Consider the following 56,724-nt stretch of genomic DNA (forward strand, 5'->3'; position numbering starts at 1 on the left):
TCGCAAGCAGCGCGCTTGCCTCTTTGAATGCCTCGTCAGCACTTTCAGGGGCCAGCCTGTTCAGCCTCGCTGGGCTGGGTGAGCTGAGTAGTTACGATTTTTCAAGCTTTTCAGGGCTGTGGCGCATAGCTGGCGGGCGCAAGCAGCTATTACTTTCATAGCGATTTGGCTGCCAGCGTTTTAAAACAGCAACACCCCTGTCATGCCCGCGCAGGCGGGAATCCAGCTGATCCGGCTCATTGCAAACTGCGCACCAGATCCAGCGCCTGCTCAATGCGCTCGACCGGGTGGATGGTCAACCCTTCGATGGGCTTTTTGGGCGCGTTGGCCTTGGGCACGACGGCCACGCTGAAGCCCAGCTTGGCCGCTTCGCGCAGCCGCTCCTGGCCGCGCGGCGCGGGCCGCACTTCTCCTGCCAGGCCGACTTCGCCAAACGCCAGAAAACCCTTGGGCAGCGCCTTGCCGCGCAGGCTTGACGCAATCGCCAGCATCACGGCCAAATCCGCCGCCGGCTCGCTGATGCGCACGCCGCCCACGGCATTCACAAACACATCCTGGTCCATGCAGGCCACACCCGCATGGCGGTGCAGCACAGCCAGCAGCATCGCCAGCCGGTCTTTGTCCAGACCGACGCTCAGACGACGCGGATTGGCACCGCCGTCATCGACCAGCGCCTGAATCTCGACCAGCAGCGGTCGCGTGCCTTCCAGCGTCACCATCACGCAGCTGCCGGGCACCGGCTCGCTGTGCTGACTCAGGAACATCGCGCTCGGATTCGTGACGCCCTTCAGGCCTTTTTCGGTCATGGCAAAGACGCCGATTTCATTGACCGCGCCAAAGCGGTTCTTGATGGCCCGCACCAGCCGGAAGCTCGAATGCGTGTCGCCCTCAAAGTACAGCACGGTGTCGACCATGTGCTCCAGCACGCGCGGGCCGGCCAGCGCGCCGTCTTTGGTCACATGACCGACCAGAATGATGCACACGCCGCTGGACTTGGCCGTGCGCGTCAGGTGCGCCGCGCATTCGCGCACCTGTGCCACCGAGCCCGGTGCGGAGGTCAGCAAGTCGGAATACACCGTCTGGATCGAGTCAATCACCGCGACCGACGGCTGGTTGACCTCCAGCGTCGCCAGAATCTTGTCGAGCTGGATTTCCGCCATGACTTTCACCTGCGAGCCGTCCAGCCCGAGCCGGCGCGCGCGCAGCGCCACCTGCGCGCCGCTTTCCTCGCCGGTGACATACAGCGTGTTCAGCCCGGCGCGCTGCAGCGAATCGAGCGCCTGCAGCAGCAGCGTCGATTTGCCAATGCCGGGGTCGCCGCCAATCAGCACCACGCCGCCCTCGACGATGCCCCCGCCCAGCACCCGGTCAAGCTCTTCGTGGCCGGTCGGCGTGCGGCTCATGTCGCTGGCCTCAATGTCGGCCAGCGCGGTGACTTCAGAGGCTTTCGCAAGCCCCTGGCGCTGCGTGCTGTAGCGGTTTTTGACAGCGCCGGGGTTGTCAGCAACCGACTCGATCAGGGTGTTCCATGCATTGCAGTGCGGACATTTGCCCAGCCACTTGGGGCTGATGCCGCCGCATTCGGTACAGGTGTAAATCGTTTTTTCTTTGGCCATGCGGGCAATGTAATGCAGTTGACCCGGGTGTTGCAGCGCGTGCCGGGGCAACCCTACGCGGTCGGAATGAGGAATTTTTACGATGCCTTCACGCCTGCCGGCCACCCGCCAGACGGCTGCCTTGACGAACCCTGGCAGCGGGTCGACGTTCGTTTTTGCCGGGAAATCAAAAAGCTGCCTGGCGTGTGGCGCTTTGCTGCTGACCGTTCAGCGCTTGCCTTTGCCGCTGGCGCGTGGCACTTCGAGCGGCGTGACCCTGACCGAGATAACGCCCTGTTTGCTGGCCCCCAGCAGCCGTGCCGTTGCAGGCGACACGTCAATGATTCGGCCCCGCACGTGGGGCCCCCGGTCTTTGATCACGACGATGGCGCTTTTGCCGTTGTGCAGGTTGGTGACTCTGGCCCGGGTGCCGATCGGCAAGGTCTTGCTGGCCGCGTTGTTTGAATTCGGGTTCATCCGCTCGCCGCCGGCCATCTTTTTACCGCTCAGCCTGTGGCTGTAGAACGACGCCTTGCCGGTCTGCGACTTGCCCGCTTTGCCAGTTTTTTCGACCGGATGCTTGACCGCCGCCCTTGCCGTGCCACGGTAGTGGACCGGATGTTGACCCTGTGCCTTGGCAGCCTTGGGCTTGTGGGACGCTGAGACTTTTCTGTCCGCTGCTTGAACCGCGCCCAGGCTGCAGGCGAAAAAAACCAGCAAGGCTATGCGTAAAATTTTCTGCATCGGGCGCTTTCATGTGTATCGGACGGGAAGTTTATCTTGCGTGAAATAGGGGCGTTGTAGCATTCGACCTATCACAACACACTGCAGGATGTCTCATGAACAACCTTCTCAATCCCTTCAAGCAAGCGCTGGCCGAAAAGCGGCCGCAGATCGGCCTGTGGCTGGGCTTGGCTGACGCTTACAGCGCCGAGTTGTGCGCCTGGGCCGGCTTTGACTGGCTGCTGATCGACGGTGAACATGCGCCTAACGACCTGCGCAGCATCCTGGGCCAGTTGCAGGCGATTGCGCCGTATGCCTCGCACCCGATTGCGCGCGTTCCGGTGGGCCACGGCCACAGCGGCACCACGCTGATCAAGCAATACCTGGACTTGGGCGTGCAGACGCTGCTGGTGCCGATGGTCGACACGCCCGAGCAGGCCGCCGACCTGGTGCGTGCCATGCGCTACCCGCCGCAGGGCATTCGCGGCATGGGCGGCGCACGGGCCTCGCGCTGGGGCCGCAACCCGGCGTATGTGCATGACGCCAATGCGCAGGTCTGCCTGCTGGTGCAGGCCGAAACCGAACTGTCGTTGCGCAATCTGGACGCGATTGCCGCGACGGAAGGCGTGGACGGCGTGCTTATTGGCCCGGCCGACCTGTCGGCGTCGATGGGCCAGGTCGGCAACTCCGGACATCCAGACGTGCAGGCCGCGATTGCCGATGCCATTGCGTGCATCATCAATGCCGGCAAGGCGGCGGGCATTTTGACGCCCGACGAAGCGCTGGCGCACCACTACCTGAAACTCGGCGCCACCTTTGTGGCCGTGGGGCTGGACATCAGCCTGCTGGCCCAAACCACCAGCGCGCTGGCAGCACGTTTTAAAAGCAGCGTGTCGGTCGCGCCGGCCAGCCAGACTTGCTGAAGCACAAATGGCCCCTGCCCTGCCGGAGCGTGGTGCGCACCGGCCACCTGTTTTTTTACCTGGAGCTTGCATGCCGCACCTGAACATTGAATACACCGCCAACCTGGAAGCCGCTGCCGACATGGGCGCGCTGTGTACGGCGCTGGCCGCTACGCTGGTGGCGCTGCGCCATGACGACGGCGGACCGCTGTTTCCGGTGGCCGGCACGCGCGTGATGGCCCGGGCCACGCCGCATTTTGCCGTGGCCGACGGACAGCCGGACCGGGCCTTCATTGACCTGAACCTGCGCATCACGCCGGGCCGCAGCGCGGCGACGATTGCACGCGCCGGCGATGCCGTGCTGACCCGCGCCAAAGCGCATCTCGCGCCGCTGTTTGCCGGCCATGCCATCGGGCTGACGCTGCAGATCGACGAAGGCGCGCCGGTCTACGAAGGCAAGCACAACAACCTGGCGGCGTACCTGACGCCCACTTGATGCGCGTTTGAGGCCCGTCTGAGTCAGCGCCTGAATTGCTATTTAATCAATAGCTGTCAGCGCCCGCCAGACTTGCGCCAGCAGCCTGTTTCATTGTATTTTTAACCGGAGAACCCCATGAAAGTCTGTATTTACGGCGCGGGTGCGATTGGCGGCTGGATTGGCAGCGGACTGGCGCGCGCGGGCTGCAGCGTCAGCGTGGTGGCGCGCGGGGCCACGCTGGACGCGCTGCAACTGCACGGGTTGCGCCTGCGCGAAGGCGACCGCATCACGTCGCAAGCGGTGGCGTCTTCTGCCCTGCCCGCTGACTTTGGCGTGCAAGACCTGGTGGTGCTGGCCGTGAAAGCCCCGTCGCTGCCCGACGTGGCGCGCCAGATCGCGCCGCTGCTTGGGCCCCAAACCCTCGTGCTGACGGCCATGAACGGCGTGCCGTGGTGGTTTTTGCAGGGCTTTGGCGGCGCGCTGGCGGGCACGCGGCTGACCTCGGTCGACCCGGACGGCGCGCTGGCCGCCGCCCTGCCGGCGCAGCGGATCATCGGCTGCGTGGTGCATGCCAGTTGCTCTTTGCCCGAGCCCGGACTGGTGCATCACCATTTTGGCAACAAACTGATTCTGGGCGAGCCGTCGGGCGAGAAAACCGCGCGCGTTCAGCAATTGGCCACACTGCTGGAAAAAGCCGGTTTTGAAGCGCCGGTGTCGGCACAAATCCAGAAAGACATCTGGTTCAAGCTCTGGGGCAACATGACGGTCAACCCGATCAGCGCGCTGACCGGCGCGACCACCGACCTGATCATGGGCGACGAACTGGTGTGCGGTTTCATCTCGCAGGTGATGCTGGAGGCCAAGGAAATCGGTGCGCGCATCGGCATTCCGATTGACCAGCAGCCCGAAGACCGGCACCAGGTGACGCGCAAGCTCGGCGCGTTCAAGACCTCGATGTTGCAAGACGTGGAAGCCGGCAAGGCGCTGGAACTCGACACACTGGTGGCCGCCGTGCGCGAGCTGGGCCAGCTGACCGGTGTCGCGACACCCTTTACCGATGCGCTGCTGGGTCTGGCGCGGGTGCAGGCGCGGGGACTCGGGCTGTATTGAGCGCGTGGATTGCGCCCACGGCGCGGCTGATCTGCACCGGCAGAATTGGGCGACGTGGCATTTTTGGCCAGGCGCTGACTTAACCTTAAATAGTTTCATAATGGCACCATAAATCCATTATGAAACCACAATGCCAAATTTCTCAGTCAAAGATGTGCCTGAAGCGTGGGCAGAAGCCTTGCGCCAACGTGCCGCGCGCAACCACCGCTCACTTCAAGGCGAGTTAATGGCCATCATTGAACAAGCGGCGCACGAGTCCTTGTCAGACGCCACAGAATCGCCAGTGGTCGCGCCATCGGCCCGCCTCCAGCGCGGCTGGAAAACCATTGAGCAAATCGCCACGGAACGCCGCCAGCGGTTTCCTCAGCCGGTCACCGGCGCGCCCTTGGCGGTGGACATCCTCCGCGCAGCGCGTGACGCACGATGAGCCCCACTTTTCGCCCCCTTTTTGTGGCCGAGCCGCCTTCGTCCTATCTGGCGCGCCCGCCGCTTGTGGTGGACTGCAGCGTTCTGGCCGCCATCTTGTTTGAAGAAGCCAGCCGGGACGACGCGCTACGCCAGCTTGCCGGCAAAACACTACACGCCCCCGACTTGCTTGACCATGAAATAGCCAACACAGCGGCCCAAAAGCAGCTGCAAGGCTGCCCGCAGGAAGTGGTCGCGCTGGCGCTTTCCGACTACGGCGCGCAAGCCATTGAACTGCACCGCACCGATGCGGCGGCCCAGTACGAGCTGGCCCTGCGCTACCACCTCAGCGGCTACGACGCCGCCTACCTATGGCTGGCCGCTGAACTGAAAGCGCCGTTGGCAACTTTTGACAAAAAACTCGGCACTGCCGCCCAAACGCACCTGGCCAGCCTGTCCTGACGGAGGGTCGCCAACCGCTACCCGCCATCACAGACAATCCCCACCATGCCACAAGCCACCCCCTCCGCCCAGCAGCGTTTCTTAAGCCTGCTCAAGCAGGACATTCTCAAACTCGACATGGCCGAACTGGACTTCGGCATCTACCGCATCCTGAACTACCGGCGCGCGCAAATCCTGGAGTACCTGGACCTTGCCCTGCCCGCCCGCATCGCGGTTTGGACGCAGGCATTGGCCCAGGCCAGCGGCCGCTTGCTGGCCGACACCGAAGCGGCGAACTGCTACTACCACCTGCACGTCTTTTTCAGCCGCTACTGGGACGAGGGCGACTTCATCCCCCGCGCCCGCCGTGGCGGCAGCGCCGCCTATGCCGTGCCCTACAACGGGCAGGACACCCATTTCCACTGGGCCACCAAAGGCAGCCACTACGTCAAAAGCGGCGAACTGTTTGCCCGCTACGCCTACAAGGACAACGGGCGCGAAGTACGTTTTTGCCTGGAGCGCGCCGACATTGAAAAAGACAACGCCAAAGGCGCACAGAAGTATTTTTTTCCGGCCGGGGTAAAAGCAGCCGATGCCGCGCTGGAAGTCAGCTGGCAATGGCGCGCGGCCACCGACCTGGAGAGCAAACGCTACAAAAATAAGAGCACCTTGCGCCCGTCGGGCGAGGACGTTGACGACATTTCATCCACAGAAGACGCCAGCGCCGCCACCGAGGGTGCCAATTTGCAGGAACGCGTCGTCAACGCCTGGCTGGCGGGCCTTGACTTCAAGGCCGCCAAAGCACCGCCCGAGCTGAACCCGGTGCTGCTGGCCAGCAATGTGCGGCGTTTTGTGCGCAAAAATACCAGCGACTTTTTTGTGCATCCGCAACTGGGCGAATTTTTGCGCGGCGAACTCGACGTGTACCTGAAGCACGAATTTGTGCAGGTGTGGGACGCCCGCGATGACGAACTGCCGCGTATCCGCGCCAAGTTCAGGCTGGTGCGCGATATTGCGCTGGACCTGATCGTCTTTCTGGACCAGATCGAGCGCTTTCAGGCCACCTTGTTTGAAAAACGCAAGTTCGTGCTGCAAGCCGACTACCTGGCGCAGTGCTCCTGGCTGCTGCGCGAAGGCGGCGAAGCCGGCAGGCAACTGGTGGCGCAAGCCTGCGCCAGCGCCGCGCAGGCCAGGGAATGGGCGCAATGGCTGGGCGACAAAACCAAAAAGCCCGACGGCAAGAAACTGCTGGCCGCCTGCCCGCACCTGCCCTTGCATACCCGGCATTTTGACGCCGACTTCAAGGCGCGTCTGCTGGCCTGCTTTGACGACCTGGAAGCCGCGCTGGGCGGCGAGTTGATTCACGCCGACAACTACGCGGCGCTGCGCACCATCGAACCGGCTTATCGCGAGCGGGTGAAGTGTATTTACATTGATCCGCCGTACAACACGGGCGGCGATGGCTTCCTGTACAAGGACGAGTTCACCCGGCACAGCGCTTGGGCTTCGCTGATGGACACCCGGCTGCATGCTGCGCGCTCCGTGCTGGCAGCCCAGGGCGTGCTTTTTGGCTCTATTGACGACAATGAGCACAACCACTTTCGCCAAGTGCTTGACGGACAGTTCGGCGCTGGAAATTTTGTGGCCGACATCATCTGGCAGAAAAAATATGCCCCGCAAAACGACGCGACCTGGTTCAGCGACGACCACGACTATTTGCTCTGCTATGCAAAAGACAAGCTGAACTGGATGCCTACCAAGCTGCCGCGAGCTGACAAGCAAGACAAAGCATTCACCAACCCTGACAGTGATCCGCGCGGTGTCTGGATGTCGGGCGACTACACCTCGAACAAGTCGGCGGATGAACGGCCCGGTCTTTACTATCCCGTCCAGAATCCGATGACGGGCGAGGAAGTTCTTCCGGGTAAAGGCCGGGTGTGGGCCTACTCGAAAGAGCAGCACGCGCTGAATTTGCAGGAAAACCGCGTATGGTGGGGCGAAAAAGGCCAGCTCAAAATGCCCCGATACAAGCGCTTTCTCAGCGAAGTCGGCGACCTTGTACCGCGCACTATCTGGTCTTATGAGGAATGCGGCCACAACCAGGAAGCCATCCAGATACTGCGCAGCATGTTTGAAGAAGGCATGAATTTCACGGCACCCAAGCCGCCCCGCCTGATTGAACGCTGCATCCGCATTGGTGCGGGCACCCTTACCCTCGACTTCTTCGCCGGCAGCGCCACCACCGGCCATGCCGTCATCAACCTCAACCGCGAAGACGGCGGCGCGCGCAAATTCCTGCTGGTCGAGCAAGGCGAATACTTTGACAGCGTGACCCTGCCGCGCATCGCCAAGGTCATGGCCAGCCCGGACTGGAAAGACGGCCAGCCCAAAGACGGCGTGAAGCACGACGGCGCGGACGACACGCAGCACTGGAGCCGCCGCACCCTGCCGCTGGTGCGGGTGCTGCGGCTGGAGCGCTACGAAGACAGCCTCAACGCCCTTGATTTTGAACAAAATCAGCCTCTGGTGCATGCTGCACCTGCGCAAGCAGCTATAGATTTAGTAGCGCATGACGCGCAGGAACATCTGCTGCGCTACTGGCTGATGGACGACAGCGACGGCCAGCCGGTGCGGCTGTCCACGCAGCAACTGACCGACCCGTTTGCCTACCAGCTGACGCTGCACGAACCGACCGGCGAGCGGCTGGCGCAGGTCGATCTGCAAGAAACCGCGCGCCTGCTGCTGGGCCTGGTGCCCAAGCGCCAGCGCGAGCTGAAGGACGCGCACGGCCAGCGCCACCAGTTGATGGAAGCGGTGCTGGCCGCCGACCTGGCGCGCGGCGCGCCCCAGCCCAAACTGGTCTTGCTGTGGTTGCGCGCGGTAGCCGACGAGCGCGACGAAAAAGCGGCGCAAGCCGAATACACGTGGCTGGCCGGGGCGACTCAAACGGCGTTTCAGCGCGAACTCAAGGACTACGCCGATATCTTTTACAACCGGGCCGCGTTCTGGCCGGCGGGCCGCTCAGGCACCTGCATTGACAGCCTGCTGGCCGAGCGCATGATGGAGCGGGCGCGCTGATGGCCACGGCAGCACGACAAACCCAGCGTTTTGACCGCAGCTTGCTGCTGGTGCGCTGGCTGGCCGATGAACTGGGCGGCCGCTACAACGAACTGCTGGCACGGGTGCAGGACGCGCCCGATGCAGGTGCGCCCGGCTATTCGGCGCGCCTGGCGGCGGTGCTGTCGCGCAACGGGGTGCGCATCAGTCCCGAGGCGCTGGCCGCCAGCGAGCGCGCCTTCATGGCGGACTGGGCCGGCATTGCTGCTACGCGCGAGGCCGCGACAGGCGAGCGTTTTGCCCTGACGCATTTCCAGTGGCTGGCGGCGCTGTTTGTCGAGCTGTACCTGGCGCGGCTGGCCGCACCCGGCGGACGCGCTTTGCTGGTGGCGCAATTGAATACCCTGCGCGAGCAGTCTTTCCCCTATCTGCCTGAAGTCCAGCCGGGACAATTGAACCGCCTGGCGCTGTGGATGGCCACGGGCAGTGGCAAAACGCTGATGCTGCACCTCAACACGCTGCAGTTCCTGCGCCATGCGCCGGGAATTCTGGGTCAGCTGCCGCAGCGCGTCCTGCTGCTGACGCCCAACGAAACGCTTTCAGTTCAGCACCGCAGCGAACTTGATTTGAGCGGCCTGGATGACATCACGCTGGGCCGCACGCTGGAAATCACCGAACTTACCAAGCTCTACCTGCCGGCCGACAAGGACGGCCTGCGCAACCGGGTCAAGCAAGGCGTGTCGGTTTGCACCGACCAGTACCCCGGCCCCAACTTGCTGCTGGTCGATGAAGGACACAAGGGCGGCAAGAGTAATTCGGGCGAGGAATCGGCCTTTCGGGAACGCCGGCAAGCGCTGACAGGCATGCATGCGTTGCATTCGGTGGAAGGTGAGCCCGGCTTCGAGTTTGAATACTCGGCCACTTTTGCCCAGATTGCCGACGGCGACAAGGGGTTTTTTGACGACTATGCGCGCTGCACCGTGTTCGACTATGGCTACCGCCGATTTCATGAAGATGGTTTTGGCAAGAGCCCGCGCAGCCTGGTCACGCGCGACAGCCATGCGCAAGACCTGGTGCTGGCGGCGGCGCTGGTGGCGTTCTGGCGGCAGGTACGCTACTTTGCAGACGACGCGGCACGTGCCCAGCGCTACCGGCTGAGCCCGCCGCTGGCGGTGTTTGTCGGCCAGAGCGTCACCGGCAAGAGCCAGGACGTGGTGCAGGTGCTGGTGTTTCTGGCGCGCTTTGCGGCGGACGCAGCCTTTGCCCAGGCGCTGCTCAGGCAGGTGCTGGATGCGGCCAATCCAATCCAGCAAGCGCTTTTTGCGGCGCAGCTGGACCTGGCGGCTGAACGTGCGTTGGGCGCCAAGGTGTTGCACACCCACCTGTGCACGGAACTTTTTGGCGGTCAGGGCCAGTTGGCGGTGCGGCCTTTGTCCAAGGACGAGCTGGGTATCCGGCTGCCCGGCGCGCAGGCCGACCGCTGGTTTGGCACGGCTTATGTAGGCGATGCGCACAAACTGGCCCAGGCGCTGCGTGCGGCAGGCCTGGTGGTGGAAGACGCGGACCAGGTGACCGGCTCGCTGTTTGCGCGGCTGGCAGATGTGCCCGAAGTGAAATTCCTGATTGGTTCACGCAAATTCATCGAGGGATGGTCGAGCTTTCGCGTCAGCACGCTGGGTTTGCTGCAGATTGGCCGCAATGCCGGCACGCAGGTGATTCAGCTTTTTGGCCGGGGCGTTCGGCTGGCGGGCGTGGGCGGACGCCTCAAACGCGCCAGCCATGTGCCTGAGCTGGGGCCGCACCCGCAAGGCATTGAGCTGGGCGAAACCTTGTATGTGTTTGGCGTGAAGGCCGAATATGTGCAGACCTGGCTGGACACCCTGAGCCGCGAAGGCATGCCGGCGCAAAGCGAGGTGCTGCCGATTTCGATACGCGCGGACTTTGACGCGCTCAACCTGCAAATACCGGTTCACGACGCTGATCGCCTGGCCGATTTTGGCCATGAGCCGGTGCGCTTCAGGGCCAGCGAGCACACGCCGCCGCTGATTGACCTGTCCAGCCGGTTGTCGCTGCAAGACGGCGTAGGAGAAGTCCAGCTGTTGCACGATGCGGTGCAGACCCATCCGGCGCGCGCGCTGTTGCAACAGTCGTTGAATGCGGAGCATCTGTTTCAGCATGCGCAACGTTTGGCGCGCCAGCAAAGCCTGCAGCAGCTGTGGGTCACGCCGGGCGAGGCGGGCCGCTGGCTGGACACCGTGCGTGCCAGCCTGCCGGCCGCGCGTCTGCCCATCAGCCCCGAAGACCGGCAACGCCTGCGCCATGAGGTGCTGGCGCAGTGGGAAGCGGCATTGGCGCGCACGCTGCGGCGCGCGCGGCTGGCTTTCATGACGAAGTTTCCCAAGCAAGTTCGCATTACCACGGCGCACCCTAACTTTCCGATGCAAACCCTGCCGGACGGCGCCCAAACGATGGGCTACCGGATAGAAGCCATGCTGGCGCAGGATGTGGTCAAGAGTGCCGTGGAGGCCTTGCGCAAAAGCCTGGGCGGCGCGCAACTCAAGCCGCAGGGCTGGGACCGGATTCTGGGCACACTGCGCGAAGAAGCGGGTGAAATTGACCTGCAGCAAACCTTGTCGCAGGTTCTCAAGGCGCTCGGGGAAGGCGCGGACGCAGACACCTTTGGCCTGCCGCTGCCGCGTCTGCATATTCCCCAGCATCTCTACAGCCCGCTGCTGTTGGCGGCACCCGCTACGCTGGTGGATGCTGGCGAGCAGTTCAGCCTGCTGGACGAGCAGCCGGTGACCTTGCGCATCTCGCCGCCGCCGCTGCAAAACAGCGAGGCGCGGCTGGTCTGGGACACGCGGCGGGTGTGGGAGCGGCTGCATACGTTGCCCGAGTGGGCTGGCGTGGACATCGTTTTGCTGCGTAATCTGGCGGGTGTCGGAGTTGGTCTGTTTGCTGCCGAGGGCTTTTTTCCGGACTTTTTGCTGTGGCTCAAACGCGGTGAGCAGCAAGCGCTGGCTTTTGTGGAGCCCAAGGGGTTGCGCCACCAGTGGCCGCAGGACAAGTTTGATTTGTTGGAGAAAACCGTGCCGTCCTGGAAGTTTTCGGTGCCGATTTGCGGATTTGTATTGAGCAGCAATACCGAGTCCGAGTTGCGCAAGATTCGACCCGGATTCAGCTGGTCAGGCGCGCCCTCTGTTTTATTGCACCAGGACGCGGATGGCGGCTATGTGGAGCGCCTGTTGGGCAACTTATTGACGCTCCTGCCCGCTGCAACTTCTCCCAAAGCACCGTAAAGACGCCGCGTAATTTTGCGTCCTTCGCATCAGATCAGCTTGGCCGCATCGCGCAGCAGCACGGCTTGGCTGTAGCGCAAAAACTCGTCCAGGTGGTTTTGAATGATGGCCACCGTAATCGGCAGCTGCAGTGCTTGATAGTCATGCACGGCAATATTGCGAAAGCCGACCATGCGCTTGAGGCCATCGGCCAGCGCCGGCTCCACCCACCCGCCTTGCGCCAGCAGGGTGAACACGTCACGCGCGCTTTGCGGCACGCCCAGCTTTTCACGCCGTATCAGGTGCTGGCCCATGTCCAGCGCGGCCTCACAGGCGCGCTGGATATTCAGGATGGCGGCATCCTGACGGGTGAAATCGGTGGCAAAAGTGGCCGGGTCGCGGTCATACTCCTCGCGCGCCCGCTTGACGCAGCGCTCGATGGTGGCGGCCTTGTTGATCAGCACGTCATCAGCCATAGACCGTTCCCCTTTTTTCAATATCGCCCAGCAGGCCCGCGCGGGCGGTATCGAGGGCTGTTTTCTCGCTCAGGATGGCGGCCTCGTACAAGGCGGCCTGCGCATCCTTGGCCCACCAGCGCTGGCCCGTGGTGATGATCTGGTGCTGCATCACGGTGGAGGCTGCGCGCAAGTCCAGCAGGTCTACCGGACATCCCGCCAGATCGGCCAGATCGCCGGACAGCGCCCACAAGGCCAGCGGATCGGCATAACCGGCCACCAGCACCGCCAAGTCCAGATCGCTGTCAGGCCCCGCCGTGCCCTGGCTACGGCTGCCGAAGATGTAGATGGCCAGCAGACCGGGAACGCGGTGGTGCAGCAGTTCGAGGATGGCTGGCTGGTTCATGATTTGACCGCTTCATCCACCGCCACCGGCACGCGCAGCGCCACAGCGCACATCAGCTCATAGCCCACGGTGCCGGCGGACTGCGCCACGTCGTCAATGGGCAGCACGGTGCCGTTGGCAGCGCGGCCCCAGAGCGTGACTTCGCTGCCCAGGCCGGCTTTGGGCACCGGCGTCAAATCGACGGTGATCATGTCCATGCTGACGCGCCCGACCATGCGGCACCGGACGCCATTGACCAGCACCGGCGTTCCGGTGACGGTATGGCGCGGATAACCGTCGGCGTAACCGCAGGCGACCACGCCGATGCGCATGGGCCCTTCAGCGACAAAGCTGGAGCCGTAGCCGACCGTGTCGCCAGCCTGCAAATTTTGCAGGCCGATGAGGCGCGACGACAGCGTCATCGTGGGCTGCAAACCCCAGTCGGCGGCGCTGTGCGCAGGAAAGTCAGGCGCGCTGCCGTACAGCACGATGCCGGGCCGCACCCAGTCGGAGCGGCCGTCCAGCGCCGCGCCGTGGCGCAAGATGGCCGCGCTGTTGCTGAGCGTGCGTTCGCCGGCCAGGTCGTGCGTCACGGCCTCAAAGGCCTGGAGTTGCGCGGTGATGCCTTTGGGGCCATCGGCATCGGGGAAATGCTGCATCAGCGAAATTTCTTCGACCTGCGGCAAGGCGTTCAGGCGAATCCAGGCGGCGCGAAACCGCTCGGGCACAAAGCCCAGACGGTTCATGCCGGTATTCATTTTCAAAAATACGCGGTGCGGCACCTGGGTTTTGTGGGCGGCCAGCCGGTCGATTTGCTCATTGCAATGAATCGTGTGCCACAGCCCGAGGCGCGAACACAGCTCCAGGTCGCGCGCGTCAAAGCAGCCCTCTAACAGCAAAATCGGGCCGCGCCAGTCGAGCGCGCGCAGCCGCTTGGCTTCGTCCAAGTCCAGCAGCGCAAAGCCGTCGGCACTGCGCAGCGCATCAAAAACGCGCTCGATGCCGTGGCCGTAGGCGTTGGCCTTGACGACGGCCCAGACCTTGGCGTCGGGCGTGGCCTCGCGAACGCGCGCCAGGTTATGGCTGAGGGCGGCGGTGTGAATGGTGGCAAGAATGGGACGTGGCATGGCGCAATCAGGTAGAGAAAGAACGGCGGGCAGAGCGGCTTTGGCCGGTGGGGTGGGGGCTCAGGCGTGGACTCGGGGACGGGCTCAAAAGCAGGCTCAGGGTCTTTCTTGGATTCTGTCACCAGACCCCATGCTATAAACGGCAATACTTTGGAGACATTCACCTGTATGGGGGGGCATCAGATCAACTGATGCATTTTTTTGGTGACTAATACAGTTTAATGAAGCGCGGTTTTTACACCATCATGGCAGCCCAGTTCTTCAGCTCGCTGGCTGACAACGCGCTATTTGTAGCAGCTGTAGAACTCCTCAAAACCAATGGAGCCCCGAAATGGCAACCGGCCGCGCTGGTGCCAATGTTTGCGCTTTTCTATGTGGTGCTGGCACCTTTTGTCGGCGCCTACGCAGACGCCCGACCCAAGGGCAACGTCATGTTTGTCAGCAACGCCATCAAGGTGGTCGGCTGCCTGATGATGCTGTTTGGCTCGCACCCGCTTTTGGCCTACGCCATTGTGGGCTTGGGCGCGGCGGCGTATTCGCCGGCCAAATACGGCATCCTGACCGAACTGCTGCCGTCCTCGCAGCTGGTCAAGGCCAATGGCTGGATCGAGGGGCTGACGATTTCCTCCATCATTCTCGGCGTGCTGCTGGGCGGCCAGCTGGTCGGCCATGCCATCTCCGGCCATCTGCTGGCGTTTGACTTTCCGTTCATCGACACCGGCGTCAACACGGCACCCCAAGCGGCCATCAGCCTGCTGATCGTGCTGTATGCGATTGCCGCCTGGTTCAACCTGCGCATCCCTGACACTGGGGTTGAAATGCGCCCGATGCCGCGCAACAAGTTCGAGCTGCTGCCCGATTTCTGGAACTGCAACTCGGCGCTGTGGCGCGACAAGCTGGGACAAATTTCACTGGCCACCACGACACTGTTCTGGGGCGTGTCGGGCAACCTGCGCTACATCGTGCTGGCCTGGAGCGCCGCAGCGCTGGGTTACAGCACCACGCAGGCGTCGTCGCTGGTCGGCGTGGTGGCGATTGGCACGGCGGTCGGCGCCATCCTGGCGTCGATGCGGATGCGGCTGGAGCATGCCACCAAGGTCATGCCGCTGGGCATTGCGATGGGCGTGCTGGTCATCGGCATGAACTTCATCAGCAACGTCTGGGTGGCCGCGCCCTTCCTGATTTTGCTGGGCGGCCTGGGCGGCTTTCTGGTGGTGCCAATGAACGCGCTGCTGCAGCACCGGGGCCACAACCTGATGGGCGCGGGCCGCTCGATTGCGGTGCAAAACTTTAATGAGCAGGCCTGCATTTTGAGCCTGGGCGCAGGCTACAGCCTGTCCACCGGCCTGGGGCTGTCGGCGTTTGGCGCGATTACCGGCTTTGGCATCGTGGTGGCCGGCTTCATGTGGCTGATCCAGCGCTGGCACAAAAGCAACACCGTCAAATACAAGGTGCAGCTTGATCACCTGATCAGCATCGCCCGCAGCGACAAATCGCACTGATGACGGGGCTGGATTTGGCCGGCGCCGCCAGGGGGCGCACCGCCCTGCTGGCGGCCGGCGCGCTGGTGTTCAATGCGCTGGTCTGGGGCGTTTCCTGGTGGCCGTTTCGCCAGTTGCAGGGCCACGGCCTGCACCCGCTGTGGGCGACGGCGCTGATGTACCTGATGATTGCGGCCGGCCTGCTGGTGCTGCAATTCAAGGCCTGGCGCGGCTTCGTGGCCTGCCCGCAGCTGTGGTTTCTGGCGATTGCCTCTGGCCTGACCAACATTGGTTTCAACTGGGCGGTGACTGTCGGCGACGTGGTGCGGGTGGTACTGCTTTTTTACCTGATGCCGGCCTGGTCGGTGCTGGTGGCTTGGCTGCTGCTGGGTGAAAAACCCACGCCCATGTCGCTGGGCCGTTTGCTGCTGGCCATGATCGGTGTGCTCATCGTGCTCAAGACGCCCGATGTGTCCTGGCCTGTGCCGCAGGGCAGCGCCGACTGGCTGGCGATTGCCGGCGGCTTCAGCTTTGCCGTGACCAACTCCCTGCTGCGCAAATACGGCCACACGCCACCGGCCTCTCGGATGCTGGCCATGTTTGGCGGCAGCGGCCTGATGGCCGGCTTGGCCGCGCTGCTGGGCATGTCGCTGCAACTCATTCCCGCGCCGGCGTTGCAGACTGCCGGCATTCCGGTGTTTCTGGGGCTGAGCCTGGCCTTCATGGTCAGCAACACGGCCCTGCAATATGGCGCGTCGCGGCTGGCCGCCGCCACCACGGCGATTGTGATGCTGACCGAAATCCTGTTTGCCAGCCTGTCCGCAGCCCTGCTGGGCGCGGCCCAGTTCACTCCGCGCATCCTGCTGGGCGGCAGTCTGGTCGTGCTGGCGGCCCTGCTTGCAGCGCTAGCGCCGGCCGCCAAAGACGCGCAGACGGACGCAGAATCAAGCTGATACGCCAATTTCCCCACCCAGCCAGGAGCTTTTTCATGCGCCCAGACGCCCACACGGTTTACGACTTTGAAGCCCGCCAGATCAACGGCCAGGACATGGCCCTGTCGGCGTTCAAGGGCCAGGTCATGCTGATCGTCAATACCGCCAGCCAGTGCGGTTTTACGCCGCAGTTTGGCGGACTGGAAACACTGCATCAAACCTACGGCAGCAAAGGCCTGGCGGTGCTGGGGTTTCCGTGCAACCAGTTTGGCGCGCAAGACCCCGGTGCTGACAGCGACATCGCCAGCTTCTGCCAGGTCAACTATGGTGTGAGTTTTCCGATGATGTCCAAAATCGATGTCAACGGCCCCGCCGCCCATCCGCTGTACCAGTGGCTGTCCGCCGAAGCGCCCGGCCTGCTGGGCAGCAAGTCCATCAAGTGGAACTTCACCAAGTTTCTGGTCGGCAAGGACGGCAAGGTCATCAAGCGCTATGCGCCGCTGGACAAGCCAGCCGACCTGGCCAAAGACATTGAAGCCGCACTGGCGGCGTGAGCCATCAAAGGGTGTTCAGGAGATTCTGAAAATTCAAGCGCCGATACGAAAACCTGTCACTTGCTTCGTGCCAACCCCCACCCTGTCTTTTCATAGAAAAACAGCTGTTGGCGCAATGCTGGCAAGCACTGACAGCTATTGATTCGATAGCGCGTCATCCAGCACTTCAACCCAGTGCCGAACCGGCGTGGCGGTGCCGCTTTGCAGGTGCGTGATGCAGCCGATGTTGGCCGACACAATCACGTCTGCCGCGACTTCGCCCAGGTTGGCCAGCTTGCGGTCGCGCAGCTGATAGGCCAGTTCGGGCTGCAGCACCGAATACGTGCCCGCCGAGCCGCAGCACAGATGCGCTTCATTGCTGGACACGCGGATGTCAAAACCCAGCGCGCCCAGATACTGCTCGACGCCGCCGCGCAACTGCTGACCGTGCTGCAACGTGCAAGGCGGGTGAAACGCCAGCCGGGGCGCGCTGGCGGCGATTTCTTTCATTAGCGCGGGTTGGCTTGCCTGCAGCGATTCGGCAATGATGGGCAGCAGCTCGCTCAAGTCGCGGGTCAGCGCGCTGATGCGGGCGGCTTTTTCGGCATAGGCCGGGTCGTCCTTCAGGATGTAACCGTATTCCTTGACTGTGACGCCGCAGCCCGAGGCGTTCATCACCAGCGCTTCAATGCCGCTCTCCACATACGGCCACCAGGCGTCGATGTTGCGCCGCATCTCGGCTTTACCGCCGTCCTGGTCGTTCAGATGAAACTTCACCGCACCGCAGCAACCGGCCTTGGCCGCCACGACGGTCTGGATGCCGGCGGCGTCCAGCACGCGGGCCGTAGCTGAATTGATGTTGGGCATCATCGCGGGCTGCACGCAGCCCTCCAGCATCAGCATTTTCCGGGCATGGGTACGCGTGGGCCAAACGCCGGATGCCTGTTTGGCAGGCACCTTGTTCTTCAGCGCATCCGGCAGCAGACCGCGCACCGCCTGGCCGATTTTCATGGCCGGGGCAAACAGCGGCGACGGCAGGCCTTCCTTCAGCGCCCAGCGCACGGCGCGTTCGCCGGCCGGGCGCGGCACGCGTTCATCGACCAGCTTGCGGCCAATATCGACCAGATGGCCGTATTGCACGCCGCTGGGGCAGGTGGTTTCGCAGTTGCGGCAGGTCAGGCAGCGGTCCAGGTGCAGCTGGGTCTTGCGCGTCGGCATTTCGCCTTCGAGCACCTGCTTGATCAGGTAGATGCGGCCGCGCGGGCCGTCCAGCTCGTCGCCGAGCAGCTGGTAGGTTGGGCAGGTGGCAGTGCAAAAGCCGCAATGCACGCATTTGCGCAAAATGGCTTCGGCTTGCAGGCCGTCGGGCGTGTTCTGAAATTCAGGGGCGAGTTGGGTTTGCATGGTGTGAAATCCACTTATTTGGGAGCATTCAGCCGGCGCCGCACGGTGCGCAAAAGGTCGGCATACAAGGGCGGCAAAGACAAAGCCAGCAGCAATATCGCCAGCGGAACCACCCAGATAAAGCCGACATAACGAAACCCGGCCGCGCCCACCAGGCCGCCCAGGACAAACGCGGACAGCAGCGTCAGCAGCAGCTTGAGCTTGATCTGGTTGGCGCGCACGCGCGACTCAAACGGGCTTTCGGTGCGGTTCCAGTAAAACAGCTTGCCCAGCTCAATACCGATGTCGGTAATGATGCCGGTCATGTGCGTGGTGCGAATCTGCGACGATGAAATTTTGCTGACCAGCGCGTTTTGCAGCCCCATCGTGAAGGCCAGCACCAGCACCGTCAGCGGCACGGCAAACGGCGTCTGGCGGTTCAGGGTGGCGCCCATCAGGCCAAACACCAGCAGCAGCAAGGCCTCGGCCAGCAGGGGCAGCGCATATTCGCTGCGCACATGGCGCTGGCGTGCCCAGTTCACCATCACGGCAGTGACGGCCGCCCCGGTGGTAAAGGCCAGCAACGTGCCCAATGCGCCCAGCACCAGCGTCATGTTGCCCAACACCAGGTTGTCGGCCAGCATGGAGGCGAAGCCGGTCATGTGCGAGGTGTACATGTGAACCACCAGAAAGCCCCCGGCGTTGATGGCCCCGGCATTGAAAGCCAGGATGCCGCCCAGCAGCCGGTTGGTGGAAGCCGTGCGGTGCTGGCCGCTGAGGTGACGCAAACGCCGCACGCGGTGCTTTACCAGTCCGCAGACAGACGGCCCGGATTGAAAACGCCCGCCGGGTCAAACTGCTTTTTGAGTTCGCGCTGGATGCGCGCCTGCACAGCTGACAGCGGCGTGAAAACCGGGGTAATGACAGGCGCATCCAGCGGCGTCCCGGCAGCGCGCCGGAACAAGGTCGCGTGGCCGCGGGCCTGGCTTGCCATCTGGCGCAGTTGCGCGGCGCTAGAGGCCGGTGCCCACAGCCAGCGCAGCCCGCCGTGCCACTCGATCAGCTGGACAAAAGGCAAGTCCAGCGCGGGCGTGGTTTGCGGCACGCTCAGGCGCCACAGGCAGGCATCAAGCGAAGGCGCTTGCGCAAAAAACGGCAGGGTTTGCTCGCGGCAGGCGTTCCAGTCGGCGCTGGCCTGGGTGTTTTCCATGACCAGCGCCTGGCCGCCGGCGGCCTTCACGTCGGCCATCATGCGCGGGCAGGCGGAATCGACCGCCGCCACCGCGCCGCGCAGCCGCACAAACAACACATCCTGTGCAGGGCTGGCGCTGTCGTCATGCACCCAGCAACTGGCGTTCAGCGGCAGCGGCTGGCCGCCCCAGCGGTTGAGCAAATCCAGCGCTTTTTGCTGCGGCAGGCTGCAGCGCAAGGTGGCTTCGGCGGGCGCAATGGGCAGCACCTTGAGCGACACCTCCAGCAATACGCCGAGCGTGCCCATCGCCCCGGCCATCAGGCGCGAAACGTCGTAGCCGGCAACGTTTTTCATGACTTGGCCGCCGAAGGTCAGGCATTCGCCCTGGCCGTTGAGCAGCACCACGCCCAGCAAAAAGTCGCGCACCGCGCCACTGCTGGCGCGCGCCGGGCCGTTCAGCCCGCTGGCGACCATGCCGCCAACGGTGGCGTCAGGGCCGAAGTGCGGCGGCTCGAACGGCAGGCACTGGCCTTGTCCGGCCAGCAGCGCTTCCAGTTCGGCCAGCTTTGTTCCGGCGCGCACGGTGACGACCAGCTCGCTCGGCTCGTAGCTGACGATGCCGGCATACGCGGCCATGTCGAGCACGTCGCCGCGCAAATCCTGGCCATAAAAATCCTTGCTGCCGCCGCCGCGAATGCGCAGCTGCGTGCCGCTTTGCGCCGCCTGGCGAACGCGCGTGGCCATCAAAGCCGTCATGTCTGTGTCTGCATTCATGGCCAGAATGGTACGCGTGCAAGGCGTTCAGGGGGTTTGATTTTTTTGAACGCAGCGTGTTCGGTTTTTTCGCAGGCGGGCGTTTTTGGCTTGCGCAGGCCGTGCCTTGCCCTTCATCGGTCCGCCAAAACGCTATTAATAAAATAGCTGACTGTGCCCATCTGGCCTGCGCGTGCGCCTGTTTTTATAAAAAAACGCCAAGAATTGCTCAGTCCAGGAAGAAATTCACCGGCAAACCCGGCACGTCGACCGGCATTGAAAACACACAGCCCGAATCCGGCCACTGCGCCAACTCCTGCGCCGGGCGCTTCTGGCGGGCGGTGGTGAGGTAAAGCGTCTTGAAGTCAGCGCCGCCAAAGCAGGGCATGGTCGGGCATTGCGCCGGCACGGCAAATTCGGCCAGCAACTCGCCAGCGGGCGACAGCTTGAGCAGCCGCCCGCCTTCGTACATGGCGACGTAGTAGTTGCCCTGCACATCAACCGCCGCGCCGTCGGGCCGGCCGCCATAACCGCTCCTGCCCGGCTGCCAGCCTTCGGGTTTGCCAGGCCAGGCATGAAACACGCGCTCGTGGCTCAGGGTGTTGCTGGCGGCGTCCCAGTCCCAGGCGCGAACGGCATGGCTGGGCGTGTCGGTCCAGTACAGCGTGGCCGCGTCGGGCGACCAGGCCAGGCCGTTGGCCGTGGTGGCATCGGCGGCCTTGGCTTCGAGCATCAGCGTGCGGCCATTGCGGCCATCGAGCGAAAAAAGCTGCGCCCGCGCCGCATCGCGCGGCTCGTAAATCGTGCCGGCCCAAAAGCGCCCCAGCGGATCGGCCTTGCCGTCGTTGAAGCGGCTGGTGGCCGGGTCGTGCAGCGCGGGCGCGAGCAGCCCCAACTCGCCGCCCCAGTGCCGGGCGCGGTAAATGCCGTCGCGCAGGGCAATGACCAGTCCGGTGCTCTGCCCGCTGCTGCGGGCCGGCGCGATGCAGCCGGGCTCGGACGGCAGCGTCCAGCGCTCGACAACGCCATCAATCAGCGTTGAGCGGCAGACCTGGCGGGCGGGAATGTCGACCCAGTAAAGCCGTTGCTCGTCAGGGTGCCAGAACGGGGATTCGCCCAATTCGCTGGGCTGGGAAATAGCGGTTTGCCAGAGCATGGAATCTCCTCAAGGGCAGGCATTGCAGACAATCTGCCACTGTAGCGCCAAAAAAACAGCCCGCTGGTTGGAGGCCAGCGGGCCGAAATTCCCCATGAAACTTCTGTCAGCTCAACAAACCGTGCTCAACGGTTGTAGGCGGTTTCGCCGTGCGAGGTGATGTCCAGGCCTTCGCGCTCGTCTTCTTCGCTGACGCGCAGGCCAATCGTCAGGTCAACCACTTTGTAGGCGATAAAAGACACGACGCCCGACCAGACCACCGTAAGCAAGACGGCCTTGGCCTGAATCCAGACTTGCGAGACGATGGAATAGTCGGCTGCCGTGATGCCGGTGGCCGTCACCCAGTCGGCCACAAAGCCGGGGCCACCCAGGGCGGGCGAGTTGAACACGCCGGTCAGCAGCCCGCCGACGATACCGCCCACGCCATGCACGCCAAACACGTCCAGCGAGTCGTCGGCGCCGAGCATTTTCTTCAGGCCATGCACCCCCCAGAGGCAGGCAAAACCGGCGACAAAACCAATCACCAGACCGCCGGCGATGCCAACATTGCCGGCGGCGGGCGTGATGGCCACCAGACCAGCCACCGCGCCAGAGGCCGCGCCCAGCATTGACGCCTTGCCGCGCATCAGCGCTTCGCCCAAACACCAGGCCAGCACGGCGGCAGCCGTCGCGCCCAGCGTGTTGATGAAGGCCAGCGCGGCAAAGCCGTTGGCTTCCAGCGCCGAGCCGGCGTTAAAACCAAACCAGCCTACCCACAGCAGCGAAGCACCGACCATCGTCAGCGTCAGGCTGTGCGGGGCCATGGCTTCCTTGCCATAACCAATGCGCTTGCCAACCATGTACGCACCGACCAGACCGGCCATCGCCGCATTGATGTGCACCACGGTGCCGCCGGCAAAGTCCAGCGCGCCCGACTGCCAGATGTAGCCGGCTTTTCCGTTCATCGCGTCAACCACCTCCTTGCCGGTGTAGGCGTCCGGCCCCATCCAGAACCAGACCATGTGCGCCATCGGAACATAGCTGAAGGTGAACCAGATCACCATGAACAGCAGCACCGCAGAGAACTTGATGCGCTCGGCAAACGCACCGACGATCAGGCTGCAGGCGATGCCGGCAAACGTCGCCTGGAAGGCAGAAAACACGATTTCCGGAATCACCACGCCCTTGCTGAAGGTGGCGGCGTTGGCAAACGTGCCGGCAGTGTTGTCCCAGATGCCTTTCATGAACAAGCGGTCAAAGCCGCCTATGAAGGCATTGCCCTCGGTAAACGCCAGGCTGTAGCCGTAGATGAACCACAGCACCACAATCAATGAAAACGTCACCATCACCTGCATCAGCACCGACAGCATGTTCTTGCTGCGCACCAGGCCGCCATAGAACAGGGCCAGGCCCGGCACCACCATCAGGATCACCAGAATGGTCGACACCATCATCCACGCGGTGTCGCCCTTGTTGGGGACGGGTGCGGCAGCGGCGACGGGCGCGGCGGCAGGCGGGGCTACGGCAGCAGCGGCGGCGGGTGCAGCGACCAGAGCGGCGGCATCCGCTTTGGCTTCAGCCGGGGCGGCAACGGCAGAATTTGCGGCAGGCGCTTCGGCTGGCGTTTGCGCCTGGGCAAAAGCGCCCGTGCCCAGCAAACTCAGTCCCAGCAGCACAGAAGCGATCAGTTTTTTCATGGCGATGTTCTTTGGGGTTAAGGGGGTGACTTCAGAGCGCTTCCTGGCCGGTTTCGCCAGTCCGAATCCGCACGACCTGCTCCAGGTCATAAACAAAAACCTTGCCGTCGCCAATTTTTCCGGTGCGGGCCGAGGTTTCGATGGCTTCAATCACGCGCTCGACCAGCGCATCGGACACCGCCGCTTCGATCTTGACCTTGGGCAAAAAATCGACGACGTATTCAGCGCCCCGGTACAGCTCGGTGTGGCCCTTTTGCCGGCCAAAGCCCTTGACTTCGGTCACGGTGATGCCCTGCACGCCGATCTCGGACAGTGCTTCGCGCACCTCGTCCAGCTTGAACGGTTTGATGATGGCAGTGACGAGTTTCATGGCGACTTTCCTTGAAAAAAACAGATGGATGCACCTTGAAATGCACAGACCGTGCCAGCTTTTTTTCGGCATCACGCCCCGCGCTGTGGCCGCGCTGGCTGCGGGCGCGTTACGCTAGCCACTTACAACTTGTCACGCACCATGTTGGCGCAATGCCTGCGCACGACTTTGGCGCATTGAACCGAAAGCTGACCCATGAGCCTGTCTTTAGTGCATAGCCGCGCCCTGCTGGCGCTTGAGGCACGTCCGGTGTGCGTCGAGGTGCATCTGGCCAACGGCCTGCCCAGCTTTACGCTGGTCGGGCTGGCCGACACCGAAGTCAAGGAAGCGCGCGAGCGGGTGCGCTCGGCGATCCAGAATGCCGGGCTGGAATTTCCGGCCAACAAACGGATCACGGTGAACCTGGCACCGGCTGATTTGCCCAAAGATTCAGGCCGGTTTGACCTGCCGATTGCACTCGGCATTTTGGCGGCCAGCGGCCAGATTGATGGGCGCAAGCTGGCCGGCTATGAGTTTGCCGGCGAGCTGTCGCTGGGCGGCGACTTGCGGCCGGTGCGCGGCTCGCTGGCCATGAGCCTGGCGATTGCCCGGCCCGCGCACGGCGCTCCGCACACCTTGCCCCGTCTGGTGCTGCCCGAAGGCAGCGCGCAAGAAGCCGCGCTGGTGCCGCAGGCCGAGGTTTACCGCGCGCAGCATCTGCTCGACGTGGTGCGGCAATTTTTGCCGGGCGATGCGGTGCCCGAAACCACGAACGGCTGGACGCGCGTAGCCTCTGCCGCGCCTTCGCGCCAGCCCGCTTACCCGGACTTGGCCGATGTCAAGGGCCAGGCCGCTGCTCGGCGCGCGCTGGAAATTGCAGCGGCTGGCGGGCACAGCATTTTGATGGTCGGCGCACCGGGTTCGGGTAAGTCGATGCTGGCGCAGCGCTTTGCTGGCCTGCTGCCCGCCATGACCACCGAAGAAGCGCTGGAAACCGCTGCCGTCGCTTCATTGGGTGGACGCTTCACGCTCGACCATTGGGCCGTGCGGCCGACCTGCGCGCCGCACCACACAGCCAGTGCGGTGGCGCTGGTAGGCGGCGGCTCGCCTCCGCGTCCCGGTGAAATCTCGCTGGCGCACCGGGGTGTGCTTTTCCTGGATGAATTGCCCGAATTTCCGCGCGCCGCACTGGAAGCCTTGCGCGAGCCGCTGGAGTCCGGCCACATCACGATTTCGCGCGCCGCGCAACGCGCGGAATTTCCGGCGCGCTTTCAGCTGATTGCCGCCATGAACCCCTGCCCTTGCGGCTATCTGGGCTCCAGCCTGCGCACTTGCCGCTGCTCGCCCGAGGTGGTGCTGCGCTATCAGGGCAAACTCAGCGGCCCGCTGCTCGACCGCATCGACCTGCATGTGGAAGTCGGCAGCCTGGCCGCCGAAGAACTGGTGAACGCGCCGCCCGGCGAATCCACTGAATCGGTGCGCAGCCGGGTAGTGCAAGCCCGGGAACGCGCGATGGCCCGGCAAGGCAGCGCCAACCAGGCGCTTGAAGGCCAGGCCATCGACACGCAATGCCAGCTTGACCCGGCAGCGGCCAAATTTCTCAATGTGGCAGCCACGCGGCTGGGCTGGTCAGGCCGGGGCATTCACCGCTGCCTGAAAGTGGCACGCACCATCGCTGACCTGGCCGGCGCTCAAACCGTGCAAATCACCCATGTCGCCGAAGCGGTGCAATACCGGCGCGTGCTGAAGGCGGCGCAGTGAGGAATGCGCTTCATGTCAGCTTCTCAATTGCGCTGATTTTTAAAACAGACAGTCATTCAGCGCACTAGAAATTTCTCTACATAAATGGCGCGCGCACGCCCCATGTGTTCGAGAGCAAGCCTGTCCAATTGCTGGCGGTCACACGCATGCAGAGCGTCAACCATGGCCGCGTGTTCCCTGCATGCTTGCGCAAGCGCCTGCGCGTCTGCAATGGCGTAGGCCCGTGCCGGAAAACTGAGCCAATCGTGCAGCCGGATTGATTCTTCAATGTAGGGGTTGTCACACAGGCCATAGAACAGGCGATGAAAAGCCATGTTCGTGCGATGGATTGCAATCAGGTCGCCTGATGCTGCTGCTTCGGCATGTGACAGGGCTGCCGCTTCTACGGCGGCCATGCGATCAGGCGCCACCGGCAGATGCATCGCCGCCACGGCCGCGCCGTGCACAACGGCGCGAAAGTAGTAAAGGTTGCTCAGGCTTTCGTTGTCAAAGCGTCGCAGGTGCGCACCCAGATGTGGCGGCTTGACCACCACGCCCAGCCGCTGCAACTCAACCAACGCCGACCGCACCACATGGCGCTTGGCGTCGTAGTCTTCCATCAGGTGGTCTTCAATCAACCGGTTGCGGGGCAGGATGCGCCCGCGAATGATGTCGGTCTCAATGGCCGCGATGACAGCGGCGACGTGTGTCGGCAGAGCGGCATGCGGGAACGCGCCCGACGCGGCGCCGGAAGTTCGGTTATTGCTCATTGTGATTGGAGTTGAAGCCGATATTTTACGTGCCTGCGCAATGCAAAAAGCCGTTTGAGGATGTGGCGATGGCTTGTTGAGAGATTTCAACCCTGCGTCAGCGCCACCTCCATCCTGGTGAATTATTGATAGTTTTATCACCAATATTGGCGACAACGTGCTCATTGCTTTTCAGCAATTCGCTCCATAGACTGGCGCCATATTGACCTCAGGACACACCATGACATCGCCAAGCACTGCTCAAGAAATCATCAGCATCAACCCCGCCACCGGGGCAGAAATTGCCCGTGTGGCCGTCACGACACTGCCCGAGCTGGACGCAGCGGTCGAGCGCGCCAACCACGCGTTTCACCACTCTGGCTGGAAGTCGCTGCTGCCCCACAAGCGCGCGCTGGTGCTGCATGCCATCGCCGACGGACTGTTAGCCGAAAAGGAATCGTTAGCTCACCTGCAAATGCAGGACAACGGCAAACCGCTGGGCGAATGCCGCGGCATGGTGGAGTCGGCCATTGGCACGTTCCGCTACTACGCCAGCGTCTGCGAAACGATTGAAGGCGACGTGACGCCATCCCGTGGCGACTATGTGTCGTTCACCGTGCTGGAGCCGTTTGGCGTAGTGGCAGCTATCACGCCGTGGAACTCGCCTCTCATGAACGACGCCGCCAAGGTCGCCCCCGCACTTGCGGCGGGCAACGCCGTGCTACTCAAACCCTCGGAAGACTCGCCTCTGCTGGCCCCCGAACTGGCGCGTATCGCACTGGCTGCGGGCCTGCCCAAGGACTTGCTGCAGGTCGTGCAAGGGCGCGGCGCTGACGTGGGTGCGGCTCTGGTCGCCCACCCTGGTGTGCGCATGATTTCGTTCACTGGCGGCACTACCTCCGGCCGCGCTATCGCCCGGGTGGCGGGTGATCGCCTGGTGCCCGCCGCACTGGAGCTGGGCGGCAAGTCACCGCATGTGGTGTTTGCCGATGCCGACATGGAGCATGCTGTGGCGGCCGTGGTGGCAGGCATCTTCGGCTCGGCGGGCCAGTCCTGCGTGGCAGGCTCGCGGCTTTTCATTGACGCCAGCATCTACGACGAAGTGCTGAGTGCCGTGGTGACGCGCGCCAAGAACCTGCGCGTGGCTCTGCCCGATGCAGACGGCGTGGAAATGGGCCCACTGGCCTCGTTTCACCACCGTGAGCGAGTGGCCGCTTTCGTGGATCGTGCACGCGCTGAAGGCGGCCGCATTTTGTGTGGCGGTGCAGCCCCCACAGGCGGCGACTACGACCACGGCGCGTTCTACCTGCCCACGGTCATCGACGGTCTGGGTCCGCAAGCAGTGGCGTGTCAGGAAGAGGCTTTTGGCCCGGTGCTTGTGGCGCTGCCGTTCAAGGACGAGGCTGACCTGATCGCCCAGGCTAATGGCACGGCATTTGGCTTGGCCTGCGGCATCTGGACCGAAAGCTTCAAGCGCGCCTGGCGCATTGGCCGTGCACTGGAAGCCGGCTCGGTATGGATCAACACCTACAAGCAGTCCGTCACCAGCACGCCGTTTGGCGGCTTCAAAAACAGCGGCATCGGCCGCGAAAAAGGCATTGACGGCCTGCGCCTGTACGCACAGGTCAAGAGCATTTACCTAGGCTTGCACGAGCAGCCGCTGGCCGTTGCCAAGTAAGCCGCCAACACCCACCCTTCATCAATCAACCACGCAAATTCAAGACACACCATGAGCAAGCTCCCAAAAGTGGCCATCTATGGCCTTGGCAACATGGGTTTTCCGGTCGCCCAGCGCATCGGCAGCCAATTTTCCACCCAGGTATTTGATCTGGACCAGGCTGCGCTGCAGCGTGCCCACGCCGGTTTTGGTGCCACGGCTATTGAGTCGCCCGCCGACCTGGCCAACACCCACATCGTTGTGCTGTGCCTGCCCAATCCCACGATCTCGCAAGCCGTTCTCACGCAAATCGCGCCGCACCTGCCCAAAGGCAGCGTGGTGCTGGAGACCAGCACAGTGAACCCTGAACACATCCACGCAGCGCAAAAGCTGCTGACACCCTACGGTATCGACATGGTGGACGCCTCCATCATGGCCGGCGTGAGTCAAATGGAAGCGGGCAGCGCCTCGCTGGCACTGGGCGGCTCGCAGGACGCGATTCGCAAGGCCCAGCCGGTGCTGGACGCCATCGCCACCAAGCAAACCTATTTCGGTGAAAGCGGTGCGGGCGCTGCCGCCAAAGTGATCAACAACGCCGTGGCCCACGCCGTGATGGTGGTGGTGGCCGAGGCCGGCGCGCTGGCCACGGCCAGCGGCGTGAGCTGCGAAAAACTCATTGCCTTGCTGTCCGACAAGCAAATGGGCCTGCACCGCCCGCTGACCTACCGCTATGCCGAGCGCATCGTGCAGGACGACTATGCCGGCGGCATGCCGCTGGACGCCGCGCGCAAGGATTCGGTGCTGGCGCTGCAGCTGGCTCAGACCTTGGGCGTGCCGCTGTTTGCCATCCAGGGCGCGCACAGCGTGTACGACATGGCTGCCGCCGCCGGTTACGGCCGTGACGACTACGCCGCCGTGGCCAAGCTCTGGGCCGACTGGGGCTGCCCCACTGTGCCCGCCAAGGCTGCGTGATTTTTCGAAGCATCCATTGATTTACCAGGAGACAACATGAACCGTTTTTCAAACATTTTTTTCCATACCCGTCGCAGCCTCGTGCTGGCCCTGGGCGCCCTCACGCTGGCCAGCGCGCCTGCCATGGCAGCCTGGCCCGAGCGTCCCATTGAGATTGTGGTGGGCTTCGCCCCTGGCGGCGGCACCGACATCACAGCCCGCACCCTGGCCATTTTTTTGGGCAAACAACTGGGCGCTTCTGTGGTGGTGACCAACAAGGTTGGCGCATCCGGCGCAATCAGCCTGGCTTACGTGGCCAAGGCGGCCCCGGACGGCTACGTCCTTGGCATGACCAACATGCCCGGCCTGGTCACGCTGCCCATTGAGCGCCAAACCCAGTTCAAAAACAGCAGCTTCACCTATATTGCCAACTTGGTGCGCGACCCCAGCGCCTTCAGTGTGCTGGCGACCAGCAAATACAAGTCGCTGGCCGATCTGGTCGCGGATGCCAAAGCCAATCCCGGCCAGATCAGCTATGGCTCCACCGGCGTCGGCACCGACGACCATCTGGCGATGGTGCTGTTTGAACGCCTGACAGGCACGCAACTGAACCACGTACCCTTCAACGGCGCTGGCCCGCTGCGCACCGCAGTGATGGGTGGGCACGTGGTCATCGGCGGCATGAACCTGGGCGAGGTCATGCCTTCGGTGGGCAAAGTGCGCGTGCTGGCCCAAGCCAGTCCCGGGCGCTCGCGTTTGGCACCGGATGTGCCCAGCTTTGCCGAACAGGGCGTGAACCTGGTGTTTAACTCTGAACGCGGCCTCGTGGCACCTGCGGGCATTCCTGCCGACGTGCAACGCCGTCTGACAGAAGCCCTGCGTACGATAGCTGCCGACCCGGAGTTCCAGAAGCAGATGGCGCAGCAGTTCACCGAAATGGACTACGTCGAAGGCGCTGCCTGGAAAGCACGCTTGGACAAAGCCACGACTGAATTCACCACGCTCTGGAAAACCACGCCTTGGTCTGATAACGCGAAGTAGTCAAGCCGTCGTGGGTAGCAAGCGCTCACAGTGGCGGACTAAGGGCAGCGCCAGCTTGCCGCAGCCGCCTGCGCGATTTTTTCCAGCGCCGCCACAGACGCAAACGCAAATCCCGGCGCGGATGGGTGATGCGTTGCAGGGCGCTGGCGTAGTCCATCGCCAGGCCGGGAGTCCAGGCAATCGAGTCGGCGCGCACCCTGACGCTGCCGGCCAGCCACATGTCGGGGTGAAACGCCAGGCGCAGCAATGTGCGCCAGAAAGGCTTGTCGGCAAACACGCCTTCCACACCGGCGTCGATGGCCTCGACGACCGCCACCGAGCAATTGCGGTGGGTCAGGTTGTACGTCGCGTCTTGCCGGTAGGCGCTCCAGAAGGTGTGCAGGTAGTCACGGTTGAACACCCGAAAACGGATGCGCACGGTCGAAGGGTCGCCGGTGCGCAGTTCGTCTTGATAAGACGCTGACCAAAAGCCGGGGCCGTCGTTGTCGGACGTGGCCCGCACCCGCAGCTTGAAGTCCGACTGCGCCACGCGCAAGGGCACCAGCGGATGGTGGCTGATGTACAGGCTGCTGCCGCATTCCATCGAGGCATGTCCCGCAGAAGCGCCGCCCTTGCGCGAAAAAGCCACGATGTAATGCTCGAAAAACGGCATGCGGATGCGGTCAGGAATTTTGTTCACCGCCAGCCAGATATGCACCACCATCGGCTCCTGATGGCCCACCACCCATTCAGGCACTGCAACCGACGCGGCCTTCTGATCGGACGGGCGGCGGTTGCGGTACAGCTCAATGGCGGCCAGGCGTGAGCCCGGCGGCAGGCTTTTAAGCCGCCAGGCGCCACGCACCAGCCTGAAACCCACGGCCAGCAGCCCCAGCCCGATGCAAAACGACACATTCAGCGCGTCACGCAAGGGCCAGTGGGTCAGCAGCAGCACGGCCATGACCCAATAAACACCGGCCACGGCCAGCGACAAGCGCCACGCAGGCGGCCGCACCAGCAGGCTGAACGCAATGCGGATCAATCCGTTGAGGGTGAAGGCGACGGCAAACAGCACACCGGCCGTAATGGCGTTGTCCCAGGGAAAGTCCAGCACCAGGCAGGCAATGAACACCATGACGAAACCACGCAGCATCTCAAACCGCCGACGGCTGCCGGTGTGGGTCGCGCCCACCACCAGCTCGACCAGCCCCTGCAACAGCAAAATGACACCAAACACCCAGCTGGCAATGTCGGCCACACCGTCGCCCAGATCAATCAGCACCACCGCGCCCAGCAGCAAGGTCAACAGCCCGGCCGCCAGAAAAACCCGCCAGCGTTTGAGCAGGGTATCGCCGCCAAAAAGGATCAAGGCCAGTCGGAACATAGGGAGTGCTTCGCAGTTGTTTTTCAGCCGGAGTCGCTGGCAGAAATAATAACGGCAAAGCGTCAATGAAGGCGGGTTTAGTGCCGCGTCGTGGGCGGATGCAGGCAGCCCTGCGCCAGGCACTACGGGCATTTTTGTCAGGCAAAGGTTGCAGCGCGCGGCAGCGTCTGCGCGCGCGTTAACCGGGTGCGCCGCTTCGGTGCGAACCCGGCGGCAAAGTCGCCGTGGCTACAGATTAGGTGCCAGCAACCGGCTCAACACGTCAACCTTCTCGCCGCGCCGCTCGGCCAAATCCTTCACCTGGTCATCGCCAATTTTTCCAACGCTGAAGTAGCTGCTGTCGGGGTGACTGAGGTAAAAACCGCTGACGCTGGCCGCTGGCGTCATGGCCAGGCTTTCCGTCAGCGCCATGCCGATGTCTTCTGCATGAAGCAACTCGAACATGTCTTTTTTCACGCTGTGATCCGGGCAGGCCGGGTAGCCGGGCGCGGGGCGGATGCCCTGGTATTTCTCGGCGATCATCGCGTCTTTGTCGAGCGTCTCGGCGGGCACGTAACCCCACAAATCCTTGCGCACGCGCTGGTGCAGCGCCTCAGCAAAGGCTTCGGCCAGCCGGTCGGCCAGTGACTTGAACATGATCGACGAATAGTCGTCGTTGTCGTCCAGGAAATACTTTTCCTTCTTTTCAGCCCCCAGCCCGGCGGTGACGGCAAAAACACCGATGTAATCGGCAATTTTTGAGTCATTTTTACCGCTTGCGCATGCTGCATGGGCGCGAGCAGCTATCAATTCAGGAGTCAGCACCTTGGGCGCGACAAAGTCGGCCAGGCAGCGGCTGGGGCGCATCACGCCGTCAACGGCGGTTTTTTCAGTCTGCTGGCGCAGGCCGTGCCAGGTCATGGCGACTTCGGTGCGGGTTTCGTCGGTGTAGATTTCGATGTCGTCGCCGACGCTGTTGGCCGGGTACAGACCCATCACGCCACTGGCCGTGAGCCAGCGGCCCTCGATCAGGCGCTTGAGCATGCGCTTGGCGTCGGCATAAACGCGCACGGCTTCAGCGCCAACCACTTCGTCTTTCAAAATAGCCGGAAACGGCCCGGCCAAGTCCCAGGTCTGGAAGAACGGGCCCCAGTCGATGTATTCGGCCAGCTCGGCCAGATCAAAGTTCTTGAACACGCGCCGGCCAATGAATTTGGGCACGGGCGGCGTGTAGTTGGCCCAGTCCATCACCGTGGCATTGGCGCGCGCCTTGGCCAGTGTCCACATCGGCACCTGCTTTTTGTTGGCATGCTGGATGCGCACTTTTTCGTAGTCGGCCTTCACCTCTTCGATGTACTTAGCCGCCTGGTCAGACAGCAAGCCTTGCGCCACGCTCACGCTGCGCGACGCATCGGGCACATACACCACCGGGCCTTCGTAGTGCGGCGAAATCTTCACCGCCGTATGCACGCGGCTGCAGGTCGCGCCACCAATCAGCAGAGGAATATTGTTCAGGCGGAAATGGTCGTCTTTTTGCATCTCGCTGGCGACGTACTGCATTTCCTCCAGGCTCGGCGTGATCAGGCCGCTCAATCCAACGATGTCAGCGCCTTCAGCCTTGGCCAGCGCCAAAATCTCGTGGCACGGCACCATCACGCCCATGTTCACCACCTCAAAGTTATTGCACTGCAAGACCACGGTGACGATGTTCTTGCCAATGTCATGCACGTCGCCCTTGACGGTGGCAATGATGATCTTGCCCTTGGTTTTCACATCGCCGCCAGCAGCCTGCATGAGCAGCTTTTCGGCCTCAATGTAGGGCAGCAAATGCGCCACGGCCTGCTTCATGACGCGGGCGCTTTTGACCACCTGCGGCAAGAACATCTTGCCCTGGCCAAACAGGTCGCCAACAACGTTCATGCCGTCCATCAGCGGGCCTTCGATGACGTGCAGCGGCCGGCCCTTCTCGGCAAGAATCGCCTGGTACATCTCTTCGGTGTCTTCGGTGATGAACTCGTTGTTGCCATGCACCAGCGCGTGCGACAGGCGCTGGCGTATCGGCAACGCGCGCCACTCGTACTTTTTGCTGTCGTCGCGCGCGCCGCTCTTGGCGGTTTCGGCGACTTCGATCAAGCGCTCGCCGGGCGTGAGATGTTCTTCGCCGTCTTTGTAGACGGGCTGGCGGTTCAGCACCACGTCTTCGACGCGCTCGCGCAGCACCGGCTCCAGCTCGTCGTACACGCCCATCATGCCGGCGTTGACAATGCCCATGTCCATACCGGCCTGGATCGCGTGGTACAAAAATACCGTGTGAATGGCTTCGCGTACCGGGTCGTTGCCACGAAAGCTGAACGACACGTTGGACACGCCGCCCGACACCTTGGCCCCCGGCAGGTTCTGCTTGATCCAGCGGGTGGCGTTGATGAAGTCGACGGCGTAGTTGTTGTGCTCGTCGATGCCGGTGGCAATGGCAAAGATGTTGGGATCAAAAATGATGTCTTCGGGCGAAAAACCGATCTCATCGACCAGCACGCGGTAGGCGCGTTCGCAAATCTCGATCTTGCGCTGGTAGGTGTCTGCCTGGCCTTTTTCATCAAACGCCATGACGACGGCGGCTGCGCCATAGCGCTTGAGCAGTTTGGCCTGGTGCTTGAAGGCGTCCACGCCCTCTTTCATCGAGATTGAATTGACGATGCCCTTGCCCTGAATGCAGCGCAGCCCGGCTTCAATCACGCTCCATTTGGAGCTGTCAATCATGATGGGCACGCGCGCAATGTCGGGCTCGCCGGCGATCAGGTTCAGGAAACGCACCATCGCCGCCTGGCTGTCGAGCATGGCCTCGTCCATGTTGATGTCGATGATTTGCGCGCCGTTTTCGACCTGCTGGCGGGCCACGGCCAGCGCGGCTTCAAAGTCGCCATTCAAAATCATTCGGGCAAACGCTTTGGAACCCGTGACATTGGTACGCTCGCCGATGTTGACGAACAGGGAATCGGCGCCAATCATGACCGGCTCCAGGCCGGACAGCTTCATGGGCGAAATTTGGGGGGGCAATTGAACTGCGGACATGACTCACCTTGGAATAAAGGTGAGCGTCGTTGCTAAAAAGAGCGTTTTACGCCCTGTTTACCCAAGCCTGACAAAACATGAGTCTTGCTGCAACGCTCCTTGAGTTAAGCTGGATTTTAAGCACCAAAGCCGGCATGCAGCAGGCGCGCCGTCAAATCTCCCCAAGTCTCTCCATGCTAAACAACTTTTTCAAGAAAAACCCCTTTGCGCATGACAGCCAGGCGACTGACGAAGCCGAAGGCTCCAGCTCGGCCGATCTGGCGGCTGAATTGTTGATTGCCCCGACCGCGCTCATGCAGCTGACGCTGCGGGAAGCGCGCGTGGTGGTGCGCTACATGCAGCCCCAAATGGTCGAAAAAGGCACCGTCCTGATCCGCGAAGGCGACGCGCAAGACACCAGCTTCATGCTGCTGCTGATCGACGGCGAAGTGACGATTGAAGCGCTGGTGGTGGGGCGTACTGAATCCATCGTCATCACCGTGCTGGGGCCGGGCAACCTGATTGGCGAGTTGGGGCTGCTTGACGGCAAAGCGCGTTATGCGTCGTGCGTAGCCGCCACGCCGCTGCTTGCCGCCATGTTGACGCGCGAATCACTTGACTTGCTGATGCACGAAGAACCGGCCATTGCTGCCAAGCTGCTACTGGGCATCTCGCTGCGCATCGGCGTGCGCTTGCGCGAGGTGACCGACAAGCTCAAGATGTACGTGCAGTTGACGCAGGCGATGGAGCAGGAAATCGGCTCACGCTTCGTGGACTGAAGGGATGGGCCGGCTTGTCACCGCGTCCCACAACAGAACCCGTGAAATGAGCGAAGAGGCCTGAGTCAGCCTGACCGGGTCAAGCCGCTTCGCGGTAAAAAAACCGGGAAGCCACCGGACGCGACGCCACTGGCGCCACCGCATGGGCAATTGCCTGAATGTGATCCGGCGTGGTGCCGCAGCAGCCGCCCACGATATTGACCAGCCCTTCGGCGGCAAACTCCTGCAGCAGGCGCGACGTCACGTCGGGCGTTTCGTCAAAGCCGGTGTCGCTCATCGGGTTGGGCAGGCCGGCGTTGGGGTAGCAGCTGATGAAGGTGTCGGGTGCGGCCTTGGCCAGTTCCTGAATGTAGGGGCGCATGAGGGCTGCGCCCAGCGCGCAATTCAGGCCGACGGCCAGCGGCTCGGCGTGGCGAACGCTGTGCCAGAAAGCCGTCACCGTCTGGCCGCTCAGAATCCGTCCTGACGCATCGGTCACCGTGCCGCTGATGATCAGCGGCAGGCGCTCGCCGGAATTGTCGAAATACTCGTCAATCGCAAACAGCGCGGCCTTGGCGTTGAGCGTGTCAAAAATCGTCTCGACCAGCAAAATATCGCTGCCGCCCCTGACCAGCGCTTCAGTCTGCTCGTAATAGGCTTTTCGCAGTTCCTCAAAACTGGTGTTGCGCGCACCGGCGTCGTTCACGTCGGGGCTGATGCTGGCGGTCTTGGGCGTCGGGCCGAGCGCGCCGACAACAAAGCGCGGCTTGTCCGGCGTTGAAAACTTGTCGCAAGCCAGCCGCGCGATGCGGGCCGATTCGTAGTTCATCTCGACCGCCAGCTCGGCCATGTCGTAGTCAGCCTGGGCAATCGTGGTGGCGCCAAAAGTGTTGGTTTCAATCAGGTCGGCACCAGCGGCCAGATAGCCTTCATGAATATCGCGGATTACGTCAGGCCGCGTCAAGCTGAGCAACTCGTTGTTGCCTTTCACGTCCTTGTGAAAGTCCTTGAAACGCTCAAGCTGGCCGCCAGGCCCAGCGTACCCGGCACCCCGGTACTGCGCTTCGGTCAGTTTGAAGCGCTGGATCATCGTGCCCATCGCGCCGTCAAGAATCAAAATTCGTTGCGCCAACAGGGCGGGGAGTTGGGCGGCGCGGGTGTAGGGTGTCGGCTTCATGGCATGCATTTTAGGACGGGGTTCATGGACTTTGACTTTCCCTGACAATACGGCAATAGCCTGCTGGCGTTTGAGCCAAGCCGTTCGGGGCCGGCAATCCGATGCGAATGACGCAAGACAAGCCTGTATGCAGGCACGCTCAAGTGCTCATTCGCAAGAATATTGATAAAAAATGGGTATTGCGCACGGCTGACCTGCGCAGACAGCTATTTATTTCATAGCATTTAAAACTTATCACCAACGCTCACTGTCTGGCCCGCCCTTGTCCAATTTGCCCCTTTCTTCGCCCCAGCCCACGCCGCTGGACGTGCTTGGCCAGGTCTTTGGCTACAGCGACTTTCGCGGTCCGCAGCAAGCCATCGTTGAGCATGTGGTGGCGGGCGGCGACGCGCTGGTCTTGATGCCGACGGGCGGCGGCAAGTCGCTGTGTTACCAGATTCCGGCCATCGTGCGGCAAAACGCCGGCCACGGCGTGACCATCGTCATTTCGCCGCTGATTGCGCTGATGCACGACCAGGTTGGCGCGCTGCTGGAAGCTGGCGTTTCGGCGGCGTTCCTCAATTCCACCCAGACTTACGAGGAAAGCAGCGCGCTGGAAAAGCAGTTGCTGCGTAATGAACTGACGCTGCTTTATGCCGCACCCGAGCGCATCAACACGCCGCGCATGAAGGGCCTGCTGGCGTCTTTGCACGAACGCGGGCTGCTGAGCCTGTTTGCGATTGACGAAGCGCATTGCGTCAGCCAGTGGGGCCACGACTTCCGGCCTGAATACCGCAGCTTGAGCTTGCTGCACGAGACATTTCCCGACGTGCCGCGCATGGCGCTGACGGCCACAGCGGACGCGCTAACGCGGCAGGACATGGTCGAGCGGCTCAAGTTAGAGGACGCACGCGCGTTTGTCAGCAGCTTTGACCGGCCCAACATCCGCTACACCATCGTGGAAAAAGTGGATGCCACGCGCCAGTTGCTGCGCTTCATCCAGACCGAACATGACGGCGAAGCGGGCATCGTCTATTGCCAGTCGCGCAAACGCGTGGAAGAAATCGCCAGCATGCTGGAGGCCGCCGGCATCAAGGCGATGGCTTATCACGCCGGGCTGGACGCCAAGCTGCGCCAGCAGCGGCAAGACCGCTTTTTGCGCGAAGACGGCTGCGTGATGGTGGCGACGATTGCCTTTGGCATGGGCATTGACAAGCCCGACGTGCGCTTTGTGGCGCATCTGGACATGCCGAAAAACATCGAAGGCTATTACCAGGAAACCGGCCGCGCCGGCCGTGACGGCTTGAGCGCCGACGCATGGATGGTCTATGGCCTACAGGACGTAGTCAACCAGCGCCGCATGATCGACACCAGCGAAGTCGCCAGCGAAGAATTCAAGGCCGTGATGCGCGGCAAGCTGGATGCGCTCTTGACGCTGGCCGAAGGCACGCGCTGCCGCCGTGTCAGTTTGCTGGGCTACTTTGGCGAGGCCAGCCAGCCGTGCGGCAACTGCGACAACTGCTTGACGCCGCCCGCCGTCTGGGACGCGACCGAGGCGGCGCGCAAGCTGCTCAGTTGTCTTTACCGTGTGCAGCAAGCCAGCGGCATCTCGTTTGGCACCGGGCACCTCATCGACATTTTGCGCGGCAAGCCCAACGACAAAATCACCCAGTACGGCCACGACCAACTCAGCACCTTTGGCATTGGCGCAGATTTGTCAGAGCCGCAGTGGCGCGGCGTGCTGCGCCACCTGATCGCCAGCAATCTGGTCGGCAGCACGCTGATGCACAGCGCCAGCGGCAACAGCTTTAACACGCTGCAACTGCTGCCCGACGCGCGCGGCGTGCTCAAGGGCGAAGTCAGCGTGCTGCTGCGCCAGCAGGCCGTCAGTACCAAAACCGAGCGCACCCGGCGCGGCAGCAAAACATCAGCGAAGAAAACATCAGCCAAAGGCATGGCCGAAGCCACGCTGAACGCCGGCGCGCTGGAAAGGCTGGCGCGCCTGAAAGCCTGGCGTGCCGACGTGGCGCGCGAACACAACCTGCCAGCCTTCGTGATTTTTCATGACGCCACGCTGCGCGCCATTGCCGAGCAGTCACCGCAAAGCCTGCACGACCTGGAAGGTATCAGCGGCATGGGCGTGAAAAAGCTGCAGGCCTATGGGGCTGAGGTGTTGCGGGTGTGCGCCGAAGGCGATTTTGATGGGCCGCAAGGCGACGTGGGTTTGCAGGCGCCGGACTGGCTGGGTTAAGCCCAGGCTGTAGCCGATTGGCTCACAAAGTTTCCAGCCGCCCCAGCACCGCCCCAGCCTGCCCGCGCAGCGCTTCTAACGGCGCGCTCTGCATTTTTTCCAGCTACCGATACATCCTGCCCAGCCGAAAGTTGTTACCCAAGGTCGCCTGGTTACGCGCAAAAAAGTCCCGATACAGTGCGTTGAACGGACAGGCGCGCTCGCCGGTTTCCAGCTTTTTTTTCGTAGCGGCAGCCTTTGCAATAGGCGCGCATGCGGTCGATGCAAGCGGCGCTGCTGACGCAGGATTGGGTGGCCAGCAGGCCGCTGCCTGCGGGTTGCCAAAATTCTTCATGCCAGCCGCAATGATGCAGCGCCACAACGCGCTGTGGTCATATATCGGGGGCGTGCCTGGCGGCGCAGCGGGTGCGCCAGGCCAGGACGCCCGCGTCCACGCTGCCAAACCACGGATGTTCGGGGTTGAGCTGGTCGCCCAGCAGCAGGCGCAGGGTGCTTGCCGGGGCGCTCATGCGGCGCTCCACAGGCGGCGGTAGCTGCCGTCGGCGTCGTGGTCTTGGGTCTGCTTTTGCGGGTTAAAGCGCCGTCCGCCGCGCGGGTCGGTGCCGCGCCCGGCAATGTAGAGCCAGTTGCCCTGGTTGCTGTAGGGGTCGTAGTCGAGCAGGCAGTGCTCGAACCACGCTGCGCCTGCGCGCCAGTCGCCGTGCAGGTCGTAGACAAGGTAGCTGGCCGCCACCTGGCGCAGACGGTTGCTCAGGTAGCCCGTGGTGGCCAGCTCGCGCAGGGCGGCATCGACCAGCGGCTCGCCGGTTTGACCCCCGCACCAGCGTTTAAAACCTTGCGTGTTGTGCGCGGTCAGCGGCTGGTCTAACAGCCCGCGCGCACGGTACAACGCGCGCCCGTACTGCAGATGCAACAGCCGAAAGTAGTCGCGCCACAGCAACTCAAACCATAGCCAGTAGCTGCCGTCGTTGGCGCCATGGTCGGCTTCAAACTGGCGCAGATGTGCCATTACCTGCCGGGCTGACAGCGCGCCCGTCGCCAGCCAGGGCGAGAACTTGCTGGAGTAATCCACGCCGGTCAAGCCGTTGCGGGTCTGCTTGTAGCTGTGCGGCAGTTTGCGCGCCAGGTACTGCGTGAGATGGGCCAGGGCGGCCACTTCGCCGCCAGCAAAGGCCGGGACGCCATAAGGAAAAGACGAGCGTTCATCGCAAACCGCTTGCGCAGGGGCGACGGGTGGCGTGCGCAGCCCTGCAGACCCAAGGTGTTCGGGTGGCAAGGCGGGCATAGTGGGCAAGGCAATTGGCACGGGCAGTGGCGCACGCGGCTGCACCTGCGCGCGCTCGACGGCGTTGCGAAACGCGGTAAACACCGCCGGCAGGTCTGCGGGCGCGAAGGGCAAGTCGTCCGGGTGCAACAAGCTTGACTGCCACACGGTTTGCACCGTCAGGCCTTGCGCACGCAGGGCGGCGACTTCGGCTTGTTCTTCGGGGGCAGCAATGGCTTCGCAAACAACAGTGCATTTGTCCGTGCCGCCCAGCGCTTTCACCAGCGCCGGCAACACCACTAACGCGTCGCCCGTGCATTGCAGCAAGCGGCTGCCACGCGCCGCCAACTGCGCCGACAGGCACGCCAGCGTGTCACTTACAAACGCCCGGCGGTGCGGGCCAACGCGCTCAAAGCCCCAGCGCGTCAACGCATCAGGCGCGTGGCAATACAGCGGCAGCAGCGTTGCGCCCTGCTGCGTTGCCAGCGCAATGGCTTGCGCCAGCGCAGGCTGGTCGTGCAGGCGCAAGTCGCTGCGAAACCAGTAAAGCACTGCTTTCATATTGATGCCGACGGTGCGGCTTTTGCGCCCTTGCGTTCGCTGCGGCAGCGGTCAGAGCAGTACAGCACCTCGTCCCAGACCTTCTGCCACTTTTTTCGCCAGGCAAAGGGCCGGCCGCAGTGCTGGCAGATCTTTTGCGGCAGGTCGGATTTTTTGCGCATTCGCATGGTGTGTGACTCGATTCAAAAGAAGGCCCAAGCGGCCTGCGCCGCTGAGGGCAGTTTGTGGAAAAAGCGGGCTAGCGTGAATGCGCAACGTGCGCGCCATATGCCATTACAACGATGGTAAGTGGCTTTAAAAAATTGCGTGCAGCACAGCACCGGCATGTCAGGCGCATCTCCGGGTGCATGGCGCCTTGTAGGAATAAAGATCAGCGTTCCATTTAATCGGATAAACATGAAAAATATCGACAAATACGGCGCTTGTGCATAAGGTACGGGCATAGTCAGCTATTTATTCAATAGCATTTATCGCATTGCCAGCAAGCCGCGCCAGGCCGCACCAGGCCGTGGCGAATCAGCCCCAGACGCAGGGCAAATCTGTCGACGGGTTGATCTGGTACAACTGCAGCCGGCTGCACTGGGCGCGCGCCTGTGCCCGATACGGTTTGATAAAAACGGGCTGGTCAGTCAATTCAGGCCAATTCGTGACCTGGCGATGGCATAGCGTCACCAGCGGCACGGAGTCCCCAAAGGCCAGGCCAGTGGGCGCTAAAGCAAAAGACGGCACAGCGGTTTATTCACACTCGCGATTCACACACAGGGAAGTTTCATACATGGTGTTAGCAGAACAATGGGTTTTGGTGACCGGCGGCGCGCGCGGTCTGGGGCAGTCCATCACGCGGGCGCTGGCGCGCGAGGGTGCGGGCGTGGTCATCAACTACCACCGCAGCCAGGCCGCAGCCGAGGCGCTGGTGCAAGAAATTGGCCCGCGCGCTATCGCCATTCAGGCCGACGTAACCGACGCCGCCGCCGTGCAGCGCCTGTTTGCGCAAGCGCACGAGCGCACCGGCCAGCCCATCAGCGCCGTGGTGAACAACGCGCTGGTGCAGTTTCAGTTTGACGGCGACGCCCGCCCGCAAATTGGCGACATTGCCTGGGAACGCTTTGCGCAGCAAATCGACGGTGCCGTGAAAGGCGCGCTCAACACCCTTCAGGCCGCGCTGCCCGGCATGCGCGGGCAAGGCTTTGGCCGCATCGTGAACGTGGGCACCAACCTGTTCCAAAACCCGGTAGTGCCTTATCACGACTACACCGCCGCCAAGGCCGCCCTGCTGTCGCTCACGCGCACCGCAGCGCACGACCTGGGGCCGCACGGCATTACCGTGAACATGGTCTCGGGCGGCTTGCTGCGCACCACCGACGCCAGCCGCGCCACGCCCGAAGCGGTGTTTGACCTGATCGCCAGCATGACCCCGCTGCGCCGCGTGACCACGCCGGACGAGTTTGCCGACGCGGTGCTGTTCTTCCTCTCGCCTTGGGCGCGCGCCGTGACCGGGCAAAACCTGGTGGTGGACTGCGGGCTGGTGAAGGGCTGAAAAAGCACGCAGGGGGAATGAGGAGCGTGGCGGTCAGAGGCGTTAATTGGAATCTGACCCCATTAGCCCTACTAATTTAGGGCTATGTCTGAATTAGCTGTTGCAAGGCCAGCTGTGAGCGCCTAAAGTGAACTTCACTCTGTAGACAAGGAGGTGCAAGATGGTCAAGAGCGACTTTGTGCAGCTTTTACGCCAACTCGGGCTTCTCACGCAAGGGCAACGCGCACGGGTGCGAAGTGCTTTGGAGGAGATGGCGCACCCGCCTATCAGCGCCGTGGCCCAAGCATTGCCCGGCCCCGGCGCATGCCCACACTGCCAGGCGCCGGCCGGGCAACTCCAGCCTTGGGGATTCAGTCATGGGCTGGCGCGCCTGCGCTGCCGCGCTTGTCATAAAACCAGCAATTCCCTCACGGGCACACCTTTGGCGCGCTTGCGCAAACGCGAACAATGGACCACTTACGCCCAAGCGTTGATGGAGGGCCTGAGCGTTCGCCAGGCGGCCCGGCGCTGCGGGGTGGATAAAAACACCGCCTTTTTGTGGCGTCACCGCTTTGTCAAAGCGCCTGGAGCGCACCGCGCCGAGCACGAAGGCGGGATTGTCGAAGCCGACGAGACGTTCTTTTTGCAATCCTTCAAGGGCCAACGCAAACTACCCCGGCCTGCACGCAAACGCGGCGGGGTGGGCGCGAAGTGGGAGCACATTGCCGTGCTGGTCGTGCGCGATCGCAGCGGTCAAACGGCCGACTTTGTGCTGGACAAGCTGGACGCCCCGCACATCGCCGCCGTGCTTGAGCCGTTGATCGACAAGGATGCCATCCTGTGCACGGACGGGGCGCACGTGTACCAAGCTTTGCCCGCCAGACAGGCATCACCCATCGCCCGATCAACGTGCAGCAAGGCATTCGCGTTGTGCAGGGTGCTTTTCATATCCAGAACGTCAACGCCTACGACAGCCGCCTCAAGGGCTGGATGCGGCGCTTTCACGGAGTTGCCACCCGGTACCTGCAAAGCTATCTGGGCTGGCGACGCATGCTGGAGCGCTATCGCAACACCCTCTCAACGGCCGATTGCTTGCGTGAAGCGCTGGGAAGGGCTCGGTCGCAACAGCTAATTCAGACATAGCCTAATTTAGTGTCGTAGCGCAATAAGTACGGGCGCATGCAGCTATTTTTTTAATAGCAAACGCTACCGCATGAACCCCATGGCCCGCCCTTCCCGCACCTCGGGCTTGATGCGGTGCTCGGCCTCCAACTGAACCAAAAACTCCTCTGCCGACAACGCTGTGTCCAGAATCACCCCCTGCCGCTTGACCGCCGCAAAGTCGCCTGGGCACAGCTGCGTCAGCTGGTTGAGTCTTTTTTGCAGAGGCGGCGTGAGCAAGGCGGCATCACCCGCCAGCGCTTCCGTCACGAACATCGTTTCGCGCTGCGCGCTAGTCAGCGGCATGAACCTGATCTTGAAGGTGAAGCGTCGCAGTGCCGCCTGGTCCAGGCTTTCCAGCAGATTGGTGGTGCAGATGAAAATGCCGGCGTAGCGCTCCATGCCTTGCAGCATTTCGTTGACTTCCGTCACTTCATAAGTGCGCTGCGCGCCGCGCCGGTCTTGCAGGAAGCTGTCGGCCTCGTCGAGCAGCAGCACGGCTTTTTCGGCCTCGGCTTCGCGGAACATGGCGGCCATCTTCTGCTCGGTCTCGCCGACGTACTTGCTCATCAGGTCGCTGGCCTGCTTGATCAGCAACGGCTGCTCCAGCGCCTGGGCGATGTGCTCGGCCAGCGCGGTCTTGCCAGTGCCGGGCGGGCCGTAGAAGCACAGGCTGCCGTGGCCCCGGCTTTTGAGCGCCTGCACGATGCGCGCAATCTCAAACCGCGATTCGACATTGAGCATCGCCAGGTCATAGGTTGTGACGTTGCGCCGGCCCGAGGCTTCGGCCTTGTTGCCCAGCGCCACGTCGGCGTTTTTCAGCTGGCGCTCGATCAGCGACTCGATGACAGAAGCCCCCACGCTCCCCACTTCGTGTGGTTCGCTGCCCCCCGAGGGGGCGCTGCGCCTGCGGTCCGGCGAAGCCGGTCCCGCGGCCCCAACTGGTGAAGAAAGAGCCCCTACGCCCGGCTGAATGCTCATGGGCGTGTCCAAACCTGTATCAGGCGCGCTGGCCAGCCGGGCAAAGCGCACTGCGGTGCGGATTTGCGCCGGCGTCAGGCCCTTGCGGGCGGTGAGCCGGGCGACGAAGGCATCGCTGACCTGCACGCCTTCAAGCGTCTTGCGCACAATGCCTTCGCGCGCGCCGGGCGGCGGCGAACGCAGTTCCAGGTGATAGGCAAAGCGGCGGCGAAACGCCGGGTCGATCTGCTCGATGCGGTTGGTCACCCACAGCGTGGGCACGGGGTTGGATTCGAGAATCTGGTTGACCCAGGCCTTGCCGCTGACCGAATGGCTGCCGGGCGCGCTCAGTTGCTCGGAGCGCGCCATCAGCTGCGCGGCTTCGCTGGAAATTGGCGGAAAAACGTCTTCAACCTCGTCAAACAGCAGTGCCGAATGCATGCTGCCCTTGAGGAACACCTGGGCGATTTGCAGTGAGCGGTAGCGGTCGCGTCCGCTCAGCGAATTGCCGTCGCGGTCGGCATATTCGACCTCGAACAAGTCCAGCCCAGCGGCCTGCGCCACCACCTTGGCCAGCTCGGTTTTGCCGGTGCCGGGCGGGCCGTACAGCAGCACATTGACGCCCTGCTCTTTGGCCGCCACCGCATGGCGCAGCAGCGACACCAGCACCTGCGCGTCGTCCTGCACAAAGGCAAAGTCGGCCAGGCCCAGCTGGCTGCGGGTCGCGGGCCGGGTGAAAACCGCCATCAGCTCGCTTTGATCACGGTATTTGCGCATCAACACCGGCGGCAGTTTTTCGCTGACTTTCATCAGGTCGGCCAGGTCGGTGATGTTGTGCTCGGAAATCAGGTTTTCGACCATGCCAATGCGTTCCAGCCGCGAGCCGGGCCGCAGCGCTTCGGCCACTTCGGGCGCCTTGACGCCGGCGACATCGGCAATCGCCGCGTAGGCTTCGGGCGCATTGTTGACCTTGAACTCGACCAGCAGCGAGCGCAAATCGCGCTGGTAGCGCGCCAGCGTGCCGTACAGCAGCAGCGCGCGCTCGGCGCGGTTGAGCTGCAGCAAACTGGCCAGCGATTCGATATTTTTCTCAACCAGCGTGGACTGCTTTTTCAGCGCCAGCGTCAGCCAGTCGCCGGTGGCGCTGAGCACCGACAGCAAATCCTTGGGCTGGTCTTTGGCATGCTCGTCGAGGTAGAAGAACAGCGTGCCTTCCTCGTAGGGGCCGCGCCAGACGCCATGACGCGCCATGAAGTCGGCGTCGCTCAGGGTTTCGTGGTCTTGCCAGAACTCGTTGCCTTTGCAGCGGCGGCCCAAAAATTCGCGCAGGCGCTGAAACGCCGGCAAGGGCCAGACCAGGTGCCGACCCGACAGCGACAGCAGGCTGGTCAGGTCGCGCCGCACATTGAACTTGGCACCCTGGCGGGCGGCCAGGCTGAGCACAAAATGCGAGCACATCAGGTCCAGCACCGGCGCGTCTTTCAGCGCGGGGGACAGCAGCCACTGCTGCGGATGCTCGACAAGTGAACGCTTGTTCATGGACAACTCTCCAGTCTTTCAACCACGTATCCCCCTCCTCGCCTGCTTTGCTTTTTTTATGATCTCGATCAGCCTTCACCATAACGCAAGCACCCGCCTCATGGAAGACACTTATTCAAGCCGGCTCTGCCGCATTTGGCAGCTTTACACCGGTCAAAGGCGTAGAGAATGGCGGGCTTGCCGCCCCACCTTCGCCGCCAAAGGAAATCCATGCTCAGCCTGACCGATATTGAACAAGCCGCCCAGCGCCTGCACGGCCATCTGCTCGACACGCCTTGCGTTGAATCGAAAACGCTCTCGCAGCTGACCGGGGCGCAAATTTACCTGAAGTTTGAAAACCTGCAATACACCGCGTCTTTCAAGGAACGCGGCGCGTGCAACAAGCTGTCGCAACTGACTGAAGCCGAGCGCCGGCGCGGCGTAATTGCCATGAGCGCCGGCAACCATGCGCAGGGCGTGGCTTATCACGCGCAGCGCCTGGGCATTCGCGCCGTCATCGTCATGCCGCGTTTCACGCCAGGCGTGAAGATTGAGCGCACGCGCGGCTTTGGCGCGGAGGTGGTGCTGCACGGCGACACGCTGGACGCGTCGCGCGCGCATGCTTTGCTGCTGGCCGAACGCGAGGGCCTGGTGTTTGTCCATCCCTACGACGATGAAGCCGTGATTGCCGGCCAGGGCACGGTGGGGCTGGAAATGCTGCATGCCGTGCCCGACCTGGAGGTACTGGTGGTGGCCGTGGGCGGCGGCGGGCTGATTGCCGGCATGGCCACGGCGGCCAAGGCGCTGAAGCCGGGCATTGAAATCATCGGCGTGCAAACCTCGCGCTTTCCGGGCATGGTCAACGCCATCAAGGGCACGGCGCATCCCCAGGGCAGCAGCACGATTGCAGACGGCATTGCCGTGGGCACGCCAGGTGTGTTTGCGCAAGCCATCATTGCCCAGCGGGTCGATGACTTGCTACTGGTCGACGAAGGCGACATCGAGCAGGCCATGGTGATGTTGCTGGAAATTGAAAAAACCCTGGTCGAAGGCGCGGGCGCGGCCGGACTGGCGGCGCTGCTGAAATACCCGGCGCGCTTTGCCGGCCTGAAGGTCGGGCTGGTGCTGTGCGGCGGCAATATCGACCCGCTGCTGCTGGCCGCCATCATCGAGCGCGGCATGGTGCGCGCCGGACGGCTGGCGCGCATCCGCGTCGGGGCGCGTGACATTCCCGGCTCGCTGGCCAAAATCACCGCCACCGTGGCCGACGCCGGCGCGAACATTGAAGAAGTCCATCACCAGCGCGCCTTCACCATGCTGGCAGCGCAGAACGTCGAAATTGAACTGGTGCTGCAAACGCGCGGTCGGCCGCATATCGAGCTGGTGCTGCAGGCCTTGCGCGCGGCCGGCTTCGAGGCCGAAGAGCAGCACTGAGCCGATGGGCGATTGCGCACTGGTTTTTGGCGGTTCAAGCTGATTTATGCATCAAACAGGGCTATGGCGCACGTCTGGCATGCGCAGCCAGCTATTGATTCAGTAGCAAAAACTGTGATTCACCGTGCGTGCCATGCGCAAAGGCCGAGGTAGATTTCGCGACAACGACCGTTAGCGCAGGTGCTTCGACAGCTTGGCGGCAAACAGCGCTGGAATGCCGACGCCGCGCCGGCCCGTAACCACGTCAAACGCATCGCCGGCACGCAGTGTTCCCGGCGTTTTCACCGCCAGGTAAAAGCCGCAAAAGCCGGTTTGCGCCATCAGTTTTGAAGCCCGCGCAAAGCCCATCGCGGCGTTGAATTTGTAGCAGGGCTCGCGCGGCAGTGTTACGCGCAGTTCGCAATGGGGGAACTTCAACACGTCGCCGGCCCAGACGCCGGTTTCCAGCAAGCCCGCAAGCGTCAGGTTTTCGCCCAGGCTGCCGGGCGGCAAGCTGTCGTCGATGCCGCTCAAACCGGCTTCGCCCCGCGCCGCTTGCCAAAAGGCGTAATGCTCGGAAGGATAGGCATAAACGGCTTTTTCCAGCCCGCCGTGAATTGACAAATCGGCCTGCTCGTCGCCCATCAACCCCAGCGGCAACACCGGCACGGCCTGCGCCACGGGTTGCTTGCCATACGCCGTCAGGATGTTGCGCTCGCCGATTCTGGTGCGGCGCGCCACCCCGACCTGGACCGAAAGAAGCTGCGGCATGGCGGGTTCAGTTCCAGCCAATCACGTCAAAGCCTTTTTCGCTCAGGCAACGCTGCACGAAGCTGCGGTAGACGCCGTTGGGCTTGTCATTGTGAAAGGCACCTGACACCGCACCGGCCGAGCCGCCCACGGCAGCGCCCGTTGCGCCGGCGCGCAGCAGGCCTTCAGTACCGCGCCCGGTAATCAGCGCCCCGATGGCCGAGGCCACGCCGGCCACCGCAGCGCCTTCTCCGGCACGGCGACCCACTTCGTTGTTGTTTTGCGACGGGCTCAAGCCCGACGCCTGCGCGCGCGACAGGCAGGCGCTCACTTCCATGCGGCCTTGCGCGTCACCGACACGGTTCAGCGTGGCATTCGGGTAAAGCACGGGCCGGGCCGACGCACTGCCCGCGCCGCTGCTGGCGCAACCGGCCAGCAGCGCCAACGCCGCCGCGCCGACACACAGCGAAAAAACCGGGGAAAACCGGATCGAAAATTTCATGAGTTGCCTCCACAAACAGCTAGGCGCCAAGGTTAGCGCATAAGGACATGCGGCCCAGGCCGGCTGGCCGGCGCGTCAAAAAGGTAAACTCGCCAAAGTTTTTGCCGCATTTCAGGAACCTCCCAATGACACCCTCCGCCAATCCCACGACCCACACCATCCCCAACAGCGCTGCCCCGGAAATTGAACCGGACGTGGTCGACTCCATCGTTCACATGATGCCGGTGGTGCTGCCGGTAGCAGGCGGTGTACTGATTTTCCTGCTGGCGTTCATCGCCGTTTATCTGGCTTGATTGACTTTCGGGCGTCACGGCCCGTTGCTCTGAAAAAAGTCCGCGCCGTGCGGACTTTTTTCGTGGCCCCGCCCGTGGACAGCGGCCCTTAAAAACTGGCCCCAAACCAACCCAAACGCCGATGCACGCCCTGCCCATTTTGAAAGCCGACGCGCTGTCGTTCAGCTATTTCCCGCCGCCCGCGCCGCTGCTGTTCGACCAGCTTTCGATCAAGCTCCTGCCCGGCGTGACGCTCGTGAGCGGTGACGAAAGCAGCGGAAAAACCACCTTGCTGCGCTTGCTGGCAGGCGCGCTGCCGGTGGCCGGCTCGAACGCAAACCTGCAAATAAACGGGATTTCTCTGACAGAAAACCGCCCGGCTTACCTACAACAAGTCGCCTGGTTTGACCCGCGCGATGCTGCACTGGACCAACACACCGCCTGGCAAATCTTCAAAGACTTTCCAGCCAATCACCCCGGTTTCGACGCAAACGCATTGCAGGCGCATATTCAGGGCCTTAGCCTGACACCGCATCTGGACAAGGCGCTTTACATGATGTCGAGCGGCACCCGGCGCAAGGTCTTGATGGCGGCGGTGCTGGCGTCTGGCGCGGCAGTTACCTTGCTGGACCAGCCCTTCATGGCGCTGGATCGGCCGTCCATCGACTACCTGCTGCAAGTGCTGCAACACGCCAGCCGCAGCCCAGACCGGGCCTGGGTGCTGGCGGATTACGAAGCTCCCGAAGACGTGACGCTGGCCGGCGTAGTCACGCTGGGCGGCTGAAAAACGGCAATTTATGGCCAAACAGGCCACTCGTGCAGGCTGGACGGGCGCAAGCAGCTATTTATTTAGTAGCAAAATTTGATTGAGCCAGTCAGGCCTCGGCCTGCGTGAAACGCGGCATGACCGCTGCCTGCCGCTAGCCAAACACCCCCACCGCGTGCATCAGCAGCCCGATCAGGCCGCCGACGAGGGTGCCGTTGATGCGGATGAACTGCAGGTCGCGGCCAACGCTGAGTTCGAGCTGGCGCACCAGTTGCTCGTCGTCCCAGGCCTTGACAGTCTGGGCGATGTGCGTGGTGACGGTGGCGCGCAAATCGGTCGCCAGATTGCCGGCGGCGGCCAGCAGATGCTCATTGAGCGAGTCGCGCAGGGGGGTGTCAGCCTCCAGCCGGCGGCCGATGGCGCGCAGCCCGCGTTCCACGTAGTCGGCAACGGTGGAATTGTCACGCGCCAGGTCTTGCTGCAGCAGCTGCTTGATGTCGCGCCACAGTGACGCCGCGTAGGCCTGCACGGCCGGATCGGTGAGGGCTTTTTCCTTCAGTTGCTGCACCGAGGCGATCAGCGCCGGGTCGGTGCGCAGCCGCTCGACAAAGGCGGTGAGCCACGCCTCGTACTGCAGCCGCACCGGGTGCTCGCGCTGGGCCAGCACGTCGCGCAGTTCGTCCAGCATCGAGGCGCTGAGCTTGTCGGCCAGGTTGTCGGCCAGTTCGGTCACGTTGGCCACCAGCTCGAGCGTGCCGATAATCTTGGGCCACTCTTTGCGCGCATGCTTGAGCATCAGCTGCGCTACCTTGGCCTTGACCTCGTCCTCCAGCAAGTATCCCGACAGCTTGTGCAAACTGGCATCGAGCAGTTCGTGGTGGCGACCATTCTGGGTCAGCAGGCCCAGCACGTCGCCGGCGGTGGGCGCGGCATTCCAGCGGTGCAGTTGCGCCACGACCAGCTCCAGCGCGGCTTTTTGCAGCCGCTGGTCGTCAAAGGTTTCGAGCAGGCCGCGCGCCCAGCCCTGCACCTGGCGCACCCAGAACGGCAGGCGCTGCGGGTCAACCAGCCATTGCCCCAAGCGGCGCGCCGGGTCGAGCGCGGCGATTTTGGCCAGAATCGTCGCCGGGTCCAGAAAATGGTCGCGGACGAACTCGGCCAGGCCGTCGGCGATGCGGTCTTTGGCTTTCGGAATGATGGCGGTGTGCGGGATCTTCAGCCCCAGCGGATGACGAAACAGCGCCACGACGGCAAACCAGTCGGCAATCGCGCCGACGGCAGAAGCCTCGCAAACCGCCCGCAGCCAGCCCCAGCCGCCCTGGCTGCCCATGAAGTGCGCCAGCGCCAGCCCGCTCAAGGCCAGCAGCAGCAGCCCCACGGCAAACCATTTCGCACGCTGGAGCCGCGCAGCGCGTGGATCGCGTAAATCGGATGAGGCAGGCAGGTTCATGGGCGGCGATCAGAAGAAAACGATGGCGTGATGATGACAGCACCGCAGCGGTGCGAAGGCTGGCGAATCCGAAAAAGACGCGTAGAAAAGCGTTTGATTCAGAGCAACCAGCGCTCTTGGGCAAAGCTACAGCAACATAACCTCATGCTTATTTTGCATAAATTTTGCAGGTAACAGTGTGGCACCTGATACCGATGTTCCTAAAATGGCTCTTCGGCTTGGGGGCAGCCTCTGCTGACCAGAAGCTGCTTTTAGTTGCTAAGGCATGGCCGCTTTGCAGGCAAGTCGCACAAAGTCTGATTTCGAAAACCGTCCCGCTCTGGCGTGTGCAGTCCCACCGTCAGAGGGCAGACGTTTATCGAAACCACGCTTTTTAACTTTGGAGCTTTCACGATGAACTCACCTGCCATGCAAGGGCTGAACCTCAACACGCCCGCTTACGTCAAAAATGCCAGGCTGATCGCCTGGGTCGCCGACATGGTCGCCCTGTGCAAGCCCGACAGCGTGTACTGGTGCGACGGCAGCGACGCCGAATACCAGCGCCTGTGCCAGCAACTGGTGGACGCCGGCACCTTCAAAAAGCTCAATGAAGCCAAGCGCCCGAACAGCTATCTAGCCTGCTCCGACCCGACCGATGTGGCTAGAGTCGAAGACCGCACTTACATCTGCTCGGCCCAAAAAGAAAACGCCGGCCCGACCAACAACTGGATGGAGCCGGCCGAAATGCGCGCCACGCTGCAGCCGCTGTTTGACGGCTGTATGAAGGGCCGCACGATGTATGTCGTGCCGTTCAGCATGGGCCCGCTGGGCTCGCCGATTGCGCACATTGGCATCGAACTCTCGGACAGCCCGTATGTGGCCGTCAACATGAAGATCATGACGCGCATGGGCAAGGCCGTGTTTGACGTGCTGGGCACCGACGGTGCGTTTGTGCCGTGCGTACACAGCGTGGGCGCACCGCTGGCGCAAGGCCAGAAGGATGTGACCTGGCCTTGCAGCAAGACCAAGTACATCGTGCATTACCCGGAAACGCGCGAAATCTGGTCTTACGGCTCGGGCTACGGCGGCAATGCGCTGCTGGGCAAAAAGTGCTTTGCGCTGCGCATTGCCTCCAACATGGGCCGCGACGAAGGCTGGCTGGCCGAGCACATGCTGATCCTGGGCGTGACCACCCCGGAAAACAAAAAATACCATGTGGCAGCGGCGTTCCCGAGCGCTTGCGGCAAGACCAACTTCTCGATGCTGGTGCCGCCTGCCGGCTTTGAAGGCTGGAGTGTCACCACCATCGGCGACGACATTGCCTGGATCAAGCCCGCCGCTGACGGCAAGCTCTACGCCATCAACCCCGAAGCCGGTTACTTTGGCGTCGCCCCCGGCACGAACATGCTGACCAACCCGAACTGCATGCTGAGCGTGCGCGGCAACACGATTTTCACCAACGTCGCGCTGACCGACGACGGCGACGTGTGGTGGGAAGGCATGGAACAAGACGCGCCCGGCAAGGCCCTGCCCGCGCACCTGATCGACTGGCAAGGCAAAGACTGGACGCCTGAAATCGCCAAGCAGACCGGCGCCAAGGCCGCCCACCCGAATTCACGCTTCACCGTGGCCGCCACCAACAACCCGGCGCTCGACCCGGCCTGGGACGACCCGAAAGGCGTGGCGATTGACGCCTTCATGTTCGGCGGCCGCCGCTCAACCACCGTGCCGCTGGTGACCGAAGCGCGCAGCTGGGTCGAAGGCGTCTACATGGCCGCCACGATGGGCAGCGAAACCACCGCCGCCGCCACTGGCCAGGCGGGCGTGGTGCGCCGCGACCCGTTCGCGATGCTGCCGTTCACCGGCTACAACATGAGCGACTACTTCCAGCACTGGCTGAACATGGGCGAAAAGCTGGCCGCTTCCGGCGCGACGATGCCCCGCATCTACACCACCAACTGGTTCCGCAAGGGGGCCGACGGCAAGTTTGTCTGGCCCGGTTATGGCGAGAACATGCGCGTGCTGGCCTGGATGATCGACCGCATTGAAGGCAAGGGCCAGGGCGAAGACCACGTCACCGGCATCAGCCCGAGCTACGAAGACCTGAACTGGACTGGCCTGGACTTCAGCGCCGAGCAGTGGGACACCGTCACCAGCATCGACAAGGCGGCCTGGCTCAAAGAGCTGGCGCTGCATGACGAGCTGTTCAAGCAGCTGGAACACCACCTGCCCAAAGCGCTACGCGACACCAAAGCCGACATTGAGCGCCGCCTGGCGGCCTGAGTAAAAAACGCCTGAAAGCAAGGCCAAACGCAAAAAAAGCCACCGCAAAACGGTGGCTTTTTTTGATGTCATGGCCGGGCGTTCGCCCTGACATGGACTTTCAGCAGCGGGTGCCGGTTCAGACGTAGCCGTAGCCGTTGGTGTAGTCGCGTGCAATGTGGGGGCTGGACTTCACAATCGTATCGCCCCAGGCCACGCAAGCCTCAACGCCGACTGACTGCCTGAGCCTGGCCGCTTGCAGATCAGCCATCAGACGCGGGTTGGACTTGGCGTTGTCCCACAGGCGTTCATCAGCGCGCTTGCTGGCAGCATCACGAACCCACTGGTTCGCACTTGCCTTCAGGCGCTGGCTCATCCGGCGCGCGGTGCCGCCAAGCATCGCCAGCGCAGCGAAGGCGACGTACCACAGCGCCATCCACATGATCAGCAGATGACCTTCTTCTACGCTGTCCATAATTTCGTACGACACCACCCAGGCAGCGGCGGTTACGGCGGAGAACAGCACGGCAAACAAACCGCGTGAACCCGAATAAGCCTGACGTGCCGGTTTTTTTACCGTGTCCACTGCAGATTCAAGCCGGTAGGCCGAGCCGTATTGCTGTGTGAAGTTTTCAATGGCGTTGTTCATGGTGTTTTCCCTGGTAATCAGTTTGGTCGCTAAGCCCTAGCGGCATATGACGCTATCTTAGGGTTAATGCTAATGTTGCTCAACTTTATCTTCATGATGTAATTAATTCACAACAGTGATGAATTAGCTATTTTGAAGCCACCGCTCCGCTCGCTTTTAATTGGCTGTTTGAACGGCACCCACCCATGAACCCCCTGAACTTTCGCACGCTCGACCTGAACCTGCTCCGGGTTTTTGATGAAGTCATGGCCGAGCGCAGCCTGACGCGGGCAGCGCGCAATCTGTCGCTGACCCAGCCGGCTGTCAGCAACGCGCTGCGCCGACTGCGCGAAACGCTGGGCGACGAGCTGGTGCAGCGCAGCGGCCAGGGCATGGCGCCCACGCCGCGCGCCGTCGCCCTCTGGCCGGCGGTGCGTGAAGCGCTGCGCCAGTTGCAAACGGCACTCAGCCCCGACGCCTTCGTGGCCCGCGAAGCCACGCTGAGCTTTGTGCTGGCGATGGCCGACGCCACGGCGGCCAGCCTGATTCCCGGACTCAATGACACGCTGGAGCAGGAAGCGCCCGGTATTTCATTGCGCGTCGTGCCGCTCACCACGCGCGATCCGCGCCAGCTGCTGGACGATGAAACGTGCGACCTGGCCGTGGGCTACTTTCCCTCAGTGGTGCCCGACCTGACGATCAAGGCGCAAAGCGGAGAAACCCTGCCGTTTTTGTTCCAGCGTTTGTACGACGGCGAATATGTCTGCGTGATGCGCAAAGGCCACCCGCTGGCGGCACTGCCGTTGACGCTGGACCGCTTTTGCGCGGCGCGCCACATGCTGGTGAGCTTTTCGGGTCGGCCTTATGGATTTATTGACGAGTCGCTGGCAGCGCTGGGGCGCGAACGGCGCGTGGCGCTGACCGTGAACCAGTTCTTTACCGCTGGCCGGGTGGTAGCCCATTCGGATTTGCTGACGGTGCTGCCGCGCCACTTTTTGCCGGTCACCGGCATGGCCAGTCAGCTGGTGCAGCGGCCACTGCCATTTCGGGTGTCGCCGCTGGAAATTGATGCCCTGTGGCACCGCCGCTGTGACCGGCGCAGCGCCCACCAGTGGCTGCGTCAGGCCATCGTGCGCGTGGCCGACAAGGCTTTTTTAGCCTGAAGACTTCAGCGAATGACGCTGAGGTAGGCGCTGGCGGCGTTGCGCAGTTCCTGCGCCTGGTATGGGTTGCGACCGGCACGGGTCTGGGCGCGCTCCATGAGCTGACCGGCCACGTCAGCGGTGTCGCCAGCAGGTGCCATGCGCGTGTTGACGGAAAGAAAACGGGCGATTTGGGAAAGAATGCGTGCCATATCAAGCTGCCTGAGCAGGGTTAAAAATTGCGATAACTGAATACTAAGGGTTTTCCCTAGTTTTTGCAACTCCTTTGCTGTCCAGGCCCATGCCAATGCGGCATGGATGACACTGCCGGGCACTGCGCCGGCCTTCATGCCCGGCGGCAGCAAAACGACTTTGCGACTTTGCGGCTTTCCCGCACAATCGGCGGGGTGAACATCCAGCTTCTTTCCGATCTCCACCTTGAATCGAATCCGCATTTCAAGCCCGTGCCGTTGCCTGGTGCCGACCTGCTGGTGCTGGCAGGCGATATTGGCTCCTACCAGAGCGGCTCACTGCTTGGCAGCCTGAACATCGCCGACTTTGGCCTGGGGCGGTTTTCGCCGCTGCCCGCCGACCAGGGCGGCGCGGGCTGGCCAACGCCGGTGCTGTTCTTGCCGGGCAACCATGAATACGACGGGCTGGATTTTGACGAGGCCGGAGCGCGCATGCGTGCATCCTGCGCGCGTCTGGGCTTGATCTGGCTGGAGCGCGAAAGCGTGGTACTGCAAGGCATTCGCTTCATCGGCTGCACGTTATGGAGCGACTTTGACGCGCTGACGACGGCCCAGGCGCAGGCTGGCGCTGACATCACGCTCACCGAACAACTCAAGGTGCGTGAAAAAGCCTTTCGCGCCGCCAACTTTTATCTGAAAAAAAATCATGCCTTGCGCAATGGCCAGCCGATGCTGGCCGAGCAAGTGCGCGCCGAAGGCTTGACAAGCCAGGCTTGGTTGCGGCAGGCGTTGGCGCAGCCGTTTGACGGCCCGACGGTGGTGGTAACGCACTTTGCGCCCAGCCTGTTGAGCGCCGACCCACGTTATGGCATTGCACCGGGAACGGCCGGATTTTGCAATGCGCTGGACGATCTGCTGCCGCTGGCCACGCTGTGGCTGCATGGTCACCTGCATTGCCCGAACGACTACGTCCGGCACGGCTGCCGGGTGGTGGCCAATCCGCTCGGCTACGCGCGCAAGGGCGAACAGGTGGCGTTCAACGAATCACTGTGCATTGCGATAAACCCTGTGGTGGTCTAGTGTCGCGTCATGAACAAGTTGTCGGATAAAGGCGTTTGAGCTTGGTTCGGGCATCCTGGGTCGTGAATTGCCAGTTGACTTTGGCCTGAAGGTTGTCGCGGCGAGCTTGCCAGGCGTCGACCTCGCTTCGTACGGTCTTGATGCTGTCAATGCGCCGGCCCAGGCACTGGCTGACCATGACGTTGATTTCGATCTCGGCCATATTGAGCCAGCTGCCATGCTTGGGCGTGTAAACAAACTCGAAACGATCCCACAGCGCCTTGGCCTGCTCGGGGGCGAACGCCTCATACAGCGAGCCTGCGGTGTACGTGTTCAGGTTGTCCATCACCAGCGTGATGCGCTCGGCATCGGTATAGTTCGCGGCGATGTCCTGCACGAACAAAGCCCAGTCTGCTTTGGTACGGCGCTCGGTGACCTTGCTCAGGCGCCGTCCGGCCAGCGGCTCGCTGGCCATGAACACGTTGCACACCCCGCAGCGTTCGTATTCGTAGTCATGGCGCTCGGGCCGGCCGGGCGCCGCTGCAATGGGCTCGCGGGTTTCACGAATCAACTGTCGTGGTGTCTCATCCATGCACACCACCGGGTGCTTGGCGTCGTAAGGCCTGCTGTAGATGTCCAGCACTTGTTCCATGGCGGCCACGAAGGCGGCGCTGGCCTGCGGGGCAATCACCCAGCCAACCTTCCTCCACGGCTTGAGTTCGTTTTTTTCAGTGCGCGGCGCACCGTCTCATGGGGCACGCTGTCCAGCCGATCGGCCAGCAGGCGCAGTGACCAGCGGGCCTGGCCTTCAGGGGGCGCCGAGCAACTCAGGGCCAGCAACTGCGCTTCCAGGCGTCCATCGATCTTCAGGTCGTACTCGCATTTGGAGGGCTGGCGATTCAGGGTGAGGTCCAGACTGTGGTGGTCTAATTTAAAAAGACACAACGATAGGTTGTCAAAACGAAACGGCAACTAACGTGAACAATTCCAAATCCCGAAGAGTCTTTGACCCCAGCTTCAAACTGCAGGTCGTTCAAATGATCAAGACCCAGGGTCTGAGCGTCGGACAGGTCTGCAAAGACATGAGCCTGGAAGCCACTGCCGTCAGGCGCTGCCCAGTGCAGTTTGAGAATGAACAGTTGGGGCAAAGCGTCACCGGCAAACCCTCGACCGCAGAGCAGCGGCACATTCGCCAGTTGGAGAGCTAAAACTGCCAACTGCGAAGC

General features: G+C 62.8%; 48 protein-coding genes, 2 pseudogenes and 1 riboswitch. Of the genes and pseudogenes, 25 read left to right on the forward strand and 25 right to left on the reverse strand.

What is annotated here, in order from left to right:
* Nucleotides 1-236: 236 nt before the first annotated feature.
* Both radA and RCH06_RS14410 read right to left on the reverse strand, forming a co-directional pair.
* Complete coding sequence (gene radA, locus RCH06_RS14405) at nt 237-1,616, reverse strand: DNA repair protein RadA (protein WP_327082158.1); 1,380 nt, start codon at nt 1,614-1,616, stop codon at nt 237-239.
* Between the two features lie 207 nt (nt 1,617-1,823).
* A complete protein-coding gene (locus tag RCH06_RS14410; RefSeq protein ID WP_327082159.1) occupies nt 1,824-2,339 on the reverse strand; it encodes a septal ring lytic transglycosylase RlpA family protein in 516 nt (171 codons plus the stop codon).
* Between the two features lie 95 nt (nt 2,340-2,434).
* On the opposite strand from RCH06_RS14410, the gene hpaI reads away from it, so the two are divergent.
* The 7 genes from hpaI to RCH06_RS14445 all read left to right on the forward strand — a co-directional run bounded on the left by hpaI (nt 2,435) and on the right by RCH06_RS14445 (nt 12,010).
* Nucleotides 2,435-3,241, forward strand: a complete 807-nt coding sequence (gene hpaI, locus RCH06_RS14415) for a 4-hydroxy-2-oxoheptanedioate aldolase (protein ID WP_327082160.1) — start codon at nt 2,435-2,437, stop codon at nt 3,239-3,241.
* 70 nt (nt 3,242-3,311) lie between these two features.
* Nucleotides 3,312-3,716, forward strand: coding sequence for a 5-carboxymethyl-2-hydroxymuconate isomerase (locus tag RCH06_RS14420; RefSeq protein ID WP_327082161.1), 405 nt, complete (start codon nt 3,312-3,314; stop codon nt 3,714-3,716).
* Nucleotides 3,717-3,833: 117 nt separating this feature from the next.
* Nucleotides 3,834-4,808: a 2-dehydropantoate 2-reductase gene (locus RCH06_RS14425; RefSeq protein WP_327082162.1), complete on the forward strand. Its 975-nt coding sequence runs from the start codon at nt 3,834-3,836 to the stop codon at nt 4,806-4,808.
* Between the two features lie 130 nt (nt 4,809-4,938).
* On the forward strand, nt 4,939-5,235 hold the full coding sequence (locus RCH06_RS14430; RefSeq protein WP_327082163.1) for a FitA-like ribbon-helix-helix domain-containing protein: 297 nt from the start codon (nt 4,939-4,941) through the stop codon (nt 5,233-5,235).
* Nucleotides 5,232-5,675: a type II toxin-antitoxin system VapC family toxin gene (locus RCH06_RS14435; protein WP_327082164.1), complete on the forward strand. Its 444-nt coding sequence runs from the start codon at nt 5,232-5,234 to the stop codon at nt 5,673-5,675. The genes RCH06_RS14430 and RCH06_RS14435 overlap by 4 nt, the downstream gene beginning before the upstream one ends.
* Nucleotides 5,676-5,720: 45 nt before the next feature.
* Entirely contained in the window at nt 5,721-8,732 is a 3,012-nt protein-coding gene (locus tag RCH06_RS14440) for a site-specific DNA-methyltransferase (RefSeq protein WP_327082165.1), read from the forward strand.
* Complete coding sequence (locus tag RCH06_RS14445; protein ID WP_327082166.1) at nt 8,732-12,010, forward strand: DEAD/DEAH box helicase family protein; 3,279 nt, start codon at nt 8,732-8,734, stop codon at nt 12,008-12,010. Before RCH06_RS14440 ends, RCH06_RS14445 begins: the two co-directional genes overlap by 1 nt.
* A gap of 29 nt (nt 12,011-12,039) precedes the next feature.
* On the opposite strand, the gene hepT is transcribed toward RCH06_RS14445, so the two are convergent.
* The 3 genes from hepT to alr are packed head-to-tail and all read right to left on the reverse strand — an operon-like array spanning nt 12,040 to nt 13,956.
* Nucleotides 12,040-12,465 carry a type VII toxin-antitoxin system HepT family RNase toxin gene (gene hepT, locus RCH06_RS14450; protein ID WP_327082167.1) on the reverse strand — a complete coding sequence of 142 codons (426 nt, stop codon included), beginning with the start codon at nt 12,463-12,465 and terminating at the stop codon, nt 12,040-12,042.
* A complete protein-coding gene (gene mntA, locus RCH06_RS14455; protein ID WP_327082168.1) occupies nt 12,458-12,850 on the reverse strand; it encodes a type VII toxin-antitoxin system MntA family adenylyltransferase antitoxin in 393 nt (130 codons plus the stop codon). The genes hepT and mntA overlap by 8 nt, the downstream gene beginning before the upstream one ends.
* Entirely contained in the window at nt 12,847-13,956 is a 1,110-nt protein-coding gene (gene alr / locus RCH06_RS14460) for an alanine racemase (protein WP_327082169.1), read from the reverse strand. The genes mntA and alr overlap by 4 nt, the downstream gene beginning before the upstream one ends.
* A 221-nt stretch (nt 13,957-14,177) precedes the next feature.
* Here alr and lplT point away from each other — a divergent pair, with 221 nt between their 5' ends.
* From lplT to RCH06_RS14475, 3 genes are read left to right on the forward strand one after another with little or no spacing between them, the layout of a single operon-like run.
* On the forward strand, nt 14,178-15,458 hold the full coding sequence (gene lplT / locus RCH06_RS14465) for a lysophospholipid transporter LplT (RefSeq protein ID WP_327082170.1): 1,281 nt from the start codon (nt 14,178-14,180) through the stop codon (nt 15,456-15,458).
* Nucleotides 15,458-16,390 (forward strand): DMT family transporter, encoded by a 933-nt coding sequence (locus RCH06_RS14470; RefSeq protein ID WP_327082171.1) that lies wholly within the window; start codon nt 15,458-15,460, stop codon nt 16,388-16,390. Before lplT ends, RCH06_RS14470 begins: the two co-directional genes overlap by 1 nt.
* Before the next feature lie 35 nt (nt 16,391-16,425).
* Nucleotides 16,426-16,923, forward strand: coding sequence for a glutathione peroxidase (locus RCH06_RS14475; RefSeq protein ID WP_327082172.1), 498 nt, complete (start codon nt 16,426-16,428; stop codon nt 16,921-16,923).
* A 135-nt stretch (nt 16,924-17,058) separates the two neighbouring features.
* Here RCH06_RS14475 and glcF read toward each other — a convergent pair whose 3' ends face one another.
* The 6 genes from glcF to glnK all read right to left on the reverse strand — a co-directional run bounded on the left by glcF (nt 17,059) and on the right by glnK (nt 23,432).
* Nucleotides 17,059-18,306: a glycolate oxidase subunit GlcF gene (glcF, locus tag RCH06_RS14480; RefSeq protein ID WP_327082173.1), complete on the reverse strand. Its 1,248-nt coding sequence runs from the start codon at nt 18,304-18,306 to the stop codon at nt 17,059-17,061.
* A 14-nt stretch (nt 18,307-18,320) separates the two neighbouring features.
* A complete protein-coding gene (locus RCH06_RS14485) occupies nt 18,321-19,082 on the reverse strand; it encodes a YoaK family protein (RefSeq protein WP_327082174.1) in 762 nt (253 codons plus the stop codon).
* Between the two features lie 8 nt (nt 19,083-19,090).
* Nucleotides 19,091-20,251, reverse strand: coding sequence for a glycolate oxidase subunit GlcE (gene glcE / locus RCH06_RS14490; protein ID WP_327082175.1), 1,161 nt, complete (start codon nt 20,249-20,251; stop codon nt 19,091-19,093).
* A 208-nt stretch (nt 20,252-20,459) separates the two neighbouring features.
* Nucleotides 20,460-21,386 (reverse strand): SMP-30/gluconolactonase/LRE family protein, encoded by a 927-nt coding sequence (locus RCH06_RS14495; RefSeq protein ID WP_327082176.1) that lies wholly within the window; start codon nt 21,384-21,386, stop codon nt 20,460-20,462.
* Nucleotides 21,387-21,511: 125 nt separating this feature from the next.
* Nucleotides 21,512-23,062, reverse strand: coding sequence for an ammonium transporter (gene amt / locus RCH06_RS14500; protein ID WP_327082177.1), 1,551 nt, complete (start codon nt 23,060-23,062; stop codon nt 21,512-21,514).
* A 31-nt stretch (nt 23,063-23,093) separates the two neighbouring features.
* The gene (gene glnK, locus RCH06_RS14505) at nt 23,094-23,432 is read right to left on the reverse strand and encodes a P-II family nitrogen regulator (RefSeq protein WP_327082178.1); all 339 of its coding nucleotides are present in this window, start codon (nt 23,430-23,432) and stop codon (nt 23,094-23,096) included.
* Nucleotides 23,433-23,627: 195 nt separating this feature from the next.
* Between glnK and RCH06_RS14510 the strand changes: the two genes are divergently transcribed.
* A complete protein-coding gene (locus RCH06_RS14510; protein ID WP_327082179.1) occupies nt 23,628-25,172 on the forward strand; it encodes a YifB family Mg chelatase-like AAA ATPase in 1,545 nt (514 codons plus the stop codon).
* Between the two features lie 56 nt (nt 25,173-25,228).
* Here RCH06_RS14510 and RCH06_RS14515 read toward each other — a convergent pair whose 3' ends face one another.
* Nucleotides 25,229-25,921 (reverse strand): GntR family transcriptional regulator, encoded by a 693-nt coding sequence (locus RCH06_RS14515; RefSeq protein WP_327082180.1) that lies wholly within the window; start codon nt 25,919-25,921, stop codon nt 25,229-25,231.
* 220 nt (nt 25,922-26,141) lie between these two features.
* Between RCH06_RS14515 and RCH06_RS14520 the strand changes: the two genes are divergently transcribed.
* From RCH06_RS14520 to RCH06_RS14530, 3 genes are read left to right on the forward strand one after another with little or no spacing between them, the layout of a single operon-like run.
* On the forward strand, nt 26,142-27,578 hold the full coding sequence (locus RCH06_RS14520; protein ID WP_327082181.1) for an aldehyde dehydrogenase: 1,437 nt from the start codon (nt 26,142-26,144) through the stop codon (nt 27,576-27,578).
* A 51-nt stretch (nt 27,579-27,629) separates the two neighbouring features.
* A complete protein-coding gene (locus RCH06_RS14525; RefSeq protein WP_327082182.1) occupies nt 27,630-28,529 on the forward strand; it encodes an NAD(P)-dependent oxidoreductase in 900 nt (299 codons plus the stop codon).
* Nucleotides 28,530-28,565: 36 nt separating this feature from the next.
* Nucleotides 28,566-29,549: a Bug family tripartite tricarboxylate transporter substrate binding protein gene (locus RCH06_RS14530; protein WP_327082183.1), complete on the forward strand. Its 984-nt coding sequence runs from the start codon at nt 28,566-28,568 to the stop codon at nt 29,547-29,549.
* 25 nt (nt 29,550-29,574) lie between these two features.
* Here the strand turns inward: RCH06_RS14530 and RCH06_RS14535 are convergent, their stop codons facing one another.
* Together RCH06_RS14535 and metH are read right to left on the reverse strand one after the other, a co-directional pair.
* A complete protein-coding gene (locus RCH06_RS14535) occupies nt 29,575-30,912 on the reverse strand; it encodes an HdeD family acid-resistance protein (protein ID WP_327082184.1) in 1,338 nt (445 codons plus the stop codon).
* 228 nt (nt 30,913-31,140) lie between these two features.
* Nucleotides 31,141-33,960: a methionine synthase gene (gene metH, locus RCH06_RS14540; protein ID WP_327082185.1), complete on the reverse strand. Its 2,820-nt coding sequence runs from the start codon at nt 33,958-33,960 to the stop codon at nt 31,141-31,143.
* 14 nt (nt 33,961-33,974) lie between these two features.
* Nucleotides 33,975-34,067: riboswitch (S-adenosyl-L-homocysteine riboswitch) on the reverse strand.
* 66 nt (nt 34,068-34,133) lie between these two features.
* On the opposite strand from metH, the gene RCH06_RS14545 reads away from it, so the two are divergent.
* On the forward strand, nt 34,134-34,718 hold the full coding sequence (locus tag RCH06_RS14545; RefSeq protein ID WP_327082186.1) for a cyclic nucleotide-binding domain-containing protein: 585 nt from the start codon (nt 34,134-34,136) through the stop codon (nt 34,716-34,718).
* 79 nt (nt 34,719-34,797) lie between these two features.
* On the opposite strand, the gene RCH06_RS14550 is transcribed toward RCH06_RS14545, so the two are convergent.
* Nucleotides 34,798-35,874, reverse strand: a complete 1,077-nt coding sequence (locus RCH06_RS14550) for a homocysteine S-methyltransferase family protein (RefSeq protein WP_327082187.1) — start codon at nt 35,872-35,874, stop codon at nt 34,798-34,800.
* Nucleotides 35,875-36,136: 262 nt separating this feature from the next.
* On the opposite strand from RCH06_RS14550, the gene recQ reads away from it, so the two are divergent.
* Nucleotides 36,137-38,104, forward strand: a complete 1,968-nt coding sequence (recQ, locus tag RCH06_RS14555; protein ID WP_327082188.1) for a DNA helicase RecQ — start codon at nt 36,137-36,139, stop codon at nt 38,102-38,104.
* 371 nt (nt 38,105-38,475) lie between these two features.
* Here recQ and RCH06_RS14560 read toward each other — a convergent pair whose 3' ends face one another.
* The 3 genes from RCH06_RS14560 to RCH06_RS14570 are packed head-to-tail and all read right to left on the reverse strand — an operon-like array spanning nt 38,476 to nt 40,096.
* Nucleotides 38,476-38,613: a hypothetical protein gene (locus tag RCH06_RS14560; RefSeq protein ID WP_327082189.1), complete on the reverse strand. Its 138-nt coding sequence runs from the start codon at nt 38,611-38,613 to the stop codon at nt 38,476-38,478.
* Entirely contained in the window at nt 38,610-39,929 is a 1,320-nt protein-coding gene (locus RCH06_RS14565) for a DASH family cryptochrome (protein ID WP_327082190.1), read from the reverse strand. Before RCH06_RS14565 ends, RCH06_RS14560 begins: the two co-directional genes overlap by 4 nt.
* On the reverse strand, nt 39,926-40,096 hold the full coding sequence (locus RCH06_RS14570) for a DUF2256 domain-containing protein (RefSeq protein WP_327082191.1): 171 nt from the start codon (nt 40,094-40,096) through the stop codon (nt 39,926-39,928). The genes RCH06_RS14565 and RCH06_RS14570 overlap by 4 nt, the downstream gene beginning before the upstream one ends.
* Before the next feature lie 608 nt (nt 40,097-40,704).
* On the opposite strand from RCH06_RS14570, the gene RCH06_RS14580 reads away from it, so the two are divergent.
* Nucleotides 40,705-41,466 (forward strand): 3-oxoacyl-ACP reductase, encoded by a 762-nt coding sequence (locus tag RCH06_RS14580; protein ID WP_327082192.1) that lies wholly within the window; start codon nt 40,705-40,707, stop codon nt 41,464-41,466.
* 160 nt (nt 41,467-41,626) lie between these two features.
* Nucleotides 41,627-42,588, forward strand: a pseudogene (locus RCH06_RS14585) (IS1595 family transposase).
* A 63-nt stretch (nt 42,589-42,651) separates the two neighbouring features.
* On the opposite strand, the gene RCH06_RS14590 reads toward RCH06_RS14585, so the two are convergent.
* Nucleotides 42,652-45,105 (reverse strand): ATP-binding protein, encoded by a 2,454-nt coding sequence (locus RCH06_RS14590; protein ID WP_327082193.1) that lies wholly within the window; start codon nt 45,103-45,105, stop codon nt 42,652-42,654.
* Between the two features lie 210 nt (nt 45,106-45,315).
* Between RCH06_RS14590 and RCH06_RS14595 the strand changes: the two genes are divergently transcribed.
* Complete coding sequence (locus RCH06_RS14595) at nt 45,316-46,518, forward strand: threonine ammonia-lyase (RefSeq protein WP_327082194.1); 1,203 nt, start codon at nt 45,316-45,318, stop codon at nt 46,516-46,518.
* 171 nt (nt 46,519-46,689) lie between these two features.
* Here the strand turns inward: RCH06_RS14595 and RCH06_RS14600 are convergent, their stop codons facing one another.
* Nucleotides 46,690-47,268, reverse strand: coding sequence for an MOSC domain-containing protein (locus tag RCH06_RS14600; protein WP_327082195.1), 579 nt, complete (start codon nt 47,266-47,268; stop codon nt 46,690-46,692).
* Nucleotides 47,269-47,275: 7 nt separating this feature from the next.
* A complete protein-coding gene (locus tag RCH06_RS14605; protein WP_327082196.1) occupies nt 47,276-47,749 on the reverse strand; it encodes a glycine zipper family protein in 474 nt (157 codons plus the stop codon).
* Nucleotides 47,750-47,874: 125 nt separating this feature from the next.
* On the opposite strand from RCH06_RS14605, the gene RCH06_RS14610 reads away from it, so the two are divergent.
* Nucleotides 47,875-48,042, forward strand: a complete 168-nt coding sequence (locus RCH06_RS14610) for a hypothetical protein (RefSeq protein ID WP_327082197.1) — start codon at nt 47,875-47,877, stop codon at nt 48,040-48,042.
* 121 nt (nt 48,043-48,163) lie between these two features.
* Nucleotides 48,164-48,805 (forward strand): ABC transporter ATP-binding protein, encoded by a 642-nt coding sequence (locus tag RCH06_RS14615; RefSeq protein ID WP_327082198.1) that lies wholly within the window; start codon nt 48,164-48,166, stop codon nt 48,803-48,805.
* A 136-nt stretch (nt 48,806-48,941) separates the two neighbouring features.
* On the opposite strand, the gene RCH06_RS14620 is transcribed toward RCH06_RS14615, so the two are convergent.
* The gene (locus RCH06_RS14620; RefSeq protein WP_327082199.1) at nt 48,942-50,237 is read right to left on the reverse strand and encodes a DUF445 domain-containing protein; all 1,296 of its coding nucleotides are present in this window, start codon (nt 50,235-50,237) and stop codon (nt 48,942-48,944) included.
* A gap of 393 nt (nt 50,238-50,630) precedes the next feature.
* Here RCH06_RS14620 and RCH06_RS14625 point away from each other — a divergent pair, with 393 nt between their 5' ends.
* Entirely contained in the window at nt 50,631-52,499 is a 1,869-nt protein-coding gene (locus tag RCH06_RS14625) for a phosphoenolpyruvate carboxykinase (GTP) (protein WP_327082200.1), read from the forward strand.
* A gap of 118 nt (nt 52,500-52,617) precedes the next feature.
* On the opposite strand, the gene RCH06_RS14630 is transcribed toward RCH06_RS14625, so the two are convergent.
* Nucleotides 52,618-53,127, reverse strand: coding sequence for a hypothetical protein (locus RCH06_RS14630; protein WP_327082201.1), 510 nt, complete (start codon nt 53,125-53,127; stop codon nt 52,618-52,620).
* Nucleotides 53,128-53,312: 185 nt separating this feature from the next.
* Here RCH06_RS14630 and RCH06_RS14635 point away from each other — a divergent pair, with 185 nt between their 5' ends.
* Complete coding sequence (locus RCH06_RS14635) at nt 53,313-54,269, forward strand: LysR family transcriptional regulator (protein ID WP_327082202.1); 957 nt, start codon at nt 53,313-53,315, stop codon at nt 54,267-54,269.
* A 5-nt stretch (nt 54,270-54,274) separates the two neighbouring features.
* On the opposite strand, the gene RCH06_RS14640 is transcribed toward RCH06_RS14635, so the two are convergent.
* Nucleotides 54,275-54,460, reverse strand: a complete 186-nt coding sequence (locus RCH06_RS14640; protein ID WP_327082203.1) for a hypothetical protein — start codon at nt 54,458-54,460, stop codon at nt 54,275-54,277.
* 195 nt (nt 54,461-54,655) lie between these two features.
* Here RCH06_RS14640 and RCH06_RS14645 point away from each other — a divergent pair, with 195 nt between their 5' ends.
* A complete protein-coding gene (locus RCH06_RS14645) occupies nt 54,656-55,519 on the forward strand; it encodes a metallophosphoesterase (RefSeq protein WP_327082207.1) in 864 nt (287 codons plus the stop codon).
* 7 nt (nt 55,520-55,526) lie between these two features.
* On the opposite strand, the pseudogene RCH06_RS14650 reads toward RCH06_RS14645, so the two are convergent.
* A pseudogene (locus RCH06_RS14650) lies at nt 55,527-56,413 on the reverse strand (IS630 family transposase); the annotation flags it as partial.
* A gap of 62 nt (nt 56,414-56,475) precedes the next feature.
* On the opposite strand from RCH06_RS14650, the gene RCH06_RS14655 reads away from it, so the two are divergent.
* Nucleotides 56,476-56,706, forward strand: coding sequence for a transposase (locus RCH06_RS14655; RefSeq protein ID WP_327082204.1), 231 nt, complete (start codon nt 56,476-56,478; stop codon nt 56,704-56,706).
* Nucleotides 56,707-56,724 lie beyond the last annotated feature (18 nt).

The sequence above is a fragment of the Polaromonas sp. CG_9.5 genome (assembly GCF_035984465.1).
Lineage (GTDB): Bacteria > Pseudomonadota > Gammaproteobacteria > Burkholderiales > Burkholderiaceae_C > Polaromonas.

Bases quoted from the DNA above. Each gene is read 5' to 3' on its own strand.
- radA (WP_327082158.1), bottom strand. From the start codon at position 1,616: ATGGCCAAAGAAAAAACGATTTACACCTGTACCGAATGCGGCGGCATC.
- RCH06_RS14410 (WP_327082159.1), bottom strand. From the start codon at position 2,339: ATGCAGAAAATTTTACGCATAGCCTTGCTGGTTTTTTTCGCCTGCAGC.
- hpaI (WP_327082160.1), top strand. From the start codon at position 2,435: ATGAACAACCTTCTCAATCCCTTCAAGCAAGCGCTGGCCGAAAAGCGG.
- RCH06_RS14420 (WP_327082161.1), top strand. From the start codon at position 3,312: ATGCCGCACCTGAACATTGAATACACCGCCAACCTGGAAGCCGCTGCC.
- RCH06_RS14425 (WP_327082162.1), top strand. From the start codon at position 3,834: ATGAAAGTCTGTATTTACGGCGCGGGTGCGATTGGCGGCTGGATTGGC.
- RCH06_RS14430 (WP_327082163.1), top strand. From the start codon at position 4,939: ATGCCAAATTTCTCAGTCAAAGATGTGCCTGAAGCGTGGGCAGAAGCC.
- RCH06_RS14435 (WP_327082164.1), top strand. From the start codon at position 5,232: ATGAGCCCCACTTTTCGCCCCCTTTTTGTGGCCGAGCCGCCTTCGTCC.
- RCH06_RS14440 (WP_327082165.1), top strand. From the start codon at position 5,721: ATGCCACAAGCCACCCCCTCCGCCCAGCAGCGTTTCTTAAGCCTGCTC.
- RCH06_RS14445 (WP_327082166.1), top strand. From the start codon at position 8,732: ATGGCCACGGCAGCACGACAAACCCAGCGTTTTGACCGCAGCTTGCTG.
- hepT (WP_327082167.1), bottom strand. From the start codon at position 12,465: ATGGCTGATGACGTGCTGATCAACAAGGCCGCCACCATCGAGCGCTGC.
- mntA (WP_327082168.1), bottom strand. From the start codon at position 12,850: ATGAACCAGCCAGCCATCCTCGAACTGCTGCACCACCGCGTTCCCGGT.
- alr (WP_327082169.1), bottom strand. From the start codon at position 13,956: ATGCCACGTCCCATTCTTGCCACCATTCACACCGCCGCCCTCAGCCAT.
- lplT (WP_327082170.1), top strand. From the start codon at position 14,178: ATGAAGCGCGGTTTTTACACCATCATGGCAGCCCAGTTCTTCAGCTCG.
- RCH06_RS14470 (WP_327082171.1), top strand. From the start codon at position 15,458: ATGACGGGGCTGGATTTGGCCGGCGCCGCCAGGGGGCGCACCGCCCTG.
- RCH06_RS14475 (WP_327082172.1), top strand. From the start codon at position 16,426: ATGCGCCCAGACGCCCACACGGTTTACGACTTTGAAGCCCGCCAGATC.
- glcF (WP_327082173.1), bottom strand. From the start codon at position 18,306: ATGCAAACCCAACTCGCCCCTGAATTTCAGAACACGCCCGACGGCCTG.
- glcE (WP_327082175.1), bottom strand. From the start codon at position 20,251: ATGAATGCAGACACAGACATGACGGCTTTGATGGCCACGCGCGTTCGC.
- RCH06_RS14495 (WP_327082176.1), bottom strand. From the start codon at position 21,386: ATGCTCTGGCAAACCGCTATTTCCCAGCCCAGCGAATTGGGCGAATCC.
- amt (WP_327082177.1), bottom strand. From the start codon at position 23,062: ATGAAAAAACTGATCGCTTCTGTGCTGCTGGGACTGAGTTTGCTGGGC.
- glnK (WP_327082178.1), bottom strand. From the start codon at position 23,432: ATGAAACTCGTCACTGCCATCATCAAACCGTTCAAGCTGGACGAGGTG.
- RCH06_RS14510 (WP_327082179.1), top strand. From the start codon at position 23,628: ATGAGCCTGTCTTTAGTGCATAGCCGCGCCCTGCTGGCGCTTGAGGCA.
- RCH06_RS14515 (WP_327082180.1), bottom strand. From the start codon at position 25,921: ATGAGCAATAACCGAACTTCCGGCGCCGCGTCGGGCGCGTTCCCGCAT.
- RCH06_RS14520 (WP_327082181.1), top strand. From the start codon at position 26,142: ATGACATCGCCAAGCACTGCTCAAGAAATCATCAGCATCAACCCCGCC.
- RCH06_RS14525 (WP_327082182.1), top strand. From the start codon at position 27,630: ATGAGCAAGCTCCCAAAAGTGGCCATCTATGGCCTTGGCAACATGGGT.
- RCH06_RS14530 (WP_327082183.1), top strand. From the start codon at position 28,566: ATGAACCGTTTTTCAAACATTTTTTTCCATACCCGTCGCAGCCTCGTG.
- RCH06_RS14535 (WP_327082184.1), bottom strand. From the start codon at position 30,912: ATGTTCCGACTGGCCTTGATCCTTTTTGGCGGCGATACCCTGCTCAAA.
- metH (WP_327082185.1), bottom strand. From the start codon at position 33,960: ATGTCCGCAGTTCAATTGCCCCCCCAAATTTCGCCCATGAAGCTGTCC.
- RCH06_RS14545 (WP_327082186.1), top strand. From the start codon at position 34,134: ATGCTAAACAACTTTTTCAAGAAAAACCCCTTTGCGCATGACAGCCAG.
- RCH06_RS14550 (WP_327082187.1), bottom strand. From the start codon at position 35,874: ATGAAGCCGACACCCTACACCCGCGCCGCCCAACTCCCCGCCCTGTTG.
- RCH06_RS14560 (WP_327082189.1), bottom strand. From the start codon at position 38,613: ATGAGCGCCCCGGCAAGCACCCTGCGCCTGCTGCTGGGCGACCAGCTC.
- RCH06_RS14565 (WP_327082190.1), bottom strand. From the start codon at position 39,929: ATGAAAGCAGTGCTTTACTGGTTTCGCAGCGACTTGCGCCTGCACGAC.
- RCH06_RS14570 (WP_327082191.1), bottom strand. From the start codon at position 40,096: ATGCGAATGCGCAAAAAATCCGACCTGCCGCAAAAGATCTGCCAGCAC.
- RCH06_RS14580 (WP_327082192.1), top strand. From the start codon at position 40,705: ATGGTGTTAGCAGAACAATGGGTTTTGGTGACCGGCGGCGCGCGCGGT.
- RCH06_RS14590 (WP_327082193.1), bottom strand. From the start codon at position 45,105: ATGAACAAGCGTTCACTTGTCGAGCATCCGCAGCAGTGGCTGCTGTCC.
- RCH06_RS14595 (WP_327082194.1), top strand. From the start codon at position 45,316: ATGCTCAGCCTGACCGATATTGAACAAGCCGCCCAGCGCCTGCACGGC.
- RCH06_RS14600 (WP_327082195.1), bottom strand. From the start codon at position 47,268: ATGCCGCAGCTTCTTTCGGTCCAGGTCGGGGTGGCGCGCCGCACCAGA.
- RCH06_RS14605 (WP_327082196.1), bottom strand. From the start codon at position 47,749: ATGAAATTTTCGATCCGGTTTTCCCCGGTTTTTTCGCTGTGTGTCGGC.
- RCH06_RS14610 (WP_327082197.1), top strand. From the start codon at position 47,875: ATGACACCCTCCGCCAATCCCACGACCCACACCATCCCCAACAGCGCT.
- RCH06_RS14615 (WP_327082198.1), top strand. From the start codon at position 48,164: ATGCACGCCCTGCCCATTTTGAAAGCCGACGCGCTGTCGTTCAGCTAT.
- RCH06_RS14620 (WP_327082199.1), bottom strand. From the start codon at position 50,237: ATGAACCTGCCTGCCTCATCCGATTTACGCGATCCACGCGCTGCGCGG.
- RCH06_RS14625 (WP_327082200.1), top strand. From the start codon at position 50,631: ATGAACTCACCTGCCATGCAAGGGCTGAACCTCAACACGCCCGCTTAC.
- RCH06_RS14630 (WP_327082201.1), bottom strand. From the start codon at position 53,127: ATGAACAACGCCATTGAAAACTTCACACAGCAATACGGCTCGGCCTAC.
- RCH06_RS14635 (WP_327082202.1), top strand. From the start codon at position 53,313: ATGAACCCCCTGAACTTTCGCACGCTCGACCTGAACCTGCTCCGGGTT.
- RCH06_RS14640 (WP_327082203.1), bottom strand. From the start codon at position 54,460: ATGGCACGCATTCTTTCCCAAATCGCCCGTTTTCTTTCCGTCAACACG.